The following is a 42,009-nucleotide window of genomic DNA, read 5'->3' as shown; positions in this document are numbered from 1 at the left end:
GCGGCCACACACAACCCGCGAACACCAAGCACAACACCGACTTACCCGCCAGACCGTAATCACCCCGACCTCCCCACACCACACCCTCAAACCGGAAGAGCCGGAAGACGTCCCTCGGGAGTGGGCTCAGTTGTTCGCGAGTACGGCCTCGCAGGTCAGCAGGTCGGAGGTGTCGTCGTCGGCGATCGCCTCAACAGTGAGAACCGCCTCGTGCAGCGTGCTCACCGCATACACCTCCAGGCCGGCGGGCACATTGCCCACCACTTCGTTGCAGTTGGCGGCCGGGGCCAGGAAGTAGTCCGACCCGTCCTGCTGCGCGCCCGCCATCTTCTGCTTGATTCCGCCGATCGCACCGACCGTGCCGTCCACGGCGATGGTGCCGGTGCCGGCGATATCCTTCCCGCCGGTCAAGTCGCCGGGGGTGATCTCGTCAATGATGCCCAGGGCGAAGATGGTGCCCGCGCTGGGGCCACCCACATCGGACAGGCCGAAGGAGGCCTCCACGTCGGAGTCGGCCTGCGCCGACAAGCTCAGCCCGAGTAGGGAGCCGTCGGAGTCCGGTTGCCCGTCCCCGTCGGTGTCCTGCGGGTCGATGGTGGTCAGTTCCACGTCCACGTCGGTGCCCTCCCGGTCCACTCGCAGCGTCAGTGGCGTACCCGGGGGGATCGTGGTCATCAGCTCACGCAGCTGGGGGTAGGAGGTGATGGTGGTTGTCTCGCCGTCGGCGGTGGTGATGGACTCCAGCACATCGCCGGCCTCGACGCCGATGCCGGCCTGCTCGTCCGCGGTCCCCGCAATGGTCAGGATCATGCCGGTGGCCTGGCCCGTCTCCATGAGCGCGGCGACGACGGCGGCGTCCTGCGAGCTGGTCATCTGCGCCTGGTTGACCTCCTCGACCTGTTCTGCCGTTAGCGATTCCGGACACACCTGGTCCCGGTCGAGGACGGTCTTGTCGCTGCTCAACCAGGCATCCACCAGCATGAAGAAGGTGACCGGGTAGCCCGGGCAGCCCGAGACGGACACGGTGGTCATGCGCAGGGCACCGGTGGTGGGGTAGGTGTCGGTGCCGGTGACGGTTAGCAGGTCCTGGTCGGCGCCGTCGGAGGTGTCGGCCAGCACGTTCCAGGTGGGGCCGGGCGCTGAATGACCTTGTTGATCGGCACTGTGGCACCCGCCACCACCAGCGCCACCACCACGGCCAGGCCGGCCAGCAGCCAGGCCCGGCGGCGCCGCGGAAGACGCGGCGGGGGCCGGTGCGGGCCTCCGCCGCGGCGGCGTCTTCGGCTGGAGCAGCGGCGGTTGGCGGGGTGGCGTCCGGGGCCACGTCGGCGGAAGTCCCGGCGTCGGGGGTGTCGGAAGGGCGTTGCGTCACAGGGTCATCATGACCCGGATTCCTGAAAGCGGGGCGCCCAACACCTGTGGCCAGCCTGTCCACGGTCCTCAACAAACCTCAACGAGGTCGGTTGATACGCCGAGACCGGCACAAGTAACACGCCAAGACCGGCACCAATGACGTACGGGGCACCGATACCTGGCCTGCCCACAGGAATGGATGACATGATCGGGGTGTTTCCCCCAGGCGGCCGCCCCGCGGCCCGGGCGCAGACGCACCCGCGTCGGAATCACCGAGAGGAACCCATGAGTGAGGACCCCTTCGAGGAGATCGAGCAGATGCTCGCCGCCATGTTCGGTCCACAGATGGCGGCCGACGCGGTAGGGGCGCTGCGGGCCTCCGGCGTTGACCCCAACCAACTCGCACAAATGAGCGGCATGGGAGATCTGTCTAAACTCACCCCCGCCCAGCTGGGTGGTCTGCAGGCACAGATGCAGCAGCTGTTCACCAGCGCGGGCACCGGTACCGTCAACTGGAGTATGGGACAAGACCTGGCCCTGCGCACCGTCCGCAACGATGGCGACCCGGTTGTCACCGCTGCCGATGCCGAGCAGATCCGGAACGCGCTGGCCGTGGCGGACCTCTGGCTCGACGCCGCCACCGACTTCATGCCCGCCCCCGGACCGCGCGAGGCCTGGAGCCGCTCCCAGTGGGTCGAACGCACCCTGCCCGTGTGGAAGGACGTGTGCGCCCCGGTCGCTGACGCGGCCACCTCCGCGCTCGCCGACGCCCTCGAACATCAAATCAGCCGGCTGTCCGACTCCGACCCCGCGGCCGCCCAAATGGGGGCGCTGGGCAAGCTCATGCGCTCCATGGCCGGCACCGCCTTCGGCCTGCAACTGGGCCAGGCCATCGGCGAGCTCGGACGAGAGGCGGTGGCGGCAACCGACGTCGGCCTGCCCCTGACCCGCGAGCCCGGCACTGCGCTCGTGCCCACCAATGTGGCCGCATTCGCCGCCGAACTGGAGGCCGATCTCGAGCAGGTGAGGTTGTTCCTGGCCGTCCGAGAGGCCGCCGCCGCCCGCCTGTACGCCCACGTACCCTGGCTGCGCAGTCAGCTGCTTGCCGCCGTCGAGGCCTATGCGCGCGGATCATCATCGACGTCGACGCCGTCGAGCAGGCGGTAGCCAAGTGGACCCGAACGACCCCGAGGCCATCCGTGCAGCCCTGGAGTCGGGCATGTTCGCCCCGCAGGAAACGGACGCGCAGAAGGAGGCCCTGGAGAATCTGGAGACGCTGCTGGCGCTGGTCGAGGGCTGGGTCGAGGTGGTCACCGCGCGCGCCCTGGCCCCGCACCTGCCGCTCGCCGTTGCACTGCGCGAGATGGTGCGCCGCCGCCGCATTCAGGGCGGGCCGGCGGAGCAGGTGTTCGCCCGGCTGATCGGCCTGCAGTTCCGCCCGCGGCGCGTACGCGAGGCCGCCCGGCTGTGGGAGAAGCTGGGGGCGGAACTGGGGGATGCCGAGCGGGATGCCTTCTGGCGCCACCCCGACGTCGTGCCGACGGCGGCCGAGTTGAGCAACCCCGACGACTTCCTCACCATGCGGCGCGCCGCCCAGGAGATGGAGGCGGAGATGGACGCCGACCTGGCCTCGCTGCTCGACGGCACGCTCGGCTACGCCGATGGCGCCAAGGACGCCGACGCCGGCCCCGGGGATCGGGACACCGACCGTTCCGACGACGACCCCAGCGACGATTCCGGCGCGTGAAACCCGCGAGATCGGCAGCAATAACCACCGAGGTCGGTCGCTATGGTCTCGGCCGGACGGCGCCGCTACTGCAGTGTGCGGCGCAGCGCCTCTACCAGGCCGGGAACCAGATCTACGCCGCCCACAACCTCGCTGCTCGAGTCATGTGAACGACTGCGCACGGCGCACCAGGACTCTCCGGAACGCAGCACGCCCACAACCATGCGCACGTCGTCCCGGTCCGGACTGGACATGAGGTAGGCGGCACGCTCCTGCGGATCCTCAATCGCTGCCGCCGCCTGCTCGGCCGCTGCGGGCAGCACCGCACGTTCCGTGGCCACGGCGGTACCGTCGACCTCCTCCGGCCAGACGATGCCGGCTAGCAGCTCCTCGAGGCTGTTCACGGGCGGGAGGTCTCCCTGCTCGATCGCGGTCAGCGACTCCGGGTCGGCACGGGCCTCGGCGAGGGCCGCATCATCGAGCAGTCCCTTCAGGGCGGGGTCCCGTTCCAGTGCGGGTGCCGTGCGCACCAGTGCGAAGACGCCGACGGGCGCATCCCAACCGGCCCGAGCTACATGCTCCTCCAACTGGGCGACTAGACGTGCAAGGGCGGCCTGGCGCGGCGCGGTCACCGCGGGGGAGACGGCCGGGGGCAACTGATCGTTCATAGCCTCATCGTCTCATCACCCGGCGGGTTGGGGCCCGCACAGCCCGCTGACGCAGGGCCGTGCGGCCGCGCGAGTGCGCAACGATAGCCGCCGATGCTTAGCGTCAGCGCAGCGACACCTATGCGTTGACTAAGTTTTGTGAGGCTGACGTGACCTGTGCGACGATGGGCGCGGTGGCGCCGCCGGCGCCGGCCGCCGTGCGCCCAGTGCGCACATGCAATGACACGGAACGACACGGAGCGTGAGCGTGAGCACCAGGCCCGACGACGATCCTATCGACAAGCCCGACGACGAGTCCGGTTCCTCCGGTTCCGCTGACTCCGCCGAGACCGACAGCCGGGATGACCGCGTACGCGGCGGCTTCTTCCAATCCGACAGCCCCGAAGACCCGTTCATCCGGCCCCGGCGCGGAGCAAGCGCTGGAGCGGGGGCGGCGTCGTCGCCCGAGTCGGATGACACCGAGGATGATGAGACGGACGAGCCCGAGGAATCCGCCTCCTTCGCTTCTGCTTTCGACCCTTCTGCTCTGTTCGGGCTGGGAGCCTCCCGGCGCCGCAACGCCGCGGGCGGTCCGACGCGACGACAGCGGCGTCCCGGCGGCGGATCGGGTTCCGTCAACCCGCCTACCCGCAGGAGCGACCCTGGGGGGCGCCGTCGTCCCGGTCCGTTGGCGCTGACCATCGGCATCCTTGCCCTGCTGGCCATCGTCATCGGGTTCCTGTCGCGCACCTGGACCGAAGTGCTCTGGTTCAACCAGCTGGGTTTCTCGCGGGTGATCTGGACCCAGTGGATCGCCGCGGGCACCATGTTCGTGGTTGGTTTCATCATCATGTTCTTCGCCGTCTTCGCGGCCATACGGTTGGCGTACCGGGCCCGTGAGATCGGCATGCCGCGGGACGAGGCGGCCCGCAACCTGGAGGCGTATCGCTCAGCGGTCGAGCCCATTCAGCGGCAACTGACCTGGATTGTGCCCGCGGTACTGGCCCTGATCAGTTCCGCCTGGGATGTCGCTCCCCGGTGGCGGGAGGTGCTGCTCGCCCTCAACGCGCAGTCCTTCGGAACGACGGATCCGCAGTTCGGGCTGGACGTGTCGTTCTACGTGTTTATCCTGCCGGTGCTGCAACTGGTGGTGTCCTACCTGACGCGGGTAGTGGTGTTCGCGGGCATCTGCTCCGTGGTGGTCCATTACCTGTACGGCGGCATCTCCGTGTCTCGCACTCCGCACTTCACGCGTGCGGCCCGCATACACCTGACGGTCTTCCTGGCCCTGTTCGCCCTCTTGCACGGCGGCGACTACTGGTTGGGGCGCTACTCCGCCCTGTACGCCTCCAACTCGAAGTTCGACGGCGCCGGGTATACCACCGTGAACGCCTCCATCCCTGCCAGTGCGATTCTGGCGGCGATCAGCGTCGTGGTGGCGTTGCTGTTCCTGTTCTCTGTGCGTACCAGCTCCTGGCGGCTGCCGATCACCGGTGTCGCCGTCATGATCGTCTCGGCGCTGCTGATCGGAACCGCCTACCCGGCCGTGGTGCAGAAGTTCGTCGTTGACCCCAACGCGCAGCGCGAGGAGTCGACCTACATCGACCGCAATATCAAGGCCACGCTGACCGCCTACGGGCTCGACGACGTCGAGACCACCGACTACGACGCCAAGACGACCGCGGAGGCGGGCCAGCTGCTGGAGGATGCCGAGTCCACGACGTCGATCCGCCTGCTGGATCCGAACCTGGTCTCCCCGACCTTCCGACAGCTGCAGCAGAACAAGCAGTACTACTCCTTCTCCTCTTCGCTCAACGTCGATCGCTACAACATCGATGGAACCAGCCGGGACACCGTGATCGCGGTGCGTGAGCTGAACCTCGACGGTCTGGGCGCCGATCAGCGGACCTGGGTCAACGAGCACACCGTCTACACGCACGGCTACGGGGTGGTGACCGCCTACGGCAACACCGTCGCCTCCGGTGGCTACCCCTCCTTCTGGGAGGGCGGCATCCCCTCCGTCGGTGACCTGGGGGAGTACGAGCCCCGCATCTACTTCGGCCAGGACTCGCCGTCCTACTCCATCGTGGGTGGTGACGACGGCGGCAACCCGCGCGAACTCGACTACCCCGACGACTCCGCGCCGTCCGGGCAGGTAAACACCACTTTCACCGGAGACGGCGGGCCGGATGTGTCCAACCCCTGGAACCGGCTGCTGTACGCGGTGCGCTTCCAGGAGATGAACATCCTCTTCTCCCAAGAGGTGCGCAGCGGATCGCAGATCCTGTACAACCGCAACCCTGCCGATCGGGTCGCCGAGGTGGCCCCGTGGCTGACCCTGGACGGCAGCCCCTACCCGGCGGTTGTGGACGATGACGACGACGCCTCCACACCCAAGCGGGTGGTGTGGATCCTCGACGGCTACACCACCACCAACAACTACCCCTACTCCCAGCACGAGTCCCTTGAGGACACTATGAGCGATGCGACCTCCGGCTCCGCGCTGCTCGGCGCCCCGGAGGAGTCGAACTACGTGCGCAACTCGGTCAAGGCCGTGGTAGACGCCTACGACGGCTCCGTGACCCTGTACGAGTGGGACGAGGACGATCCGATCCTCGCGGCCTGGAAGGCGGTCTTCCCCGGTTCGGTCACCCCGATGAGCGAGATGAGCACTGACCTGATGGCCCACATGCGCTACCCGGAGGACCTGTTCAAGGTGCAGCGCACCGTGCTGGCCAACTACCACGTCACTGACCCGGAGGACTTCTACTCCGGCGGCGACTTCTGGAAGGTTCCCGACGACCCGACCAAGTCCGGCGATGAGGCGCAGGCCCCCTACTACCTGACGCTGAAGATGCCTGACCAGGACGAGGCCACCTTCTCCCTGTCCAGCGTCTACATCATCGGCGGTAACACCGACCGCAACGTGCTCACCGGCTTCCTGGCCGTGGACTCCGAGACGGCCGGAGGCGAGGACGGCGGACGCAACCCCGACTATGGCAAGTTGAGGCTGTTGGAGCTGCCGCGCTCGTCGAATGTGTCCGGGCCCGGGCAGGTGCAGAACAACTTCAACTCCAACGCCACCGTCTCCCAGGTGCTGAACCTGCTCTCCCAGCAAGGATCGGAGGTGATCCGCGGCAACCTGCTGACTCTGCCGGTCGGCGGCGGACTGCTGTACGTCCAGCCGGTCTACGTGCAGGCCTCCTCCGGCACGCAGTACCCGCTGCTGCGGGAGGTACTGGTCTCCTTCGGCGACCAGGTCGGCTTCGCCGAGACCCTATCCGAGGCCCTGGACCAGGTGTTCGGAGGCGACTCGGGCGCCACCACCGGGGAGGAGGCCGTCGACGGCGACGCCGCTGCGGCCAACGACACCTCGACGGAGGCCGACGACGGCGCCGATCAGACCGCCCCCACCGCCGCTGCGACGCCGGAGGCCACTGCCGCGGCCACGCCAGAGGCGACGGCAGAGGCAACCGCCAGCGCCACCGGCTCCGGGGACCCGGCCACCGATCTGGAGACCGCACTGTCCGACGCGCAGACCGCCATGAGCGACGCCGAGCAGGCGATGCAGGACGGTGACTGGTCCGCCTACGGCGACGCCCAGGACCGCCTGACCGACGCCCTGAACCGGGCGATCGCCGCCCAGCAGGAACTCGACGCCCAGGGCTGAGCGGCGGACGCGGAAAACCGCATTACGGCGGGGAGGGGAAACATACCTCCTCTCCCCGCTTGCCGTTCCTGCCTCATCTCACCGGCGTCAGCGTAAGTAATGCGCAGATACCGGCGACGATCGCAGGTGTCGGATGTTTGAAGCCGGTCGTCTGTTGTAATAAGGGAGTGGACACATACGGATCATGCCTTCGCCCTCCCGGACTCTGGCCGAGACCGTCGCCCGTCATTTCGACGGCGCGTCTGTGATCGAGGGGGATGAGTGCGCCACCGTTCACCTCGGCACGGGGCTGCCCGACATTGAGTGCTTCGTTGAACCGATCATCCCGCGAACGCCGGCAAGCGCGTTCGCATGGATGAGTATCCGTGGCGCAGTGATGGGGCGCAGCGGTGCCCTAGTCACCGCCAGCGGATATGGGGACACGGACTTGGAAGCAGTGGTGTCCGCAGGGTGCAACTGGGCCTGTGCATTCGGGCCCGTGCTTCTAACGGCTCTTGGGCATCCCGAACGCATCAGCACACCCACACCCGACGTCGAGCAGTATGACGCGATTGTGGGAGGAAGACGCTACCGGATCACTGCAGGCGGTTTGGACCGGGGCGTCAACGTGTCTGTGGAGGAGGTCGCTTCCTTCCGTGCGGAACTTGGTGGTTCGTGCGCGCTGACACGCCGAGTACTGGAATCGGGCACCATTCCGGCGACCCGGCTCGATGACGTGGTCTCGCTCGGGACATTCTTGGCCGTCGGCCCGCGCATCAGTGCGGAAGTGAAACTCGGCGCAGCGGATTGGCCCGCAGCAACCGCCGTGCTGAGCTGGATGCCGCGTGCGGAGTCGGGTGTCCGCATGCTACGCGAATGGGCTCTGCTCACTCCGCTGGAGCCCGCACCCCCGCTGACTCGTGACGGCCTGCAAAGTACTCTGAGCCTGCTTCGGCACTGCTGCGACGACCCGGACTCCGAGGCCTGGTGGCTTGGGGGACGTACCCATGGCCTGCGTCTGGGAGACACCGCCACAGTTGATGCCGATCTTCCGGAGGACATGCGCCACTTCATGGCAACCGTTGCGAGTTCCGGAGCTGGGCCTGGTTACGGACTGAACGTGCGACGTGATGAACCTGGGTGGGTACACCTTGCTGATGCCGGATGCGGGGCGCAGTGGGTACTTGAACTGGCGGAGAATATTGTCTGGCTGGACGCACGTGCATGCGATGGCTCCATGTCGCCCGTCGCCTCCTCCTTCATCGGTTGGTACGAGTCGTGGCTGGACAATGCGATGCGCAACGGTGGTCCCTTCGCGAAGTGGAGTCATGAGCTGACGCCGCTTACAAGATGCTCGCCGATGCGGTGGACAAGGTAGGAGCTGACGCTGCCCAGGACCTGCTACGGACAGTGAAGATTCGTGAGCCGGGCGGAAGTCTGGTCGGGCCCTGCCACGCGTGTCAGCGCGTCTACGACCGCTACCACATCCCGAGCACGGTCTTCCGACTCGGATAGAGCTCGGGGCGCGTGCGTTTCCTTCTTCTTACGTCGGGCGGTCGATGTGATGCGGGCGTCGGTCGCGCCGACCGGTGGTGAGGAAGGGCACGTCGCCCGAGTTTGCGATCCCGCCGGGAGGCGGACTAAAGTACCAACACGACGCGGGGTGGAGCAGTTCGGTAGCTCGCCGGGCTCATAACCCGGAGGTCGCAGGTTCGAATCCTGCCCCCGCTACCACCGGCCGCTCGGTTCCAAGGATAAGCCCTCGGAGCCGAGCGGTTTTTTCATGCCTAACAGGATGCGGGTTATCAGCGCGAATGTGGGTGTGGCTCGGGCGTGTCGTGGGGTGTTAGTTGGGGGTTATGGGCGTGGGCGTGGTGGTTTTTAGGCCGGCGTGTCGCGGGGATGCCCACTGCCGAGCTCCCCGGTTTGGACCGCTGTCCCCTGTTTGGACCGTCGTTGTGTGCCGCGTGGGCGGTCCAAACCGACGTAAGGGGTCCAAACCGACGTAAGGGGTCCAAACTCGGGGCGGTTCAACGTCGATGCGCAGTCGAAGCAGGCCTGGATGCAGGTCTGGCCGGGAGGGGAGGCAGGAGCGGGCGGCCCGGCATCAGACCACGCGGCGACCGAGGTTCGGCGGGTGGTGTGTATCCGCCGCTGGGCGTGTAGTGGTGGTGGAGCCGGGCTTCCCTCTGATCAGGACCCGACAGATTGAGCAGAGCCCCGCCCACAGGGAACGTGTTCTCACGGGATGCGCGTTCACCCGCGGATATCAAGCACCGCCCTGGATTATCCCGCCAGACCACAATCACCCCGACTCTCCCGCACCACACCAACCAAAACCCCGACCTTAAGCAACACGCTCACACCGACAACTCACCACTGCGGTAGTTTTCCGCCGTGACAGAATCACCATCTTCCCCACCGGATTCCTCGATCGCCACCGCCACTGCTGCGCCCGACTCCAGGCCCACCACCGACGCCGCCACCCGCATTGAGAACGCGGGCCTGGACGTGATCGCCGAGTCGGAGCGCAAGGGGCGTCCCCGTGACCTGTTCATGCCCTGGTTCGCCGCGAACATCTCGGTGCTGGGCCTGTCCTGGGGTGCTTGGGTGCTCGGCTTCGGCCTGTCTTTCGCGCAGGCCGTGGTCGCCGGCGTCGTTGGCGTGATCGTCTCCTTCCTGCTGTGCGGCTTCATCGCTGTGCTCGGCAAGCGCGGCAGCGCCCCCACCCTGGCCCTGTCCCGCGCCGCTTCGGCTACCACGGCAACCGCCTGTCTGCTGCGATCTCCTGGATGCTCACCGTCGGCTGGGAGACGGTGCTGTGCGTCTCCGCGAGCCTCGCCTCCGCCACGGTGCTGCAGGCCCTGGGCTGGGACAACCAGCTCGGCGCCAGATCGTTGGCTTCCTGCTGACCGTGGGGCTCGCGGCCAGCGCCGGCATCCTCGGCTTCGACACCATCATGCGGGTGCAGACCTGGATTACCTGGGCCACGGGCATACTCACCGTGATCTACCTGATCCTGGTATCCCCGCAGATCGACTTCGCCGCGCTCACGGCGCTCCCGGCAGGCTCGGCCGCCGCCTTCATCGGCGCCCTGGTCATGGTTGCCACTGGCTTCGGCCTGGGCTGGGTCAACGCCGCCGCCGACTACTCCCGCTACCTGCCGCGCCGCGCCTCCACCGGCGGCGTGATCGCCTGGACCACCATCGGTTCCTCCCTGCCCGTGGTCATCCTCGTGGTCGCCGGCATCATGCTGGTGGGCTCCGATCCCGAGCTCGGATCCGCCATCGACGCCGACCCCATCGGCGCGCTGACCACCATCCTGCCGTCCTGGTTCTTGATCCCGTTCGCCGTGGTGGCGATCCTGGGACTGGCCGGCGGCATCATCATGGACCTGTACTCCTCGGGACTGTCCCTGCTGGCTACCGGGATGCCCGTGAAGCGGCACGTGGCCACCGCCATCGACGCGACCCTCATGACGGCGGGCACGATCGCCGTCATCTTCGGCGCGGACGACTTCCTCGGCCCCTTCCAGGGCTTCCTCACCACACTTGGGGTAGTGATAGCGGCTTGGGCGGGTGTCATGCTCGCCGAGGTGTGCCTGCGCCGCCGCGACTACGACGAGGCCGCCCTGTTCACCCCCAACGGTGTCTACGGCGCGGTCAACGTCGAGGCGATCGCGCTGGTTATCGTAGGCGCCGGCGTCGGCTGGGGCCTGGTGGTCAACTCCGCAGCTCCTGGCTGAGCTGGCAGGGCTACCTGCTCGGTCCGCTGGGCGGCCGCGACGGCGCCTGGGCCGGCGCGAACCTCGGCGTCCTGGCGGCGCTGCTGATCGGCTTCCTCGGGCACCTGTTGTTCGGACGGTGGCGCGTGCGCGCCCAGGAGCAGGGGACGGACGCATGACCCCCGCCGCCTCCCTCCCGCAGGTCTCTTCTGGGCTCGACGGCGTCTCCGCCGAGCTGCTCGCCGCCCTCACCGAGTCCGGCGGTTCCGACGGCCCCGGTCCCGCCCTGGAGGCCGCCCACCAGATCGCCCGGCGCACCGGCACCGTCCATCACGACCTGCTGGTGGTGCTCGGCTCGGGAGCCGACGGCGCACTGGACGGCTGGGGTGTGCCGAAGGCGTCACTGTCCCTGTCCGACCTGCCCGGGGTTGCTGCCCCCACCGCTCCCGGCCACGTCGACCGGCTCGACTCCTACGAGCGCCGTCTGCCGACGGACTCGGGCGGGTCGGAGGACGGGGACGGGCCTGCGGCGACATCCACCCGCAGCCTGCGAATCCTGGTGGCCCACGGGCGCACCCACCTGTACGAGGGGCGCGGACCGGCTGCCGTCGTCGCCCCGGTCCGGGCAGCCGCGGCGGCGGGCGTGCGCGCCGCCGTCCTGATCAACGCCAACGGCTGCCTGCGGGACTGGGAGATCGGGGACGTCATGACGATCTCCGACCACCTCAACCTGTCCGGCGCCTCGCCCTTCAACGGCACCGTGTTCGTCGACCAGCGCGAGCTGTGGGACCCGGAGCTGACGACTGCCCTGAGCGCGCGCACGCAGCGCCACGCGTCTACGCCATGGTGCGTGGCCCGGAGTACCAGACCCCGGCCGAATCCCGCATGCTGGCGGCCTGGGGGCCGACTGCGTAGCATGTCCACCATTCTGGAGGCGATCGCCCTGCACCAGTTGGGCGTGCGCGTAGCCGGGATGAGCGTCGTGTCCGACCTCTCCTTCGCCGCCGAGCCGACCGATCCCGACGAGGTCGTGCGCCTGGTGGCTGGCGCTCACCGCACCCTCGCGGCCGGCGTCGAGGCGGTACTGGCCGCCCTGTGAGGCGGTGGGGGAGGGGCGCCTCCGAAAGCGCCCCGACTCCCCGACCCGCAGGTTAGGACATAGGACGCCCGTCCCCGCCCGCACGCGTCTGCATCCGGCTAGCCTTGGACCATGGCACCTGAGAACACCACCAGCGCGACGACGCGCACCGAGTCAGACTCCATGGGCACCGTCGAGGTCGCCTCCGACCGCTACTGGGGCGCCCAGACCGAGCGCTCCCTGCACAACTTCGACATCGGTCGCGAGACCTTCGTGCTCACCCGCCCCCTCATCCGGGCGCTCGGCGTGCTCAAGAAGTCCGCCGCCCTGGCCAACGCCGAGCTCGGCGAGCTGCCCCAAGACATCGCGAAGCTGATCGCCCAGGCTGGCGACGAGGTCATCTCCGGCGGGCTCGACTCCCACTTCCCGCTGGTCGTCTTCCAGACCGGCTCGGGCACCCAGTCCAACATGAATGCCAACGAGGTCATCTCCAACCGGGCCATCGAACTGGCCGGCGGCCAGATGGGCTCCAAGACCCCGGTGCACCCCAACGACCACGTCAACCGCGGCCAGTCCTCCAACGACACCTTCCCCACGGCCATGCACATCGCCGTCGTCTCCGAGCTGGCGGCCATGTACCCGCGCGTGCAGCAGCTGCGCGACACCCTGGACGCCAAGGCCAAGGAGTTCGACGACGTCGTCATGGTCGGCCGCACCCACCTGCAGGACGCCACCCCGATCCGCCTGGGCCAGGTCATCTCCGGCTGGGTCGCCCAGATCGACTTCGCGCTGGACGGCATCCGCTACGCCGACTCCCGCGCCCGCGAGCTGGCCATCGGCGGAACCGCCGTCGGCACCGGCCTGAACGCCCACCCGAAGTTCGGCGAGCTGACCGCCAAGAAGATCAGCGAGGAGACCGGCATCGAGTTCAAGCAGGCAGACAACCTCTTCGCCGCCCTCGGCGCCCACGACGCGCTCGTACTGGTCTCCGGTGCGCTGCGCGTGCTGGCCGACGCCTGATGAAGATCGCCAACGACGTGCGCTGGTACGCCTCCGGCCCCCGCAACGGCATCGGCGAGCTGATCATCCCGGAGAACGAGCCCGGCTCCTCCATCATGCCCGGCAAGGTCAACCCCACCCAGTGCGAGGCCATGACCATGGTCGCCACCAAGGTCTTCGGCAACGACGCCACCGTCGCTTCGCCGGCAGCCAGGGCAACTTCCAGCTCAACGTGTTCAAGCCGGTCATGGCCTGGTGCGTGCTGGAGTCCATCCAGCTGCTGGGCGACACCTGCGTCTCCTTCGACGAGAACTGCGCCTACGGCATTGAGCCCAACCGGGAGAAGATCCAGGCCAACCTGGATTCCAACCTCATGCAGGTGACCGCCCTCAACCGTCACATCGGCTATGACAAGGCCTCCAAGATCGCCAAGAACGCGCACAAGAAGGGTCTGTCCCTGCGGGAGTCCGCGCTCGAGCTGGGATTCGTCACCGAGGCGGAGTTCGACGCCTGGGTGGTTCCGGTCGACATGACTCACCCGTCCGCCGCCGACGAGTGAGTCGGACGGCTACTGCGTCCTAAACACATACGCATCGTCCCCGGTGACACTCGAGCGTGTTACCGGGGACTCTGCATCTGCCAGACTCGGACGCACGGTGCGCGCAGCCGAGCCCGCCGTCGCTGGTTCTGAAAGGAAGACCATGCCCCGCATCGACCACGCCGCCATCTGGGTCGCCGACCTCGAGGGCGCCCGCGACTTCTACCTGCACTGGTTCGGCGGGCACGCCAACGGCCAGTACCACAACCCAAGGTCCGGACTGCGCACCTACATTCTCAGCTTCGACGACGGCGCCCACGCGCCGGGCCGCCGGGGCGCCCGGCTGGAATTGATGAGCCGCCCCGACGTCGCCGCCCGCCCCGATGCAGAGATGCTCGGCTGGGCGCACATCTCCTTCGCCCTGCCCGACCGTGCGGCCGTCGACGATCTGGCCACCCGGGCCCGCGCGGCCGGGGTGCCGGTGATAGACGGGCCCCGCCAGACCGGCGACGGCTACTACGAGGCGGTCCTGCTCGACCCCGAGGGCAACCGGGTGGAGATCGTGGCCGGCGACTACAGCGACGAGGTGGCGCAGCGGCGGGAGGCCTGAGCCGCCGGTGCGGTCCGAGTGGGCACCCGTCTGGGCTTACACTTCCGGCTCGTGAATGCACTTCTCATCCTCGGCCTTGTGGCCGCAGTTTTGGCCGCCGCCCTGCACGTGCTCATCTTCTGGATGGAGTCGATCGCCTGGGAGGGCCCGCTGGCCCGCAAGACCTTCGGTGGGACTGCCGAACAGGCCCGGCCGCACGCCTTCTACGCTTACAACCAGGGCTTCTACAACCTGTTCCTCGCGATCGAGGCGCTGACCGGCGCCGCGCTCATGGCCGTGGGCTCCGGCACGTGGCAGACCGCGGGCACCACCCTGGCCCTGTACGGCGTCGGCTCCATGCTCGCCGCCGCCCTCGTGCTCGCCCTGAAGTCCCCGGCACACCGCACGGCGGCATGCAAGCAGGGCGTGTTTCCGCTGATCGCCGTCGTGTTCCTGGTGCTGGGCCTGCTGCACTGAGCTTGCGGGGCGCAGCGGCGTATCAGCCCCAGGGCAGCCCGACGAGCTTGCCGGTGTGCGCCCCGGACGCCATGTCCCGCTGCGCCTGGAGGATCTCCTCCAACGGATAGGTGTGCACCGGCAGGAAGTCCATCGCGCCCGCCTCAATCCGCTCCAGCACGCGCTGCAACTCCGCTCCCGGCAGGTCGGAGGCCTGGCCGGAGTAGGTGGTCAGCCGCACCCCGTTGGGGATCCAATCCATCGGATAGAAATCCTTGATGGTCCACGCATCCGACAGCATCCCGGTGAAACACACGGTGCCGTGCACGGCGGTCGCCAGCAGCGAGTCTCGCAGCGTGGGCACACCCACGAGTTCCAGCACCGCGTCCACGCCGTCGGGATGGTGCCTGCGCACCTGCTCGGCCACGGCACCGTCGTCGTGCAATGGGACCACGCCCCGGGAGGCGAGCAGCTTCAACCCGGCCTCGCGCCGAGAGGTCGCATACACCGCGCAACCCAGGTCAAGCGCGAGGGTCGCCGTGGCCAGGCCGAGCGCTGAGGTGCCGCCGCGCACCAGCAGGCTTTGGCCGGGGCGCATATTCAGGCCGGTGGTCAGCGATCCGTGGGCGGTCTGGAGCGTCTCGGGCACCGAGCCGATGATCTCCCACGGCAGGTTCGAGTCAAAGGTGATGACCTGCGCGCGCGGCACCACCACGTACTGGGCGTAGCCGCCATCGAAGGCACGTCCCATGCCGCCCATCATGGTGACCGCCTGGGTTCCCGGAGCCAGCTGCCCCTCGGGGTCCAGGTCCACGACGCCGGCGGCCTCGATCCCCAGCACCCGCGGATAGCTCATGCCGCCGGCCTGCCCGGTCACCGAGTGGTACTCGCTGCGGTTCAGGCCGAAGGCCATGACCTTCAGGCGCACCCAGCCGGGCCGCGGCTGGGGGACCGGTACGTCCGTCACGTGCAGGTTCTCGATACCGGGCGCGGTCAGCACGGCGGCGCGCATGGTAGCTGCGGGGGAGTCGAGGTCTGTCATCAGACGGTGCTCCTGATTCTTGGGGGAGTGGCGCTGCGCTCCGGCATCTTGCCGCTCGGAGCCGGTGCGCTGACCTCCTTGACAGGGCCATTGAGTTCCTGCTGGAGCCATTCGAGCTCCGCCCGGCGGGATGCGGCCACTACGCGGATCATGCCGCGCCGGTACGGGTCGGCCTCCGCGGCCGCGCGGCGGGGCGCACCGTCGTCGTAGAAGAAGGCCGGCGCCGGCTCCCGCAATACCTCCAGACGCCGCCGCAGCACCGCCTCGCGTTCGGCGTGGTCGGGCAGGTGGGACAGGAAGGCGAGCAGAATCAGGAATCGGGGCATGGAGGACACATCCGCCTCGCTCGGGTGCCGCAGCAACTCGTGCAGGCGTTCGCGGCCCGCGGCGGTGATCTCGATGCGCCTGCGAGGCCGCCCCCGGGCCCCGGGCTCGTCGTTGCGGACGAGCAGACCCGCCTTCTCCATTCGCGTCAGGGCCGGGTAGAGGGCGCCCTCCGACAGACGCCCCCCGGGCCCGTCCAACTCGATGATTCGCCGCCGCAGCTCATAGCCATGTAGCGGTCCCTCATCGAGGAATCCCAGGATCTTGAGCTCAAGCACGGCAAATACACTACATCGAATCGACATATCCGCAAAGCATTGTTACGGTAGGGCGACGCCGCCGCACGGCGGGGGAGAGGAGACCGTCGTATGGGACTGCAAGCCGGGACGCGGATCACCGATGCGCGTGTGCCTGCCACCGAAGACTCCCAGCCGGCCATAACAGGTGCCAGCACCATTGAGTTCTCCGGCGTCACCAAGCGCTACCCGGCGCCCGTCGGCAACGGTTCCGTGAACTCGAGGGCGGCCGTCGAGTCCTTCTCCGCCACTCTGCCCGCCGGCTCCATCACCGTCCTGCTCGGCTCCTCGGGGTGCGGCAAGACCACGCTGCTGCGCATGGTCAACCGCATGGTCGAGCCCACCGGGGGCCGGATCCTTCTCGACGGTGAGGACGTCCAGGACGGCAACCCGGTGGCCCTGCGCCGTTCGATTGGCTACGTCATGCAGAACGCGGGACTACTGCCGCACCGGCGCGTGCTTGACAACATCACCCTGGTGCCGCGCCTGAACGGAACCAGCCGGTCCCAGGCTCGGGCGCGCGCCCACGAACTGATGGACATGCTGGGCCTCGCCCCGGACCTGGCCGACCGCTACCCGGGACAGCTTTCTGGCGGTCAGGCCCAGCGCGTCGGTGTGGCTCGCGCGCTCGCGGCCGACCCCGGTGTCCTCCTGATGGATGAGCCCTTCGGTGCCGTTGACCCCCTGGTGCGCCGCGACCTGCAGCGCGAGTTGCTGCGCATTCAGGGTGAGCTCGCCAAGACGATCATCTTCGTCACCCACGACGTGGACGAGGCCCTGATGCTAGGCGACGAGATCATCTTGCTGCGTGAGGGCGCCCAGATCGCGCAGCGCGGCACCGGTGCGCAGCTGCTCGCAGACCCGGTGGACGACTTTGTCGCCCGCTTTCTCGGCCTCGATGACGCCGACCGCGCCCTGCGCCTGGCCGACGTCGCCGGCAACCGGGTGGTACTGGACCGAGCCGGCCGCGCCATAGGGCGGATCGATGCGGACGCGGAGATGCGCCCGTGACCTGGTTCCTGAACAACCTCCCGGTGATCGGCTCCTACCTGATCGCCCACGTGATGCAGGCGGTACCTGCGATCGTGACGACCCTGGTGCTCGCCATCCCGATCGCCCGTCTTACCCAGCGGCTGGGACCGCTGCGCGGCGTCTTCGTCTCGGGCGCCTCCCTGCTGTATGCGATCCCCTCCCTGGCACTGTTCGTGATCCTGCCGGTCATCCTCGGCACCGGCATCCGCGACACCCTCAACGTGGTGGTGGCATTGACGCTCTACGGCCTGGCGCTGCTGGTGCCCACTACCGTGGACGCGCTCGACGCCGTCGACCAGCGGGTGCTCGACGCCGCCACCGCCATGGGCATGGGGCCGCTGCGCCGCTTCGCGACCGTGGAGCTGCCGCTGGCGGGTCCGGCCATCCTTGCCGGCCTACGCGTCGTCACTGTTTCCACGGTCTCGCTGACCACGGTCGGGGCGGTGCTCGGTGTGCGCAGCCTCGGTTGGCTGTTCACCGACGGCTACCAGCGCGGCATCACCGCCGAGATCCTTACCGGCATCGTCGCCACCGCCCTGCTCGCCCTCGTGCTCGACGCCCTGGTGGTGCTGGGCGGTCGCGTGTTGCTGCCGTGGACGCGCCGCTCCCGCGTGCGCGAGGAGGTGACGTCATGAACTATCTTGGCGAGGCGATCGCCTACATCTTCACCGCCGCCAACTGGTCCGGTTCGCTCGGCATCGGACGGCTGCTGGCGCAACACCTCGCTACTCGCTGCTCGGCGTAGCCATCGCCGCCGCCATCGGGGTTCCGCTGGGGTGGTGGATCGGACACACCGGACGGGGACGGGGTGTGGCCATCGCTCTGGCTGGTGCCGTGCGCGCCCTACCCACCTCGGCCTGATCACCCTGTTCGGGCTCGCCCTCGGTGTGGGGCTGACGGCGCCTATGCTCGCCTTCATCGTCCTGGCCCTGCCCAGCGTGCTCGCCGGTGCCTACACCGGAATTGAGGCGGCCGATCCCGTCGCCGTGGACGGCGCCCGCGCCAGTGGCATGAGCGAGACCCAGCTACTGGCCCGCGTGGAGATTCCGCTGGGCGCACCGCTGCTCGTGGGCGGACTGCGGTCGGCCACCCTGCAGGTGATCGCGACGGCGACGCTCGCCGCCTACACCGGCGCCGGCGGACTGGGACGATTGATGTTCCTGGGGCTCAAGACCCAGGACTACGGCATGATGCTGGCCTCCTCGCTCGTAGTCATCGCCCTGGCACTACTCTCCGAACTCCTCTTCACCCTCCTCCAGCGCGCCGTCACCCCGGTCGGCGCGCGCAACCGAAAGGAAACCCCATGAACCCCCATGCTGCGAACCGTGCGGTGCTCACTCGTCGCAGCGCCCTGACCGGCGGCGGCCTGCTCGCCGCGGCCGCGACCCTGGCCGCGTGCTCCAACTCCGACCCGCTGTCCTCCGGTACAGCCTCCGCGGGCGGCTCCGGCGCCATCGTGGTGGGCAGCCAGCAGTATTACTCCAATGAGATCATCGCCGAGCTGTACGCCCAAGCGCTCGAGCAGGCCGGCTTCACCGTCGACCGCCAGTATCAGATCGGGCAGCGCGAGGTATACATCCCCGAGCTTGAATCCGGGGCCATCGACGTGCTGCCCGAGTACGGCGGCAACCTGCTGCAGTACTACGACTCTGAGACCAACGCCACCGACGCCGACTCCGTACACGCCGCCCTGCCGAAGGTGCTGCCGGAGACGTTGACGGTGCTCGAGTACGCCGAAGCCACCGACCAGGACTCCTACACCGTAACCAGCCAGCTCGCCGAGGAATACGATCTGGTCTCCATCGGCGACCTAGCCAAGCTCGACGGCACCGTCACGGTGGCGGCTAACTCTGAGTTCGAGACCCGGCCCTACGGCCCGCAGGGGATTAAGAGCGTATACGGAGTGGACGCTGAGGTTTATCCCGTGGAGGACTCCGGTGGCCCGCTCACTGTCGGGGCGCTGACGGACGGCAAGGCACAGGCGGCCGACATCTACACCTCATCCCCGGCCATCGACGCCAACGACCTAGTGGTACTGGAGGATCCGGAGGCCCTGATTCTCCCGCAGAACGTCACCCCGCTGGTCGCCGCCGACCTCGACGACGGCGCCGTCACCGCGATCAACGCGGTCTCTGCACTGCTGACTGTCGAGGCGCTGCGGTCCCTCAACGCCCGCTCGGTCGACGAGCAGCTCGACTCCGCCACCATCGCCACCGACTGGCTCACCGAGCAGGGCATCCTGCCCGCCTGAGCTCGCCAATGCCGGCCCTCACCCCACAGCCCTTCCGCGAGGTCGGTCGATTTGGTCGTCGAGACCGGCACCATACGTGCCCGGACCGGCAGCCATGACACGCTGGCCTCGCCCAGGTGATCCTGGGCGCGACGAGGCGAGCGCCCACATCTAGAACTAGAACGATATGGTAGCGTTCTACAGTTTTTGCGTAGCTATATCAAGGGAAAAGCCTCATGGCTTCTAGAATCACGGCGACGATCTTCCGTTGGTGTACTAGAACGTTGTAGATTCCTTTTGTCAGCACAACCGGCCGCACCGAAGCGGTCGCCAGACAAGGGAGTCAATCATGACCGTCACCAACGTCAACCTCGCCCTCGTGGGCGCGGGACGCATCGGCAGCCATCATGCCCGCGCTCTCGCTCGAGAAGTCCCGGGAGCCGTCGTTACCACCGTGGTCGACCCGCGCACCGAGGCCGCCGCGGCATTGGCCGCCGAGCTCGGCGCTCAGCCCATACCCACGATTGAAGAGGCCGTGGCCGACCCCGACCTCGACGCGGTCCTCATCACCACCCCCGCAGCGCTGCACGCGCCCGCGATCATCACGGCCGCCACGGCCTCAAAGCACGTGTTCACCGAGAAGCCCATCACCACCACCATTGAGGATGCTCATGAGGCCATCGACGCCTGCACCCGGGCGGACGTGCGCCTGCAGGTCGGCTTTAATCGCCGCTTCGCCCCGGGCTTTGCCGCCGCGCACGCGGCGGTCTCAGACGGTCGGGTGGGGGAGGTGCGACAGATGCGCTCCGTCACCCGCGACCCCGGCCCCTTCAGCGTCGACCCGGCGAAGATCGCCCCCTGGACCATGTTCCTGGAGACACTCATCCACGACTTCGACACCCTGCTCTGGCTCAACTCCGGCGCCGAAGTCGTCTCCGTGACCGCCCACGCCGATGCGCTCGTGCGTCCCGACGCGAAGCCGGACGGATTCATTGACACCGCCATGGTCACCCTGGTGTTAGACACCGGTGCCATGGCCACCGCAGAAGCCTGCTTCGAGGCCCTTTACGGCTACGACGTACGTGGCGAGGTCTTTGGTGCAAAGGGCATGGCAACCGCCGGCTGTGGCCGTACCAGCGACATGACCTACTACGGCGCCGACGGCGCCTCGTGGGACACCTCGCGCAGGGACACCGACCTGTTGCACGCCGCCTACGTCGGCGAACTCGATGCCTTCGTCCGCTCCGTGCGCGGCGAGACCGTCGACGTCCCCGGAGCCGAGGCCGGCCTGCGTGCCCTGCGTGTGGCCCGCGCCGCCATCCTGTCGGTGCAGGAGAACCGCACCGTATCCCTTAAGGAGATTGCAGAATGAGCGCCTTCACACTTGCCGCCTGCGCCGAGATGATCTACCTCGACAAGCCCTTCCTGGAACGCGTTGAGGCCATTGCCGCGCACGGTCTGAACGTCGAGATCTGGGACTGGACCACCAAGGACCTCAAGGCCCTGCGCGCTACCGGTGTGCCGGTGGTGTCCATGACCGGTTACATCGAGGGTGACCTGACCACTGACGCGGGCGTCGCCCGCCTGCTGTCCACCGCCGAGGAGTCCCTGCGGGCGGCCGACACCCTGGACTGTCCCGTGCTGAACTTCCACGGCACCGGCCTGGGACAGGGCGGCATCCCCGTCGTCGCGAATCCCAATCCCACTCCGGCGGAGTGGCTGCGGGCCGCCGACACCTGCCGTCGTCTGGCCGAGCTGGGGGAGAAGGCGGGGCGCGTGTTCACCCTGGAGAACCTCAACACCACCCTCGACCACCCCGGTTGCCCCTTCGCAAAGGCCGTAGATACGCGGGCGCTCGTCGCCGCCGTCGACCATCCGAACCTGCGCATGAACCTGGACCTCTACCACGCCCAGATCGGCGAGGGGGACCTTGTCACGCTCACCACCGAGTCGCTGCCGTGGGTCGGTGAGCTACAGGTCGCCGATGTACCCGGTCGTGCCCAACCCGGCACCGGCGAGATCAACTACCGCTTCATCGCGGAGGCCATCGCCGCGGCGGGATACCGCGGCAACATCGGCATGGAGGCATGGGCCACCGGAGACGGTGCTCCGGACACCGACGGCTCCACCGCCGTCTCCGACGCCGCTCTCGAGGCCTTCGTTCGCATCTTCACCGTCAACGTCGCGCAGGAGAATCCTCAATGACCACCGTCCCGCCCTTGTGCTATCACCCGCGAGCGGGTGTGACTGCGCTGCGCGGAGCACTGGTAGAGTCACGCACGACCAGCCGGGGAACGAGGACCTGCTCGGTGGGCAGGTAGCGGTTGGTGGCGCGTCCGATAGCGCGCTCCAGTGCTGTACGAGCCATCAGCGCGGTGTCCTGGGCGACGGTTGTCAATGGGACGATACAACGCGTGGCCTGGCGGGAGTCGTCGAAACCGACAACGCTGATGTCTCCAGGCACGTCAATTCCGTGCGTGAGCAGGTGATTGACGACGCCGGAGGCACAGCGGTCGTTGAAAGCGGCGATGGCGGTTGGGCGCTCGTCCAACTCGAGTATCTCGACTGCGGCGCGCCGTCCATCCTCCTCGTCGAGCCCGCCGCTCACCACCCGGATTTGCTGCTCTAGCCCGGCGGCGGTCATCGCTTCGTGGTATCCGGCAGCACGTTCCTCGACACCGGGAGACTTGCCGCCGTCGACGAGCACAATGCGTTCGTGTCCCAGGCCCGTCAGGTGCTCGACGACGAGCCGCAGACCTCCCCTGTCGTCCACACGCACGACATCGATGCCCTGTATCCGGGCGGGACGGGCGACCATGACCACGGGAACCTCCGCGGCCAGTGCTGCGAGCCGGGCGGGGGACGCGTGGGGGCCGAGCAGGATCAGCGCTTCGCAGCGGTCCCGCAGCAGGGGCTCGGCCGCAGCGATGTCGTCGGTCTGGGCGACGACGGCGCCGAGGACCAACTCGTACTCAGTATCTGCGATAGCCTCGTACAGCCCCTCGACAAGGTCCCCATGAAAGGGTTGGAGGACGTTGAAGGTGACGCCGATGAGTCCGGAACGGGTACGCCGCAGGCTACGGGCCCGCTGGTCGGGGCGGTAGCCGAGACGGTCGGCGACGGCCTTGACTCGCCCTCGGGTCTGCTCCGATGCGCCCGGTGCGCCGCGCATCACGATGGAAACAAGAGAAATGGAGCAGTTCGCTGCTTCAGCAACATCTGCGAGTGTCACCCGGCCGGTCGGACGCTTGGACATAGCTTTCTCCTATGGTGCTCCACCCGCCAGGCCGCGTCCCCGGATACGGGACGCCACTGGCCCGGTGGATCCGCGGCGGGCCCGCCCGGACTCCACTGCGACGCGTCCAGCGCCGGGGCGCGAACGAGCCGCTTCGGGTCCGCGCCTGTCTCAGCCGCGCGGGCGCCGGCGTCCAGATCGATCACCGACACCAGCAGCTCATCCACGAGCTCCCCCTCGAGCGCCTGCGTGTACACGCTGCCACCGCCGATCACCCAAACCCGCGGCAGGGCGCGGTAGCCGCCCTCGCGAGGATCCTGACCGAGAGCGTCGACGGCGGCCTCAGCGGCCGTCAGCCCAGCACGCAGGTCGTGTGCCACGCGGGCTCCCTCCGCCGCCCAGCCGGGTCGCCGCGTCAGCACGATGCTCGCGCGCCCGTCGAGGGCGCCCCCGATGGAGTCCCAGGTGGTTCGTCCCATGACGACGGCGCAGCCCAGGGTGGCTGCCCGAAAATGGCGGAAGTCCGCAGGGACCCGCCACAGCATACGGCCGTCGGCGCCGATGACGCCGTCTCGGTCCTGCGCCCAGATCGCGCCCACCCGCGGGTGGGCGCTGCGGTGCGCCGTCGGCCCGCCGTTCACACCGCCACCGGGGCTTTGATCGTCGGATGGTGCTCATAGCCTACGGAGGCGTCGATGTCGTCCATGGTGTAGGCGTCGATCGAGTCGGCCCGCTCCAGTCGCAGCCGCGGGAAGGGATAGGCCTGAGGCACTCGGGAGAGTTGCTGGCGGACCTGGGACACGTGGTTGTTGTAGACATGGCAGTCACCGCCGGTCCACACCAGCTCTCCGACCTCTAGATCCGCCTGCTGAGCGAGCATGTGGGTCAGTAAAGCATAGGAGGCGATGTTGAAGGGCACCCCGAGGAACAGGTCGGCAGACCGCTGGTAGACCTGCAGCGACAGGCGCCCATCGGCCACATAGCACTGGAAGAAGGCGTGGCAGGGGGCCAGGGCCATACGGTCCAGCTCTCCCACGTTCCAGGCGGATACGAGCATCCGGCGGGAATCGGGGTCGCGGCGCAGTGTGTCGATCAGCCCGGCGATCTGGTCGATCGTGCCGCCGTCGCGGGCGGGCCAACTACGCCACTGGGCGCCGTAGATGGGACCGAGCTCGCCCTCGGCATCGGCCCACTCGTCCCAGATGGTGATGCCGCGCTCCTGCAACCAGCGGGCATTCATGTCGCCACGCAGGAACCACAGCAACTCGCCCTTCACGGCCTTCATGGCCACGAACTTGGTGGTGATGCGGGGAAAACCGGCCGTCAAGTTATAACGCAGCTGGCGGGCGAACACCGAGCGGGTGCCGGTGCCGGTGCGATCCCCTTTGGAAGCGCCATCAAGTAGGACCTCGGCCAGCAACTCCTCATAGGCAACATCGACCCCGGCCGGCGGCACCAGTCCCAACCGCGACAGGTGCGGATACTCGTTGCTGGTGTTGCCGCTCTTGTTCATCAGTGCGCCTCCGTCGCATCCAGCGCGCCTGCTGGCTGCGCTCCCGACACCCTATCGCCTCGAGCGGCGCGGCTGGCCTTGCCGCCAGTTGTACCGTTGACGACGGCCGGGCCGAGGGCGGCGTGCGTGCCCTCGATCACTTGGGAGGCAAGGCTGCGCCCGCCGGACCAACCCAGCGCCGCTCCGATCCCAAAGGGGACCAGCCGGCCGACCGCCAGTGCTCCGCCCTTGAATGCAGTGCGTTTCGCCATTCGCTGCACGAGACGGGCGTTAATGGACTTAACGGTCGGCAGCGGCAGGCCGGCCAGAGACTGGGCGGCCCAGAACAGAGTCGAGATTCCCAGGGTGCCGTTGACGATTTCGCTGCCCTCGCGTCCCAACAGCGCGGACAGCACCAGCGCCCGGCGCCGGTCGTCGTCCACCAGGCGCACTTGCTGCAGTTCCGCCACGGTCAGCGCGTAGGTGACCGCGGAGGTAAGGAAGACGGCGCTCTGCCCGACGGTCAGTGTGAACGCCAGTCCAGTGCCGATCGCTGGTAGGGCGGCGCAGGCGCCGACGGCTCCCGAAGACAGCCCGGCATCGCGGCGAAAGCGCGAGGCGGCGATATCACATAGCTCGGGCGTGGTTGCCCAGGGGTACTTGCGGCGCATGTGCACCACCCGCTGTTCAATGCGTGCCGCCGGAATGCTCAGGGCACGATCGAGGGCGCGCATGAGGCATCCGGCCCGGAGGAGAGCGTGGCCGCAGTCATTTACGCGTCAGGGTCGTCCAGTAGGTGCAGCCGCACCCCGGCGCCGCGCTCAATGGTGTGGCCGACCGTGCAGCCGCGCTCGATGGCCCGCTCAACGCGCTCATTCAGCGTCTGTCGCTGCTCGCGGCTGAGAGAGGCGAAATCCGCGATGATCTGCACGTCGAAGTCGGTGTAGCGCTCCTCCTCATCGTGCTTCAGCGTGGCTACCACTACGTTGGCGTCGAAGTCCTCTCCCAGTGCCTTAGCCAGCCGGTGGTCCGCAGACAGGGTGTTGCAGGTACCCAGGGCGATCTTGATGAGCTCGCCGGGAGTGAACTCACCTTCACCAGTGCCCACACGAACCTCGGCGCCGCGGGCGTTATGAGCCAGGTACTGGCGGGTTCCGGTGCGCTCGGCCCAGACGGAGTTGGTGTCAGTCGGGGTGATGACGTCGTCGAGATCGCTCATGATGCGATCGTGTCATGCCGACGGCGGGGGCACCAGCGGCATGCGCGTAGGGCGGAACGGGAATAATCGTCGTTGGTCGCCGCAACGGTGCCTCGCGGCTGTCCGCATTCATGCCGTGGCGAGCCAGGCAGCCCCACGGCGTTCTTCGTCTGTCACAACGCGGCCGGTCTGCGCCAGTACCTTCTCCTCTACGCTGCGTCCCACCAGCGGCACCGAGACCGACAGCTCCAGGTCGATGGTGACCTGCGTGGAGTCGCCGTCGGCGCCGGGCCGCATGGACATGGTGGCCCCGGCCTTGACGGGGGCGCCCTTGACGGTGACGTCCAGGCTGCCGGCACGGGAGCCATCGGCGGCGGGCTCGCCCCAGGACTCCGTCAAACCGAAGGAAACTGCGGAGCGGACGAAGCGGGCCGCGGCCGCCGGCAGCCGGCCGGGCGGCACCGAACCGGAGATGATAGCCACGAAGCCCCGGCCGCGCGTGGCGACATCAACGCGGGCGTCCCCCAGCTGGAATCGCTCGATGCGTCCACGCTGGTAGGTCGGATCGGCCAGCATGGCGGCCACGCGATCCGGGCCGGCGGGGTAAGTGATCGTGACGCTCTTCTTCATGGTTCCGATCCTGCCATGCCCCGGCTGGCGGCGTCTGCGGCGTGCCGGACCCTGGCTGCGGTTGCGCATGCGTCCGGCGGCTCAGGGACCGAACCCACGGCCGCACCCTTGTAGCATCGGGGACGTGTCGAGTCTTCTGCCCTCCTCGGTCCGTGGTGTCGTCAGCCTGCCTCCCGCCGATCTCGACTGGCTCCATCAACTCATGGCGGACTGGCAGGTGATCGCGGACCTGTCCGTATCCGACCTGGTTTTGTGGGCGCATACCGACTCCGGTCGATTCGTGGCTGCCGCGCACTCGCGTCCGGCCACGGGTGCCACCGTGCACCTGGAGGATGTGATCGGCCGACGCATGCCCGCCGCCCGCGAGGCCATGGCGCTGGAGGCATTGATGAGCGGGCAGATCGTGGTGGCGGCGGCCCCGGAGTGGACCGGCTCTTCGGCAGTACGTGAGGAGTACGTTCCGGTCATTCACAACTCCCGGGCAATTGCCGTGGTAACCCGGGAGACCGCGGTGGGCGTGCTGCGCGGCGGCCGGATCGTGGACAAGCCCCTGGAGGAGTTGGCCGACGCTCTGTGTCTGATGATCGCGCAGGGGACCTTCCCCATCAACGGCGCTGCCACGGCGGTACGCCATGGCACGCCCCGTGTCGGTGACGGCGTGGTCAGCCTGGACGACGACGGCGTGGTCACCTATGCCTCGCCCAATGCCCAATCCTGCTTCCACCGCCTCGGCGTGGAGGGCGACATTGAGGGCAGCCAGCTCGCCGAGGCCGTCACCAGCATCATTCCCGAACGCACCCCCGTGGACGAGACCATGGCGGTGGTGTTGATGGGGCGCCAGGCGTGGTTGACCGAGGTGGAGGTCGGCGGCGTGTTCCTGTCACTGCGCTCGATTCCGCTGCGCCGGGACGGGGCTCGGGCGGGCGCCCTACTGCTTGTGCGCGACGTGTCGGAGATTCGGCGCCGGGAGCAGGTGCTGATGAATAAGGACGCCACCATCCGCGAGATTCACCATCGGGTCAAGAACAACCTGCAGACGGTTTCCGCGCTGCTGCGCATGCAGGCGCGCCGTGCCACCAATGAGGAGACGCGCACCGCCCTGACGGAGGCGGAGCGTCGCGTAGGCACGATCGCTACCGTGCATGCGGCGCTGAGTCAGAACGTCGACGAGCAGGTCGACTTCGACGAGGTGTTCTCCTCGGTGTTGCGCTCCGCCGCGGCCGTGGCCACCCCCACCGGGCAGGTATCTACCGCTTGGAGGCAAGTTCGGGGTTATTGACGCCGACGTGGCCCAGGCCCTGGCCACTGTATTGGCCGAATTGGTGACCAACGCGGTCGAGCACGGCCTGGAGGATCGCGACGGCACCGTGACGGTGCGGGCCCGGCGCGACGGCGAGCAATTGACCGTTCACGTCATCGACGACGGTGTGGGACTGGTCCCAGGCAAGGAGATGACCGGCCTGGGCACGCGGATTGTGAACACCCTGGTGCGGGGCGAACTGCGCGGCACAATCGATTGGACCCCGCCCCTGGAGGGCAGGGCACGGACGTGGTCCTACATGCCCAACTGGGGGAGTCCTAAGCGGCGGGCTCGCACGTCGACGGTGGTGCCGAAAGCGGACGGGCACACCCGGGTATGGTGCGCCCGCCAGACGTTTCGGCTCAGGAGGAGCGGCGGGCCCGGGCAGCACGCCGCTTGAGCGAGCGCCGCTCGTCCTCACTCATGCCGCCCCACACACCGGCGTCCTGGCCGTTCTCAAGCGCCCACTTCAGGCAGGTGTCGACCACGTCGCAGCGGGCACACACCTCCTTGGCCTCGGCAATCTGCGCGATCGCGGGGCCGGTGTTGCCAACGGGGAAGAAGAGTTCGGGGTCAACCGTGAGACAAGCTGCCTGGCTGCGCCAGTCCATAGGGGCTCCCTTCGGGGACGTGAATGCTGCTGCGGTGCGCGTGACGTGCCGTCCCGAATTCGCCGAGGCGGGCGTTGGACCACCGCGTCCTGCCCCAACTTTCACACGCCGACCGGGCCGGGGCAAGACCTCGCAGGTGAGACCTGTGCCGACGACCTGTAGTGATAGTCACAGTCAAGTACGTTGTTTCTGCAATGGTTACAGGAGTGAAACCTAGGCTCCGCGCACATCAAGCTAGCAGCCCGCTCCGCACGCCGCCACCTGCAGCGGCGTCACGGCACCGCGCCACACCAGCACGCCCCTGCCCGGTACGGTCGCACCGCGCGGATCAATCGCCCCACGCAACTGCTGTCCCGCGGCCTGCGCGGCGGGCCCCAGCCCCGGCCACAGCACCACGACGGCGCCCCGCTCGCGCAGCACGGCCAGCGGCCCCCGGTAGGTGCCCGCGGCCCGCTCCGTGGTTGCCGCGGCGATCACCCGGCGCCCCCTTCCGAGCGCCTCCTCCACCCGCGCCTGCGTCGCCGTATCGCTCAGATCCAGATCATCCACGACCAGCGGCTCCTCGGCTCCGGCTGGTCCCTGGGCGCAGCCGGCCAAGGCCGCGACCGTGCAGCTGCGCCCCGACCCCGGTGGCCCGACCACGAGCACGCTGGCGTCCGGCAGCGGCAGTGGGGTGGCGCTATCTCCGCCCACCGCCCACAGGCCCGGTGCGGGGACAACCCGCCGGGGAATCTCTTCCAATCGGCGCGGTCCCGACCCGGGTCCGGGCCGCTCGTCGACAGCAGGCAGCACCACCTGGCAGGCGATTGCGTCGCCGCCGTCGAGCAGGACCCCGCGCCCCGGCCCCGAACCGGTGACGACGCCGCGCGGCAACCCCGCTAGCGAGGCCTGCGCCGGCTGCACCGCTCCCAGCACGAGCCGGCGCCGTAGCGGTACGGCCCAACGGGCATTGGCCACCGTCAACGGCGCGGCTACCAACACTCCGGTGCCGGTCGACGTCGCCCCACGCACCAGCGACTCCAACAGCGCTTGTCCTTCGCCCGGGCCGAGTGCCTCGTCCACGGCCGCGAGCATCACGTCAACGTCGTCGATCGCAAGCAGGTCGCCGCGCAGGGAGCCGGCGGCTGCCAGTGACCACAGGCGGGCGAGCCGGCGCGGGTCCTGCCCGCCCACGACCGTGCCCACCCCGGCCCGGCCTGCCAGAGTCGCGGCGAGGGAATGCTGTTGTGCACACACGTGCACCGTCATGCTGCTGGCGAGTGCACCGAGGGCGGCCGTGTACACACCGGTCGAGCGTCCACAGCCCGGTGCCCCCATGACTAACAGTGGCTCGGTGGGCAACCACTCCCAGGTGCCCAGGCACTGGTTCTCCGGCAGATCCGTCAGCAGCAGCGTGCACCCGGCCTTGCGCGACGCCGATGGCGGGGGTGTGGACACATCTGCCGATGCCGGCGCGGAGCTGCGGACGGCGAGCGCTCGCGCCCGTCGGCGTTCCACGCGCGCAGGCAATGGCGGCGCCCAGGGGCGCCAAGGATCCGCCGCATCCGCCGCGGCCGCGATCTCGCCGACCAGTGCCGCCAGATGCCGCTCCGTGCCGCACCAGGGCGCCTGCAGCACCGGTTCGGGCTGCTCCTGTGCACCGGTCGAGACAATCACCCGACCCGGATGCGCCGGCAGGTGCGCGGCGCCGTCGTGGCCCAGGACGTCGCGCGAATCGGAGGGATCGAGCACCCGCAGACACACCCGCAAATTCGTGTTGGCACGAATGATGGGCGAGACCGCACCACTTGGACGCTGGGTGGCCAGGATCAGGTGGATTCCGAGACTACGTCCCTGGGCAGCCACCCGCACCAGCGCATCCAGCACCTCCGGGTGTTCGGCCGCCAGGGTGGCGAACTCGTCAACCACCAGCACCATTCGCGCGGGAGCATCGGCCGGGTCCAGGTAGGAGAGGTCTTTGGCGCGGTAACGGGCCAGCAGGCGCTCGCGGCGGCGCACCTCGCCTCCAAGGAGGCCAGGGCCCGGCGTGTCCCCGCCGGGTCCAGGTCGGTCAGGACTCCGGCGGTATGGGGCAACTCGGCGAGCGGGCCGAAGGCCGCGCCGCCCTTGTAGTCAACCAGGACCAGACTCAGCGCCGTCGGCGGGCGGGCAACGGCCAACTGCAGCAGCCAGGAGATGAGCAACTCGGACTTGCCCGACCCGGTGGTGCCGGCCAGCAGAGCATGCGGCCCGTCCGGGACCAGGTCGACCGTAACCGGCCCGTGTGCGCCCACCCCGAGCACCGCGGGCAGTCCCGCGGGCGCAGCCCGGCCCCAGCGATGCCGCAGGAGACCCCGGTCGATTTCCGGACACACCTCTTCCAGGCGCACCGTGGACGGTGGCTCGTCGGTCCCGGCGCCGCCTCCGCCCTCCTCCTGAACGGGCAGCCCGGCGACAGCACGCAGCGCCGCCCACCACCGCTCACCGGGATCCGGTGCGCGCCCGCGCACCGGCAGCACACTGACCGCCCGGGCAGGTGCCCCGGTGCTGGCGGCCGCCACCGACACCCGGCTCCGACGTCCCTCGGGTCCCCAGGACACGCGCACGCTGGCGGCACCGGCCTGCACCTGCCCGAAGCCGCGGGCGAGCACCTGCGCGCCCCACCAACGTACCGCTCCAACCGCCCCCGGCCCGGCCAGGGCGATCTGATCGCCCGCCGCCACCCGCAGCACCGTGCGTCGGCGCCGCCGTCCGGTCCAAGCCTGATCGCCTCCTCGGCGTCGGTCTTGCCGGCCGGCTCCGACTGGCTGCGCCCGCCTGCGTACCGTACCGCCACGGCGAGCAGCATGCCGGCGGGATCGGGGGGTGCGTGCCCGGGGCCCGCGCCAGCCGGCCGTCCCCGCGCGGGTGCCGCCGCGCCCCTTTCCCAACAGGGGCAGCAGTCGCAGCGCCGCCATCATGGCCATGGGGGCCATGGCCAGCACCCCCATGGCTCCGCGACTGCCGGTGCGCACCGCGACGACTGCAAGTGCCCCCAGCAGCAGCACCGCCAGCGCCGACCCGAGCACCATCCACCGGTTCTGCGCGGGCGTGGGCGGCTGCGGCGGGTGCAGGTCCGCGGGGCGACGCCGCAACTCTGCCACGGTGTCTCCCAGGCGCAGCCGGGTTCCCTCCCGGTATGCGCGTGGGCGCGTCCCCAGCCTGTGCCAGCACCAACGGCGGCGTACCCGCGCACCGTTGGCCGAGCCGGCGTCGGACAGCAACACGCCCCGGGGCGTTTGTCGCACCCGCAAGTGAGAGCGGGAGACGGCGTGATCGGTGAGCACTCCGTCGCGTCCGACCGTGCCGCGCTCGGGTAGCGGAACCACCAGCCTGCGTCGCGGCCGGAGAGAATGGCCAGGTGCCAGGAGGAGGACAGTGCCGCGTGTGCGGCCGCCGCGGCCACCGCGTGGCCGGTCACCGTCGCCGGCCCGGATCCGGGAGCGGTGAGGCCTTGTGGCCAGGGGGAGGAAGTCGAGCGCATGCCATGAGACTGTCGCCATCACCGGCCAGCCGCTGCGGGCCTGTGGAGACGCCGCGGTGAGGGTGTCGCGAAGCGTACCTGTGGGCAGCGGTGCCGTGGAGGGCCTCCGTCGGCACTCGCCCCAGTGGCCCAGCGGAGGAGCGGCTTGGGGGAAGATGGGGTCCATGAGCGAAGCCCGCCCCACGCCTCCAGCCGCGTCCGCCACCGACCTGACCGGCGTGCCCGCCGCCATACGCACCCGCTGGGGCGAACTCGTCCGGGACATCGAGCGCGCCCGAGACGCCTACTACGACGCCGTCGACGCCCAGAGCCCGTGGTCGGACGCCGAATACGACGCGCTGTACCGCGAGTTGGAATCCTTGGAAGCGGCCCATCCTGCGCTGCGTCTGTCCTCTTCACCAACCCAGACCGTGGGCGGACGCGCGGTCACGGATTTCGCCGCCGCCCCGCACCACGAGCGCATGTACTCCCTGCAGGACGTGTTCAGCCTGGACGAAGTGGAACAGTGGGCCCAACGCATGGCGGCCGAGACCGGCGTACCCGACGCCGAGCTGCCCATGACCGCCGAGGTCAAGATCGACGGCCTGGCGGTCGCATTGACCTACGAACACGGGGTACTCACCCGTGCCGCCACGCGTGGGGACGGCGTGGTGGGAGAGGACGTCACCGGCAACGTCCGTACCATTGACTCCATACCCCTGGTACTCGCCGGTGACTCGCACCCGGACCTGCTGGAGGTGCGTGGCGAGGTGTACTTCCCAGTGGCGGCCTTTCACGAGTTCAACAAGCGGCGCCGCGCCGAAAACCTCCAACGGGAGGCGGAGGGCCGTCCCCGCCTGCAGGTGTTCGCCAACCCCCGCAACGCGGCCGCCGGCTCCCTGCGGCAGAAGAACCCGGCGGTCACCGCCGCCCGTCCGCTGGCCATGATCGCCCATGGCGTCGGCGCCATTATCCCGGCAGCGGGGGAGCAGCTGCCCACCGCCCAACATGCCTGGTATGAGCTGCTGGCGGCCTGGGGACTGCCGGTTTCTCCTTATAACCAGGTGGTGCGGGGCCGCGCCCAGCGGGAGGCCTATATCGCCCGCTACGCCGACCACCGCCACGACCTGCTGCACGAGATCGACGGCATCGTGTTCAAGCTCGACTCCCGTCCGCTGCAGGCCGAGTTGGGGTACACCTCGCGCGTACCCCGGTGGGCCACCGCCTACAAGTACCCGCCCGAGGAGGTGCACACCCGCCTGCTGGACATCGACGTCCAGGTCGGCCGCACCGGACGGGTGACCCCCTTCGGCATTATGGAGCCCGTGCTGGTGGCCGGTTCTCGCGTATCCCGCGCCACCCTCCACAATGCCACGGAGGTTGCCCGCAAGGGCGTCAAGATCGGCGACCTGGTGGTGCTGCGCAAGGCGGGCGATGTCATCCCGGAGATCGTGGGGCCCGTGCTCGAGCGGCGCGACGGCAGCGAGCGGGACTTCGTCATGCCGCAGCAATGCCCCTCCTGTGGGACGGCACTGGCGCCGGCGAAGGAGGGCGACGTCGACTTGCGGTGCCCCAATACCCGCTCCTGCCCGGCGCAACTGACCGAACGCATAGCCCACATCGGATCCCGCGGTGCCCTGGACGTGGAGGGACTGGGCGACGAAGCGGCCTCTGCCCTGACCCAGCCCGACGCCGGACGCGTCGAGGCGCTCGCAGCGCTCGCCGCCGGGCATTTTCTCGAGACCGAGCAGGGGCGCCTGCGCCTGCCGGACAAGAAACTGCAGGCACTGCACCCCGCCGAGCGAATCGGGGTCGCCGAGGCCCTACTGGCCGAGGCGGCTGTTCCCGAGCAGCAACCGGTTCTCACGGGCGAGGCCGGCTTGTTCGAGCTAACGGCCGATGATCTGCGAGATGTGTTCGTCTACCGTCCCATCACGCGTGGCGGCGTCCCCACCGGTGACTGGAGGCGGTTGCGCTTCTTCTGGTCAAAGCAGCTCTATACCAAGGATGGCGCGGTTAAGCGTTCCACCGCCCCCGGCAAGAATGCCACCGCCATGCTGAAGCAGCTGGAGGCGGCCAAGCAGCAGCCGCTGTGGCGGGTGCTGGTGGCTCTGTCGGTGCGGCATGTGGGCCCGACGGCGGCCCGGGCACTGGCCCGGCGCTTTGGCTCTATTGACGCCATGCGCGCGGCGAGTCTGGAGGAGCTGGCGCAGGTCGACGGCGTGGGGCCGACCATCGCCGCCGCCTGGCAAGACTGGTTGGCCGCCGACTGGCACCAGCAGATCCTGGCTCGCTGGGCTGCGGCGGGGGTGCGCATGGCGGATGACGCCGGGCCGGTCGAGCAGACGCCGCAAACGCTTGCGGGTCTGACCATCGTCGTCACCGGAACGCTCCAGCGCTTCACTCGCGACGGCGCCAAGGAGGCCATCATGGCGCACGGTGGCAAGGCCTCGGGAAGCGTATCGAAGCGGACAAACTACGTCGTCGTCGGCGAGAATGCCGGCTCGAAGGAGACGAAGGCCCGCGAGCTGGGGCTGCCGCTGCTGGACGAGTCCGGCTTCGAGACGTTGCTGGCGGGTGGCCCGGACGCGCTTGGAGCCTGAGCAGCAAATCGGCCCGCCCGCGGTTGGAAACCGTTGGGCGGGCCGAGTCTGGGCCGTTCGGGCAGCCGCTAAGGGCGCGGGCGAAGGCTTCAGTAGTGAGAGACGACGGTGGTGCCGATTTCCGCCCAGTCGTAGATCCACTTGGCCTCGTCCACCGGCATGTTCAGACAGCCGTGAGAGGCGGAGAACCCCCAACTCGACCACCACGGGGCTCCGTGCAGTGCGTAGCCTTCATAGAAGTAGGAGATCCACGGCACGTTTTCCGTCTCGTAGTCGGTGCCGTCCGCATTCTGCCCGCGCATGGTCTGGGTCTCGTACTGCAAGTAGACGTGGTAGGTGCCGGTAACGGTGGGAGTGGCGGCGGCGCCGTCGACGATGGTTACCGGCCCGCGCACCACCGTAGCGCCCTCGTAGGAGGTGACCGTTTTGGCCGACAGGTTGATGTCGATCCACTTCTCGCCCTCGGCCGCCTGGTAAGCCAGGTCCTCGGCGCCGTCGGCGATCTCGCGTTCCTCCCACTGCTCCTCGCCGGTGGTCATTTCGAAGGTGCCGGAGTAGGCCTCGCCGCTGGAGAGCGACTCAGTGATGGCCGTGGTAATCGTCTCGGCGTTGTTCACCGTCTGGCCGGCAACCGCCTCAACGCTGGTGGCCACGACTTGCCCGGAGGAGTTGACGTTCCGCTGTCCGATTACCGGTTCGATGTTGGCGGTGGCCGCCTGCGTGCTCACCCACTCGGCCACCTGCTCGCTGTCAATGGACAGGGTGGGAGCGGCATCGAGGTTCTCGGTGACCACGACCCAGGACGCCTTGGTCGCGGTGTCGGCGCTGTAGAACTCGGTTCCATCGGCGTTGGTGATGGTGACATCTTGGGCAATCCACTGGTTGGCCGTATCCGCCACGGCCTGGGCGTCGGCATCCGAGACGGCAGGGGCCGTGTTGACATATGCCAGATCCACCGTGGTGGGGCTCAACGTCGACGCGGCCCGCGCGGCGGCCTGGGCCAGATCGGTGGTATCTACGCTCACGCCCTCACTGGAAGCGCTCACCTCAAAGGTGTTGACATCGGAGTTGAGGACCACCGAGGCGCTTTTTGCCTTCGCCTGGTCCTCGGGCACGAGGCCGCTGGCGTAGTCCTCCAGCACGGCGTCGTCGCTGGCGGTGACGACTTCGATGTCGGCGCCTCCCAGCAGCGCCTTGAAGCGGTCGATGACGTCGGCGCCGCGGCTCATGGCAGCGTCCGCGGTCGCCTCGGCGTTGATGGTTGTGCCCAGGTCTGTCAGGGAGGCGGTCGCCTCGGCATCGCCGGTGATGGTCACCGTGGCGGCATCTGCCTTGGCTTCGATCGCCTTGACGATCTCATCCCGGCTCATGCCGGCCACGTCGGTACCGGCAACCGTGGTGCCGGGTACGGCGACGTCGGCATAGTGCTCGGCGTAGGCGTAGCCGCCCACGCCAATCAGTAGCAGCGCCGCGGCCAGCGATGACACCACCCAGCGGCGCCGACGGCGGGGCCGCTTGTCGCCTTCCGCTGCAGCAGGAGGGAGCGGGGCGCTTCCGGCAGAGGCCGGTGATGTCGGCAGATCTGCGACGCCGGTGCGGGTGCCGTTTCGCCGAGCAGTGCCGCCGTGGCTTCTTCGGCGTCGGGTGCGGCGTCCGGCTCGGTTGGAGTGTCTGCGCTCGGGGCGGTGGACGTGTCCGCCATCACCGGGGCGGTCTGCTCCGTCTGCTCCGCCGGCGCTGTTGGTGCGGAGACTTCCGCCTCGGCGGGGGTGCTCGCCGTCGGCGCTGAGTTCGCTGCCGCGAGGATTGAGGTCCGTGCAACCGCAGGTGTCTCACCATACGGGCTCTTCAAGATCGTGTCCGGGGCAGCATCGGTGTCAACGGGTCGGCCGGACAGTGTCGGCGACTCGTCGATCTCCTCCGGGCCCGGCCCGGTGGGGAGCTTGTCGCTGTGCATAGGATCCTTATTCGCTGGCGGCCCGGCGGAGGTGGGGGCCGTCCTGATCTGGGTATCCGCACTAATCACGGAACCTCTGCCGCCAATGACACCGGCACCCGCTGAGAATGTCAATGTTGTCCGCCACGGTGTGCCTGTGACTTCTTGCATGAGGCGTGCATAATTGCCGCGAGCTGTCGGCTGTCACGCAGACGTTGTGCCACTCTGCAATAATTCCGTGATGAAAACGCAATTGCGGTACGAAGAATGCTGACGGCATATGAGCCGACCGCGGGGCGAGTGTCGTGTGGGGCAGCGGATGGTCGGGCGAGCGGGTGCCGACTCGGCAGTGAGCCGGCAAATGGATACACTCGGGCCCATGTCTGCTATCTCCAAGGATGAGGTCATTCGCGTTGCGGCGCTCGCGCGCGTGGCCCTGAGCGATGCGGAGGTGACGCGGCTGGCCGGCGAGTTGGATGCGGTTGCATCCGCCTTCGCTCGGGTCAACAGCGTGGTCACCCCCGACCTACCGGCCACCTCGCATCCCGTTCCGCTTACCAATGTGATGCGTGAGGACACGCCGGGCCCGACGCTCGACGTCGAAGAACTGCTCGCCGGCGCCCCCGCCGCGGAGGATTCCGCGTTCATGGTGCCCCGCATCCTGGGGGAGGACTCCGCCTCGTGAACCCGATGAACTCTGAAACGACAGCCGCATCCGCCGACGCTTTGGTGCGGGCGAGCGCCGCGCAACAGGCCGCTGCCCTGGCCGCCGGCGAGGTCTCGTCCCGCGAGCTGACTAGCGCCCATCTGGATCGCATCGCCGCCGTCGACGGCGCCGTGGGCGCATTCCTCGACGTGGATGCCGACAAGGCCCTGGCCGACGCTGATGCTGCCGACGCCGCCCGCCGGGAGGCCGGCTCCGCCGGCGACCCGGTGCCTGAGCTGACCGGCGTGCCGACGGCGGTGAAGGACTTGATCGTCACCCGCGGCCAGGTGACCACCGCCGCCTCCCGGATTCTGGAGGGTTGGGTCCCGCCGTACGACGCGACCCTGGTGAAGAACCTGCGCGCCGCCCACCTGCCGATCCTGGGCAAGACCAACCTCGACGAGTTTGCTATGGGCGGCTCCACGGAACACTCGGCCTTCGGGCGCACCGCCAACCCCTGGGACCTTGAGCGTATCCCCGGTGGCTCCTCCGGAGGCTCGGCCGCTGCGGTCGGCGCCTTTGAGGCGCCCGTCGCCGTGGGCACGGACACCGGCGGTTCCATCCGTCAGCCCGCGGCCGTCACCGGCACCGTTGGGGTCAAGCCCACCTACGGCACGGTGTCCCGCTTCGGCGTGATCGCCATGGCCTCCTCCCTGGACACCCCCGGCCCCATGGCGCGAACGGTGCTGGACACCGCCCTCCTGCACGACGTCATCGCCTCCTACGACCCGCTCGACTCAACCTCGCTGCCGGACGCCCCGCGCGGTATGGCCGATGTGGTGCGCGCCGCCCAGGCCGGAGCCGATCTGAGCGGCCTGCGCGTCGGCGTGATCGCCGAGCTCGACGGCGGCGAGGGCTATCAGCCCGGCGTCGTCGACTCCTTCCATCAGGCCCTCACTCTGCTTCAGGATGCGGGCGCCGCGGTGGAGACCGTGTCCCTGCCCCACCTGGAGTACGCGCTGGACGCCTACTACCTGATCATGCCCGCGGAGGCCTCCTCCAACCTGGCCCGCTACGACGGCATGCGCTACGGCCTGCGCGTCGAGCCCACCGAGGGGCCGGTGACCGCGGAGACGGTCATGTCCGCCACCCGCGGCGCCGGTTTCGGCGACGAGGTCAAGCGGCGCATCATCCTGGGCACGCACGTGCTGTCGGCGGGGTACTACGACGCCTACTACGGCTCCGCCCAGAAGGTGCGCACCCTGGTGCAGCGGGACTTCACCGCGGCCTGGCAGCAGGCGGATGTGCTGGTCTCCCCGACCGCACCGGTTACGGCCTACCGCTTCGGCGAGAAGGACGACCCGCTGGCCATGTACAAGCTCGACGTGACCACCATCCCCGCCAACCTGGCCGGCGTCCCGGCCATGAGTCTGCCCTCGGGCCTGAGCGACGGCCTGCCCGTCGGCTTCCAGATCCTGGCGCCGCAGCGTGCCGACGACCGCCTGTACCGGGTGGGCGCGGTGCTTGAGCAGATGTTGGAGAACAAGTGGGGCGGTCAGCTGCTTGCCCAGGCCCCTGAGCTGGAGGTGAAGTGACATGAGCGACAAGCTGATGGACTTTGACGAGGCCGTGCGCCGTTACGACCCGGTCATCGGACTGGAGGTGCACGTTGAGCTGGGCACCGCCACCAAGATGTTCGACGCCGCCCCCAACGTCTTCGGGGCCCAGCCCAACACCATGGTGACACCCACCAGTGTGGGCCTGCCCGGATCCCTCCCGGTGGTGAACGGCAAGGGCGTGGAGTACGCCATCCGCATCGGACTGGCCTTAGGCTGCCAGATCGCCGAGACCTGCCGCTTCGCCCGGAAGAACTACTTCTACCCGGACCTGTGTAAGGACTTCCAGACCTCCCAGTCGGACGAGCCGATCGCCTATGACGGCGCTCTTCCGGTGGAACTCGAGGACGGGACGATTTTCACCGTGCCGATCGAGCGTGCTCACATGGAGGAGGATGCTGGCAAGAATGTGCACGTAGGCGGCGCCGACGGCCGTATCGAGGGCGCCGACCACTCCCTGGTCGACTACAACCGGGCCGGTGTACCGCTGGTGGAGATCGTGACTCGTCCCATCGAGGGTGCCGGCGCCCAGGCCCCCGAGGTTGCCGCCACCTATGTGCGCACCCTGCGGGACATCTTCCGGGCACTGGGCGTGTCCGAGGCCCGCATGGAGCGCGGCAATGTGCGGGCCGACGTCAACGTTTCCCTGCGCGAGGGCCCCGACGCTCCCATGGGCATCCGCACCGAGACCAAGAACGTCAACACCTTCCGCGGCATCGACGCGGTCGTTCGCTATGAGATCAGCCGCCAGGCGGCCATTCTGGCCGACGGCGGCACGGTGCAGCAGGAGACCCGGCACGGCCAGGCCGACGGCACCACCCGTGCCGGCCGTATTAAGTCCGATGCCGACGACTATCGCTACTTCCCGGAGCCGGACCTGGTGCCGCTGGCCCCCAGCCGCGAGTGGTGGAGCAGATCCGTGCCAGTCTGCCCGAGATGCCGGCCGCCAAGCGACGCCGGTTGAAGGCGGAGTGGAACCTGGCCGATGACGAGATGCGCGATGTCGTCAACGCGGGCGCGCTGGAGCTCATCGAGGCGACCGCCTTGGCCGGCACCACCGGGCAGGCGGCGCGCAAGTGGTGGATGGGGGAGCTGTCACGCGCTGCGAAGGAACGGGAGGTTTCGCTGGAAGATCTGCCCATCACGCCGACGCAGGTGGCCGAGCTGCAGAACCTGGTCGATTCGGGCCGCCTGACCGATAAGCTCGCTCGCCAGGTGCTGGAGGGTGTGCTGGCCGGCGAGGGCAACCCCGAAGCCGTCGTGGAGGCGCGCGGGCTCGAAGTCGTCTCCGATGAGGGGGCGCTGCTGGCCGCCGTCGACGAGGCTCTGGCCGCAAATCCGGATGTCGCCGAGAAGATCCGCGGTGGCAAGGTCAAGGCAGCGGGCGCCATCGTCGGTGCGGTCATGAAGGCGACCAAGGGGCAGGCCGACGCCCGCCGGGTGCGCGAGTTGGTGATGGAGCGCGTGGGCGTTTGACCGCCGCGTCGGTGACCGACAATTCCCGGGGTTGACCTGGATGCGTATGCGGATCCGGCTGTCTCACGACTGTGAGCCGAGAGACAGCCGGATCTGTTTTGTGTCGGATGGGGATAGGCTCAGACCGTATATTCAGACCGTGTATACAGCTAGCTAGCCGAGACCTGCGACCGTCGTTGGTCTGTCTGACATACCCCATAACGGAGGATCCAACCCATGGCACAGCCGAGTCCCAGCTATACCGTTGCCCTTCACCTGGAGGTACCCGCCTCACAGAAGGCTGTTACGACACTCGTCGACACGGCTTCGGCAACGGGGGCCATCGTCAACGGCGTAGATGTTGCGGATACTGATGGCGACACCCTGTTCGTGGACCTGACCGCCGATACCCGCGATTCCAAGCACCGCGGTGAACTGGTAGAGGCTCTCAAACAGCTCGACGGTGTGATCGTCCACAATGTCGGCGACTCCACCTTCCTTGCCCACGTGGGTGGCAAGGTAGAGGTCACACCGCGTACCCCCATTCACAACCGGCGCGACCTCGCCCGCGTGTACACCCCCGGTGTGGCGCGGGTGTGCAAGGCTATTCACGATCACCCCGAGCGTGCCCGCCAGCTGACCATCAAGAAGAACACGGTCGCAGTCGTCACCGATGGGACCGCCGTGCTCGGCTTGGGGGACATCGGCCCGGAGGCTGCCATGCCGGTGATGGAGGGCAAGGCGGTGCTGTTCAAGCAGTTTGGCGATGTCGACGCCTGGCCGGTTGCGCTGGACACTAAGGACCCCGAGGAGATCATCAAGATCGTTAAGGCGATCGCTCCTGCCTACGGCGGCATTAACCTTGAGGACATCGCCGCGCCCAAGTGTTTCGACATTGAGGCGCGTCTGCGCGAGGAACTCGACATTCCCGTTTTCCACGACGACCAGCACGGTACCGCCATCGTCACCCTGGCCGCGCTGATCAACGCGTTGAAGGTCGTTGGCAAGAAGATCGAGGATGTGCGCATCGTGCTTTCCGGCGTCGGTGCGGCCGGCTCCGCGATCGCCAAGCTGCTCATGGCGCATGGCGCCACGGACATCGTCGGCTACGGCCGCTCGGGTGCACTCAACAGTGAGCACACCGAGGGCATGAATGAGCACCGCAAGTGGCTGGCGGAGAACACCAATCCGCGGCACGTCTCCGGCACCCTCAAGGAGGGGCTGAAGGGGGCCGACGTGTTCATCGGCGTGTCGAGTGGAAACCTGCTCGAGCCAAGGACCTGGCAGTCATGAACGAGAACGCGATTGTCTTCGCCATGGCGAACCCGACTCCGGAGGTCGATCCCGTAGGCGCGGCCGAATACGCCGCCGTGGTCGCCACGGGGCGTAGCGACTTCCCGAACCAGATCAACAACGTGCTGGCCTTCCCCGGCCTGTTTCGGGGACTGTTGGACACCGGCATCACCGAGATCTCCGTGGAGCTGCTGCGCGCCGCTGCCACGGGCATCGCCGGTGTTATTGCCGAAGAGGAACTCAGCCCCGTGTACATCATCCCCGGTGCGTTCGACAAGCGCGTGGCGGCGGCGGTTGCCAAGGCGGTGCGCAAGTTCGCCACCGTCTGACGTGCGGGAACACACCGCGCGGGTGCCGTTATAACCGAATCGGCGCGTGGAACCGGCGGCTTGGCCGGCGACCGTGAGGAAGCGTGGGCTGTTGGCTCGACCCCGACCCGGCGGGGCCAACAGCCCACCGCTGTACCCCAGTGCGACCGGTCCAGCGTGACGTGGGCCAGTTCATAGCGACCGGATTTGACGCGGCCCCGCGGCGCGACGATAAAGTACAGCCCGCTGCGTCGGAAGCGGTTCCCGGACTGGGGGACGATCCGCGTAGCCCGCGTCCGAGAGGAACCGGCTGTGATCGGGGAGACGTTCCCCGGCCTTGACGCCGATTAGGTTTGCTCATAGGATTGCGGATGCTGCTCGTTGGAGTGAGGTGCCGGTCGTAGGACGGCACGGAGCTTCTCCTGGGTGTGTTGTTTGGGATCTCGATAGTGTGTCGTGTTTGTTTGTTTTGTTGGTTTTTTGTTGGTTTCTTTGTTTGGTTTTTGTTTTGTTTGGAGAGTT

28 protein-coding genes, 1 tRNA gene and 7 pseudogenes are annotated in these 42,009 nt (G+C 68.5%); 21 read left to right on the top strand and 15 right to left on the bottom strand.

Features of this window, described 5'->3' with window-relative positions:
- Window positions 1–126: 126 nt before the first annotated feature.
- Entirely contained in the window at window positions 127–1,119 is a 993-nt protein-coding gene (locus tag BW737_RS00180; RefSeq protein ID WP_420835684.1) for a YlbL family protein, read from the bottom strand.
- 519 nt (window positions 1,120–1,638) lie between these two features.
- Between BW737_RS00180 and BW737_RS00175 the strand changes: the two are divergent.
- Window positions 1,639–3,100 (top strand): annotated as a pseudogene (locus BW737_RS00175) (zinc-dependent metalloprotease).
- Between the two features lie 65 nt (window positions 3,101–3,165).
- Here BW737_RS00175 and BW737_RS00170 read toward each other — a convergent pair.
- Window positions 3,166–3,747 carry a PPA1309 family protein gene (locus BW737_RS00170; RefSeq protein ID WP_086615544.1) on the bottom strand — a complete coding sequence of 194 codons (582 nt, stop codon included), beginning with the start codon at window positions 3,745–3,747 and terminating at the stop codon, window positions 3,166–3,168.
- Window positions 3,748–3,994: 247 nt separating this feature from the next.
- Here BW737_RS00170 and BW737_RS00165 point away from each other — a divergent pair, with 247 nt between their 5' ends.
- From BW737_RS00165 to BW737_RS00130, 8 genes and pseudogenes are all read left to right on the top strand, one after another.
- Window positions 3,995–7,396 carry a UPF0182 family membrane protein gene (locus BW737_RS00165; RefSeq protein ID WP_257210283.1) on the top strand — a complete coding sequence of 1,134 codons (3,402 nt, stop codon included), beginning with the start codon at window positions 3,995–3,997 and terminating at the stop codon, window positions 7,394–7,396.
- 184 nt (window positions 7,397–7,580) lie between these two features.
- Window positions 7,581–8,753 (top strand): SMI1/KNR4 family protein, encoded by a 1,173-nt coding sequence (locus BW737_RS00160; RefSeq protein ID WP_257210282.1) that lies wholly within the window; start codon window positions 7,581–7,583, stop codon window positions 8,751–8,753.
- A gap of 279 nt (window positions 8,754–9,032) precedes the next feature.
- Window positions 9,033–9,109: transfer RNA gene (locus BW737_RS00155), tRNA-Met, on the top strand.
- An 822-nt stretch (window positions 9,110–9,931) separates the two neighbouring features.
- A pseudogene (locus BW737_RS00150) lies at window positions 9,932–11,278 on the top strand (purine-cytosine permease family protein).
- Window positions 11,275–12,198, top strand: a complete 924-nt coding sequence (locus BW737_RS00145; RefSeq protein WP_086615545.1) for a phosphorylase family protein — start codon at window positions 11,275–11,277, stop codon at window positions 12,196–12,198. The pseudogene BW737_RS00150 and the gene BW737_RS00145 overlap by 4 nt, the downstream one beginning before the upstream one ends.
- Before the next feature lie 111 nt (window positions 12,199–12,309).
- Window positions 12,310–13,735 (top strand): annotated as a pseudogene (gene fumC, locus BW737_RS00140) (class II fumarate hydratase).
- Window positions 13,736–13,877: 142 nt separating this feature from the next.
- Complete coding sequence (locus BW737_RS00135; RefSeq protein ID WP_086615546.1) at window positions 13,878–14,324, top strand: VOC family protein; 447 nt, start codon at window positions 13,878–13,880, stop codon at window positions 14,322–14,324.
- 51 nt (window positions 14,325–14,375) lie between these two features.
- Window positions 14,376–14,780, top strand: a complete 405-nt coding sequence (locus BW737_RS00130) for a DUF1304 domain-containing protein (RefSeq protein ID WP_257210281.1) — start codon at window positions 14,376–14,378, stop codon at window positions 14,778–14,780.
- Window positions 14,781–14,802: 22 nt separating this feature from the next.
- Here BW737_RS00130 and BW737_RS00125 read toward each other — a convergent pair whose 3' ends face one another.
- Both BW737_RS00125 and BW737_RS00120 read right to left on the bottom strand, forming a co-directional pair.
- Complete coding sequence (locus BW737_RS00125; RefSeq protein ID WP_086615548.1) at window positions 14,803–15,801, bottom strand: zinc-binding dehydrogenase; 999 nt, start codon at window positions 15,799–15,801, stop codon at window positions 14,803–14,805.
- A complete protein-coding gene (locus tag BW737_RS00120) occupies window positions 15,801–16,403 on the bottom strand; it encodes a PadR family transcriptional regulator (protein ID WP_086615549.1) in 603 nt (200 codons plus the stop codon). Before BW737_RS00120 ends, BW737_RS00125 begins: the two co-directional genes overlap by 1 nt.
- A 90-nt stretch (window positions 16,404–16,493) precedes the next feature.
- Between BW737_RS00120 and BW737_RS00115 the strand changes: the two genes are divergently transcribed.
- From BW737_RS00115 to BW737_RS00090, 6 genes and pseudogenes are all read left to right on the top strand, one after another.
- Entirely contained in the window at window positions 16,494–17,432 is a 939-nt protein-coding gene (locus tag BW737_RS00115; protein WP_086615550.1) for an ABC transporter ATP-binding protein, read from the top strand.
- Window positions 17,429–18,088 (top strand): ABC transporter permease, encoded by a 660-nt coding sequence (locus BW737_RS00110; RefSeq protein WP_086615551.1) that lies wholly within the window; start codon window positions 17,429–17,431, stop codon window positions 18,086–18,088. Before BW737_RS00115 ends, BW737_RS00110 begins: the two co-directional genes overlap by 4 nt.
- Window positions 18,085–18,760, top strand: a pseudogene (locus tag BW737_RS00105) (ABC transporter permease). The gene BW737_RS00110 and the pseudogene BW737_RS00105 overlap by 4 nt, the downstream one beginning before the upstream one ends.
- Complete coding sequence (locus BW737_RS00100) at window positions 18,757–19,704, top strand: ABC transporter substrate-binding protein (RefSeq protein ID WP_086615552.1); 948 nt, start codon at window positions 18,757–18,759, stop codon at window positions 19,702–19,704. Before BW737_RS00105 ends, BW737_RS00100 begins: the two are co-directional and overlap by 4 nt.
- Before the next feature lie 328 nt (window positions 19,705–20,032).
- On the top strand, window positions 20,033–21,055 hold the full coding sequence (locus BW737_RS00095) for a Gfo/Idh/MocA family oxidoreductase (RefSeq protein WP_086615553.1): 1,023 nt from the start codon (window positions 20,033–20,035) through the stop codon (window positions 21,053–21,055).
- Window positions 21,052–21,888 carry a TIM barrel protein gene (locus BW737_RS00090; RefSeq protein WP_086615554.1) on the top strand — a complete coding sequence of 279 codons (837 nt, stop codon included), beginning with the start codon at window positions 21,052–21,054 and terminating at the stop codon, window positions 21,886–21,888. Before BW737_RS00095 ends, BW737_RS00090 begins: the two co-directional genes overlap by 4 nt.
- 22 nt (window positions 21,889–21,910) lie before the next feature.
- Here the strand turns inward: BW737_RS00090 and BW737_RS00085 are convergent, their stop codons facing one another.
- From BW737_RS00085 to BW737_RS00060, 6 genes are all read right to left on the bottom strand, one after another.
- Window positions 21,911–22,939 (bottom strand): LacI family DNA-binding transcriptional regulator, encoded by a 1,029-nt coding sequence (locus tag BW737_RS00085; protein WP_086615555.1) that lies wholly within the window; start codon window positions 22,937–22,939, stop codon window positions 21,911–21,913.
- Window positions 22,912–23,559 (bottom strand): dihydrofolate reductase, encoded by a 648-nt coding sequence (locus tag BW737_RS00080; RefSeq protein WP_257210280.1) that lies wholly within the window; start codon window positions 23,557–23,559, stop codon window positions 22,912–22,914. Before BW737_RS00080 ends, BW737_RS00085 begins: the two co-directional genes overlap by 28 nt.
- Complete coding sequence (locus BW737_RS00075; RefSeq protein ID WP_086615556.1) at window positions 23,556–24,431, bottom strand: thymidylate synthase; 876 nt, start codon at window positions 24,429–24,431, stop codon at window positions 23,556–23,558. The genes BW737_RS00080 and BW737_RS00075 overlap by 4 nt, the downstream gene beginning before the upstream one ends.
- Window positions 24,431–25,144 (bottom strand): hypothetical protein, encoded by a 714-nt coding sequence (locus BW737_RS00070; RefSeq protein ID WP_257210279.1) that lies wholly within the window; start codon window positions 25,142–25,144, stop codon window positions 24,431–24,433. Before BW737_RS00070 ends, BW737_RS00075 begins: the two co-directional genes overlap by 1 nt.
- A 38-nt stretch (window positions 25,145–25,182) precedes the next feature.
- Window positions 25,183–25,629 (bottom strand): OsmC family protein, encoded by a 447-nt coding sequence (locus BW737_RS00065; protein ID WP_086615557.1) that lies wholly within the window; start codon window positions 25,627–25,629, stop codon window positions 25,183–25,185.
- A gap of 108 nt (window positions 25,630–25,737) precedes the next feature.
- Window positions 25,738–26,238 carry a DUF2505 domain-containing protein gene (locus tag BW737_RS00060; protein ID WP_086615558.1) on the bottom strand — a complete coding sequence of 167 codons (501 nt, stop codon included), beginning with the start codon at window positions 26,236–26,238 and terminating at the stop codon, window positions 25,738–25,740.
- 124 nt (window positions 26,239–26,362) lie between these two features.
- On the opposite strand from BW737_RS00060, the pseudogene BW737_RS00055 reads away from it, so the two are divergent.
- Window positions 26,363–27,820 (top strand): annotated as a pseudogene (locus BW737_RS00055) (sensor histidine kinase).
- Between the two features lie 80 nt (window positions 27,821–27,900).
- On the opposite strand, the gene BW737_RS00050 reads toward BW737_RS00055, so the two are convergent.
- The 3 genes from BW737_RS00050 to BW737_RS19185 form a co-directional block, all read right to left on the bottom strand.
- Window positions 27,901–28,149 (bottom strand): WhiB family transcriptional regulator, encoded by a 249-nt coding sequence (locus BW737_RS00050; RefSeq protein WP_067939003.1) that lies wholly within the window; start codon window positions 28,147–28,149, stop codon window positions 27,901–27,903.
- A gap of 234 nt (window positions 28,150–28,383) precedes the next feature.
- Window positions 28,384–30,066 (bottom strand): FtsK/SpoIIIE domain-containing protein, encoded by a 1,683-nt coding sequence (locus BW737_RS19190; protein ID WP_338063807.1) that lies wholly within the window; start codon window positions 30,064–30,066, stop codon window positions 28,384–28,386.
- A complete protein-coding gene (locus tag BW737_RS19185; protein ID WP_338063806.1) occupies window positions 29,958–31,496 on the bottom strand; it encodes an FHA domain-containing protein in 1,539 nt (512 codons plus the stop codon). The genes BW737_RS19190 and BW737_RS19185 overlap by 109 nt, the downstream gene beginning before the upstream one ends.
- A 319-nt stretch (window positions 31,497–31,815) precedes the next feature.
- Here BW737_RS19185 and ligA point away from each other — a divergent pair, with 319 nt between their 5' ends.
- Window positions 31,816–34,233: an NAD-dependent DNA ligase LigA gene (ligA, locus tag BW737_RS00035; protein WP_257210278.1), complete on the top strand. Its 2,418-nt coding sequence runs from the start codon at window positions 31,816–31,818 to the stop codon at window positions 34,231–34,233.
- A gap of 89 nt (window positions 34,234–34,322) precedes the next feature.
- Here ligA and BW737_RS00030 read toward each other — a convergent pair whose 3' ends face one another.
- Both BW737_RS00030 and BW737_RS00025 read right to left on the bottom strand, forming a co-directional pair.
- Window positions 34,323–35,723, bottom strand: a complete 1,401-nt coding sequence (locus BW737_RS00030) for a L,D-transpeptidase family protein (protein ID WP_257210277.1) — start codon at window positions 35,721–35,723, stop codon at window positions 34,323–34,325.
- Entirely contained in the window at window positions 35,690–36,190 is a 501-nt protein-coding gene (locus BW737_RS00025; protein WP_086615562.1) for a hypothetical protein, read from the bottom strand. The genes BW737_RS00030 and BW737_RS00025 overlap by 34 nt, the downstream gene beginning before the upstream one ends.
- A 358-nt stretch (window positions 36,191–36,548) precedes the next feature.
- Between BW737_RS00025 and gatC the strand changes: the two genes are divergently transcribed.
- The 4 genes and pseudogenes from gatC (at window position 36,549) to BW737_RS00005 (ending at window position 41,508) form a co-directional block, all read left to right on the top strand.
- Complete coding sequence (gene gatC, locus BW737_RS00020; RefSeq protein WP_086615563.1) at window positions 36,549–36,854, top strand: Asp-tRNA(Asn)/Glu-tRNA(Gln) amidotransferase subunit GatC; 306 nt, start codon at window positions 36,549–36,551, stop codon at window positions 36,852–36,854.
- Window positions 36,855–36,859: 5 nt separating this feature from the next.
- The gene (gene gatA / locus BW737_RS00015; protein WP_086615567.1) at window positions 36,860–38,410 is read left to right on the top strand and encodes an Asp-tRNA(Asn)/Glu-tRNA(Gln) amidotransferase subunit GatA; all 1,551 of its coding nucleotides are present in this window, start codon (window positions 36,860–36,862) and stop codon (window positions 38,408–38,410) included.
- A gap of 1 nt (window position 38,411) precedes the next feature.
- A pseudogene (gatB, locus tag BW737_RS00010) lies at window positions 38,412–39,907 on the top strand (Asp-tRNA(Asn)/Glu-tRNA(Gln) amidotransferase subunit GatB).
- Between the two features lie 216 nt (window positions 39,908–40,123).
- A pseudogene (locus BW737_RS00005) lies at window positions 40,124–41,508 on the top strand (NAD-dependent malic enzyme).
- The last annotated feature ends 501 nt before the right edge of the window (window positions 41,509–42,009 follow it).

This window comes from Actinomyces ruminis (assembly GCF_002154335.2).
GTDB classification, from domain to species: domain Bacteria; phylum Actinomycetota; class Actinomycetes; order Actinomycetales; family Actinomycetaceae; genus Actinomyces; species Actinomyces ruminis.
Note: the sequence above shows the minus strand (reverse complement) of the source record. Positions and strands in the feature narration are given on the sequence as shown.

Excerpts from the sequence above, each read along its gene's own strand:
- BW737_RS00100 (WP_086615552.1), top strand. The coding sequence starts at position 18,757 with ATGAACCCCCATGCTGCGAACCGTGCGGTGCTCACTCGTCGCAGCGCC.
- BW737_RS00145 (WP_086615545.1), top strand. The coding sequence starts at position 11,275 with ATGACCCCCGCCGCCTCCCTCCCGCAGGTCTCTTCTGGGCTCGACGGC.
- BW737_RS00025 (WP_086615562.1), bottom strand. The coding sequence starts at position 36,190 with ATGCACAGCGACAAGCTCCCCACCGGGCCGGGCCCGGAGGAGATCGAC.
- BW737_RS00060 (WP_086615558.1), bottom strand. The coding sequence starts at position 26,238 with ATGAAGAAGAGCGTCACGATCACTTACCCCGCCGGCCCGGATCGCGTG.
- BW737_RS00085 (WP_086615555.1), bottom strand. The coding sequence starts at position 22,939 with ATGTCCAAGCGTCCGACCGGCCGGGTGACACTCGCAGATGTTGCTGAA.
- BW737_RS00050 (WP_067939003.1), bottom strand. The coding sequence starts at position 28,149 with ATGGACTGGCGCAGCCAGGCAGCTTGTCTCACGGTTGACCCCGAACTC.
- BW737_RS00115 (WP_086615550.1), top strand. The coding sequence starts at position 16,494 with ATGGGACTGCAAGCCGGGACGCGGATCACCGATGCGCGTGTGCCTGCC.
- BW737_RS00065 (WP_086615557.1), bottom strand. The coding sequence starts at position 25,629 with ATGAGCGATCTCGACGACGTCATCACCCCGACTGACACCAACTCCGTC.
- BW737_RS00095 (WP_086615553.1), top strand. The coding sequence starts at position 20,033 with ATGACCGTCACCAACGTCAACCTCGCCCTCGTGGGCGCGGGACGCATC.
- BW737_RS00170 (WP_086615544.1), bottom strand. The coding sequence starts at position 3,747 with ATGAACGATCAGTTGCCCCCGGCCGTCTCCCCCGCGGTGACCGCGCCG.
- BW737_RS19190 (WP_338063807.1), bottom strand. The coding sequence starts at position 30,066 with ATGGTGCTGGTGGTTGACGAGTTCGCCACCCTGGCGGCCGAACACCCG.
- gatA (WP_086615567.1), top strand. The coding sequence starts at position 36,860 with ATGAACTCTGAAACGACAGCCGCATCCGCCGACGCTTTGGTGCGGGCG.
- BW737_RS00070 (WP_257210279.1), bottom strand. The coding sequence starts at position 25,144 with ATGCGCGCCCTCGATCGTGCCCTGAGCATTCCGGCGGCACGCATTGAA.
- BW737_RS00090 (WP_086615554.1), top strand. The coding sequence starts at position 21,052 with ATGAGCGCCTTCACACTTGCCGCCTGCGCCGAGATGATCTACCTCGAC.
- ligA (WP_257210278.1), top strand. The coding sequence starts at position 31,816 with ATGAGCGAAGCCCGCCCCACGCCTCCAGCCGCGTCCGCCACCGACCTG.
- gatC (WP_086615563.1), top strand. The coding sequence starts at position 36,549 with ATGTCTGCTATCTCCAAGGATGAGGTCATTCGCGTTGCGGCGCTCGCG.
- BW737_RS00135 (WP_086615546.1), top strand. The coding sequence starts at position 13,878 with ATGCCCCGCATCGACCACGCCGCCATCTGGGTCGCCGACCTCGAGGGC.
- BW737_RS00160 (WP_257210282.1), top strand. The coding sequence starts at position 7,581 with ATGCCTTCGCCCTCCCGGACTCTGGCCGAGACCGTCGCCCGTCATTTC.
- BW737_RS00075 (WP_086615556.1), bottom strand. The coding sequence starts at position 24,431 with ATGAACAAGAGCGGCAACACCAGCAACGAGTATCCGCACCTGTCGCGG.
- BW737_RS00125 (WP_086615548.1), bottom strand. The coding sequence starts at position 15,801 with ATGACAGACCTCGACTCCCCCGCAGCTACCATGCGCGCCGCCGTGCTG.